Genomic DNA, 57,037 nt, shown 5'->3' with positions numbered 1-57,037 from the left:
GGTGACGCGGCCACCGCCGGCAAGCGCCCGCGCGCCTTCCTTTTGGCCGATGTCGAGATAGCTGGTGACGCGCTCGAGCTGTTGCTCGGACACCAGCGGTCCGATCTGGGTGTTGGGATCGAGGCCGTTGCCGACCTGCAGTTTCTTGCCGAACTCGGCCACGCGGCCGACGAACTCCTCATAGATCGACTGCTCGACGAAAAGCCGGGTGCCGGCGCTGCAGATCTGTCCCGAATTGGCGAACACCGCCATCGCAGCGCCCGGCACGGCCGCATCGAGATCGGCATCCGCGAACACGATGTCCGGCGACTTGCCGCCGAGCTCGAGCGAGACGCGCTTGAGGTTGCCGGCCGAGGCGCGGATGATCGACTGGCCCGTGACATGCGAGCCGGTGAAGGCAACCTTGTCGACGTCGTGGTGTGCGGCAAGCGCCGCGCCCGCAGTCTCGCCATAGCCAGGCACGACGTTGATGACGCCGGGCGGAACGCCCGCTTCCATCGCCAGCTCGGCGATGCGCAGCGAGGTCAGCGGCGCTTCTTCGGCCGGTTTGAGCACGACGGTGCAGCCGGTCGCGATCGCCGGACCGATCTTCCAGATCGTCGCAGTCAGCGGACCATTCCAGGGAATGATGGCGCCGACGACGCCGATCGGCTCCTTCAGCGTGTAGGAGAAGATTTCGCCGGGCAGCGAGTTCTCGATGGTCTCGCCATGGATCGCGGTGGTCTGGCCGGCATAATAGCGCAGCATGCCGACGGCGCGCAGGCGATAGGCACGGGTACGGCTGAGCGGCGCGCCCATGTCGAGCGTGTCGAGCTGCGACAATTCGTCGAAATTCTTCTCGACGAGGTCGGCAAGCTTCAGGAGCAGATTCTGCCGCTCGAACGGCTTGACCTTGCTCCAGGGCCCTTCGAAGGCGCGGCGAGCGGCAGCAACTGCGCGATCGATATCTTCCTTGTCGCCCTCGGCCACTGTTGCGAGCAGTTCGCCGGTCGCGGGGTTGTGGGTCTCGAAGCGCTTGCCTGAGGCAGCATCGACCCACTTCCCGTCGATCAGCATCTGCTTGTAGGATCCGTTGGCGAATGGATGGCGCGTGATCGGAATAGCCTGCGACACAGCCATGGCTGAACTCCCTGTCAATGATTGATTGGTTCGATCTGGGTGGGATCGTTGATCGATAGAATACTGCGATGCCGGACAGGCGTAAAGTAGAGGCGTAGAGTCGGCGCGGAACGAACACCTCCCATGCCGACTTGTGCGGGGTCGCGCGAGTGCCATGTTATAGCACGACCGAGCCCCTCCCCGGAGACCGATCCATGCCACATCCCGCGATCATCAAAGACAATGTTGCCGTGATCACCGGTGGCGCGTCCGGCATCGGATTCGCCGCCGCCGCAGCCTTCGCGCGAAACGGCGTGAAGGTGTGTATCGCCGATGTGGATCAGGCGCGGCTGGCGGACGCCGCGACAAGACTCTCATCCCTCACGTCCGCCGCACATGTGATGACCTTCGCGATTGACGTCAGCAAGGCCGAGAGCGTGATGGAACTGGAGCGCGCCGTCCACGAGCGCTTCGGCGGCACCGACATCCTCATGAACAATGCGGGCATCCAGCCCGGCAGCACGCTGTTCGGCGAACCCAACAACTGGCAGCGCATCATCGGCGTCAACATGTGGGGCATCATCAACGGCTCGCGCACCTTCGCGCCCAACATGATCGCGCGCGGCAGCGCGGGGCTCATCATCAACACCGGGTCGAAGCAGGGCATCACCACCCCGCCCGGCGATCCCGCCTACAACGTCTCCAAGGCAGGCGTGAAAGCTTTTACGGAAGCGCTCCAGCACGAGCTGCGCAACACTGCGGGTTGCCGCATCACCGCGCATCTGCTGATTCCCGGCTTCGTCTTTACGGGCCTTACCGCGAAGGGCCGCACAGAGAAGCCGGCCGGCGCCTGGACGGCCGAGCAGACCGTGAATTTCATGTTGGCGCGGCTGGAGGCCGGGGATTTCTACATTCTGTGCCCGGACAACGATGTCCCGCGCGCGCTCGATGAAAAGCGCATGCTGTGGGCCGCCGGCGACATCGTGGAGAACCGCCCGCCGCTGTCACGCTGGCACCCGGACCATGCGGATGCATTCGCGAAGTTCGTGAAGGGGGATTAGGCGTTTTTCCTTCTCCCCTTGTGGGAGAAGGTGGCGCGAAGCGCCGGATGAGGGGTTGCATCCGCAAATTCAGGAGCAGTGTCTCTCGCAGAGAGAAACCCCTCGCCCGTCTCGCCGCTATGCGGCGAGCCACCCTCTCCCACAGGGGGAGAGGGCGAAGAAACCTACAGCGTCTCTTGCTGATGCCCGCAATTCTTGCAGGCGAACTTGATGCGGGTCTGGCCCTTTGGCGCCTGCACACGGTTCGGGGCGCCGCATTTACCACAGACGGCCTCGATGCGAGTATCGCCCTGCTTGACGACGACGGTTTTCTTTTCCATCGATTCGCGGATCAGGCGCTCGGCCTCCTCACGCAGTGATTGTTTCGACAAAGCTCGTCTCCGCCATAAATGCGGGCGAGGCTTATCCCACCTGCGGCGAAATCACAATCCGAAACGGCTGCTCAGACCTCGACAATCACGTAGCTGTCCTCGACATGCACCGGAAAGGTCTCGGCAACATACGGGCCTTTCTGGAGTTCCTCGCCTCGCTCCACCGCGACCGGATATGACTTAATCTTGACGCGCTTCGGGTCGAACCAGGATTGGCCGTTGCGCATGTCGAACTCCCAGCCATGCCAGGGACAGCGCAGCATCTCGCCGACGCGCGAGCGCTGATAGATGCCGGGCTCGGGCGAGGTCAGTCGCGCGACACAGGCCGCTTTCTCCAGCGGCGCGCCTTCGTGCGGGCAGCGGTTCAGCAAAGCGAAGAACTCGCCATTGACGTGGAACACGACAATGTCGCGGCCGGCGACATCGACGACCTTGTTGCCACCGGGTGGGATCTCCGAGGTGGACGCGACGATGTGACGGGCCATCCGTGCAGACCTTCTCAGAACTTGTAGACCGCGCGGGCATTGGTGCTGAAGATCTTCCTTCGCTCGGCCTCCGTCAGTGGCGTCTTGAACGCAAAGCGCGGATCGTCGAAATCCCAGTGCGGATAGTCCGACGAGAACAGGAGACGGTCGATGCCGACCCATTCGATCAACGAGCGCAGGTGCCGGGCTTCGTCAGGTTCGTCGATCGGTTGCGTCGTGAACCAGAAATGCTCGCGGACATATTCCGACGGCTTGCCTTGAGATGCGGCACCTCGCTGCGAAACCGCTCAAAATGCTGGTCCATTCGCCACACCGCGGACGGGATCCAGCCGAAGCCGCCCTCGATAAAGACAAACTTCAATTTCGGAAAACGCTCCGGCACACCCTCGATCACGAGGCTGGCAAGCTGCGCCGCAATGGTGTGCGCGTTGGACTGGTGCTCCTCGACATAATAGGACGGCCAGCCGCCACCGGTCGGCGCATGCCCGCCATAGCCGCCGACATGGATGCCGAGCGGCAGGTCCAGTTCTTGGGCACGCTCGTAGATCGGCCAGTAGCGGCGGCGGCCCAACGGCTCGTTGGCGCGCGGCGAGACGTTGATCTGGACGTATTCGCCGATTTTCGCGCAGCGTTCGATCTCGGCAATGGCGAGATCGACGCCGTCCTGCCCGACCAGGATCGAAGCCTTCAGGCGCGGGTCGCGATGCGACCAGAACGCCAGTTGCCAGTCGTTGATGGCACGCTGGATCGCGGCGCCGAATTCGAGGTTCTGCTGCGAGAAGATGAAGAGATCGAGCACCTGCAAAATCCCGAACTCGACATCGAGCGGATCGAGATGCTGCTTCTGCATGAAGGCGAGATCCGAACCGGGCGGCCCGCCGGTCGGCGGCCAGGCATCGCGCCGCGCGATCAGCGGCGAAGAGCGCGGATAGGGCGTGGTGAACAGATAGGGCGTGCGCAAATGGCTGCCATATTCCTTCAGATGCTGCTGCCAGCGCTTTGGCAGAAACTCGTTGAGATCGTCGAACGAATGCAGGCTCGGATGAACGTCGCAATCGACGATGCGCAGCCGCGAAGCGGCAGGCTTTTCGTCTTCTCGTAGTGGGCGGTCGATGACGTCACTCATGCGAAACTCCGGTCTAGTTGGCGAGCGACAGCCGCGGAAACGTCTCCAGCGGGTTGTCGACGCACATCTTCGAGATGATGCTGTTCGGCAGGTCCGGCGGGATCGGATCGTCGCCGTCGAACTGCCAGTGCGGATAGTCGGACGCGAACAGGAACATCTTGTCCGAGCCGATCTGGTCGATGATCTCCTCGACGCTTTTGGCGTCGCCCGGCGCGTCGAACGGCTGCATTGTGACACGAAAACTGTCGCGGATGATCGCTGCCGGCTCGCGCTCGACCCAGGGCACCTCGACGCGCACGCCGCGCCAGGTCTTGTTGGCGCGCCACATGAAAGCCGGGAGCCAGCTCACGCCGGATTCCATCAGCACGACCTTGAGGTCCGGAAACTTGCCGAACACGCCCTCATAGATCAGGCTCAGGATCTGCGCCTGAAATGCCTGCGCCTCGACGAAGTAATATTCGTAGCGGTGCGACGGCCATCCGGCCGAGCTCGGCGCCTGCCGATATTGCGTGCCGGCGTGGATCGCGAGCGGCAGCTTGTACTTTTCCGCGAGCCGATAGACCGGCCAGAAATGCCGGCGTCCCAGCAGCGTCTCGCCCTGCGCCAGCACGAGGATCGACACGAAGCGGTGATCGCCGGCGCGGCGCTCGATCTCCTCGACCGCCAGATCCGGATCCTGCATCGGCACCACGATCGAGGCACGCAAGCGCGCATCGCGCGACAGCCACTCAGTCGCGATCCAGTCGTTGATCGCCCTGCAGAAGTCGGCCGCCATGTAGGGATCGAACACGGCCTGAGCGCCGTAGAGCACGTTGAGAATCGCGTGGCTGGCACCCAACTGCTCGAATGCGCCCTTCTGTACCATCGCAAGATCGGAACCAGGCTTTGCGCCGTTCGCCGGACGCCAGTCGGCGCGGCCCGCCAGCGGCATGCTGGGCGGATAGGAGGTGAGATCGAGCCCGTCGATGGCGCGGCTCACGACCTGCTCTTTCCAGTGATCGCTGAGATACGGCAGCAGCGTCGTGCGCGTGCCACCAACCGCCGGGTGGATGTCGCAGTCGATCCGCGTCACCGCCATGAAGTTCCTCGCCGAGATCTTGTAAGCACATCTTTTTGGCGGCATTCTTTGTGTGCCGCTCGTGCAGAGTGCTCCGGCCGCTGCCGGTGCGCAAGAGCGCACGCCCGCGCGATCCGTCATGGCTCGGTTGCATTTCGCTGGCGCGATAAGGTTTGACGGAATGCATCCGGCGCGAAGCAGCGGAACAAATTGCTCCGCTGCTTCCTTGCGTATTGTCATGCCTCTCAGGCCGCCTTGGAGACTTCCATCAGCAGACGTTCCGCCTTGGCATCCTCGATGCGGTTCACCATCCGGCTACTTTCATGGTTGTCCCGGACCGTCTTGGTCAGGGTGATGCAAGTCTGGATCAACATGACGATGCCCATGGTGAGATAACCCTTCATCCAGAGGTCGATCGGCAGGAAGAAGATGCCGATGGCGATGAGGAAGGCGGAGGCTGCGAAGGACACGTAAGTGAAAGTCACCCAGGCGCCGCTGTGGGGCTGGCCATTCTGGTTCATGATGGTCTCCTGTTGGTTCGAATGATGATGGGTTTGGGATCAGACCGTCGGCGTGCGCTTGGACTTCAACCGTGCCAGCACGTCGTCCGCGGTCGTCTTGAGCCTGGGGCCAAAACCCTGCTCGGCGAGTTTTTCGGCGGTGGCGAGCGGACCGGTGGCCGCATCGAGCTCGACCAGCGCGTCGTCGGCGGCCTGGGCTTCCATCTGCCGCTCACGAAGACGCCTCAAAGTGCTCTCCGCCTCCGGCAGCGTGGATTCGTAGGGGCGTGCCGCCTCGATGCCGCTGCGGCGAAGCGAGCGCACCGCTTCCGAGGCACGGGCGACGCGGCGGCCGCGGTCGAGCTCGGTGATGCGGGCCTGCGCGCTTGCGACGTGCCGCTTCAGCCGCGCGATTTCGGTTGCGAACAGTGCGCGGGCCGTCAGCGCCGCATCGCGATCGGCCTCCAGGCCCGCGATGGCTTCGGCAGCATCGTTGGCGAGATCCTCGCGGTCCCCGTCGAGCGCCGCGACCGCGCGCATCTCGAGATCAGCGATGCGGGCGACGGTCGCCTCGAGCTTGCGAGCTTCCTGCTGGTCCTGCGCAATCGCCAGCGCAAGGGTCCGTTTGCCGCGCTCGACGGCCGCGGCCGCGTCGCGCATCTGTTGATCGAGGATCAGAAGGGCCGTCCGGTCTTCCAGCTCCTCGCTGGCGGCGGCCACGCTGCCGCGGAAAAGTGTCACTACGGTCTTGAACATCTGAAGCTCCCTGTTATGAGCGTTGCTCACGGATGGTTTGTAGCAAGAAACTTGAACATCGTTCAAGGAATATTTGAGCGACGCTCAAGAATTTGGTTTGCAGATGACTAAGCCATTGGAACGCCGAGAGAAACTTCGATCCGATTTGATCCTGGCGGCGGAACGAATGATCGCCGACAGGGGATTGGCGGGTTTAAAGACCCGCGATCTCGCCCGCGAGATCGGCTGCGCCAACGGCGCGGTCTACAATCTCGTCGCCGATGTCGATGAACTGATCCTGCGCGTGGGCTCGCGCACTTTGCTTCGGCTCGACCGGGCCCTGAGCGCGGCGGAAAGCGCGCGCGAGCCGTCGCCGCAGGAGACCCTGGTCCGCATTGCTCTCGCCTATTGCGATTTCGCCGCGGAGAATCTCGAACTGTGGCGCGCTCTGTTCGAGCACCGCATGGCAGCCGACAAGCCCCTCCCCGACTGGTCCATCGACGACCAGCTGCAGCTGTTTCGCCACGTCTACCAGCCGCTGGCCGCGCTATTTCCAAAACGCAGTCGGGAGGAGCTCGGCATCACCGCGCGCAGCCTGTTCTCGGCGGTGCATGGCATGGTGGCGCTGGGACTGGAGCAGAAACTGGTCGCGGTGCCGCTGCCGGCGCTCCGGAAGGAAATCGCGGGCCTGGTGCGCGCGATGATTGACGGGCTGATCGCGCGGGCGGCGTAGGGGCCGAGAGAGCACGGCTCAACTGTCGGCGTGCCTGACTAAAATTTCACCTGTCGCGTCGTGTGCCGCGCGCTTAGCTTCGCGAGGTCCACTTTCCTCTCCGGAGCATCCAATGCCCCTCCTCATCCGCGGCGGCACCGTCGTCAATCATGATCATTCGCGCCGCGCGGACGTGCTGATCGACGGCGAGACCATCGTCGCGGTCGGGCAATCGCTCGATGCGCCGACGGGGTGCGAGGTCATCGATGCCGGCGGCGCCTACGTCATCCCGGGCGGCATCGATCCGCACACTCATCTCGAAATGCCGTTCATGGGCACTGTCACCGCCGACGATTTCGAATCGGGGACCAAGGCGGCGCTGGCCGGCGGCACCACCATGGTGGTGGATTTCTGCCTGCCCGATCCAGGCCAGCCGATGCTCGCGGCCTATCAGGAGTGGCGACACAAATCCGAGAAGGCGGCCTCCGACTACGGCTTCCACATGGCGGTAACGTCGTGGTCGAAGCAGATCCATGACGAGATGGAGACCGTGGTCAAAACCTACGGCATCAACACCTTCAAGCACTTCATGGCCTACAAGGGCGCGCTCATGGTGAACGACGACGAGCTCTACAACTCGTTCGCCCGCTGCGCCCATCTCGGCGCCATGCCTGTCGTGCATGCGGAGAACGGCGACGTCGTCGCCCTGATGCAGGAGGCGCTGATCGCGGGCGGCGTCACCGGGCCCGAGGGACACGCTTATTCACGGCCGCCGGAGGTCGAGGGCGAAGCCACCAACCGCGCCATCATGATCGCCGACATGACGGGGACGCCGGTCTATATCGTGCACACGAGCTGCCGCGAAGCGCATGAGGCGATCGCGCGCGCACGTGCGGCGGGCAAGCGCGTCTATGGCGAGCCGTTGATCCAGCACTTGTTGCTGGACGCCGGTGAATATCAGAACAAGGACTGGGATCATGCCGCGCAGCGCGTGATGTCGCCGCCGTTCCGCGACAGGTCGCATCAGGATAGTCTTTGGGCCGGTCTGCAAGCCGGCTCGCTGCAGGTGGTCGCGACCGACCACTGCGCCTTCACCACCGAGCAGAAGCGGTTCGGGTTCGGCGATTTCAGAAAGATCCCGAACGGCACCGGCGGCCTCGAAGATCGCCTCGCCCTGCTGTGGACCGCGGGCGTCGCCACGGGACGGTTGACGAAGGAAGAATTCGTCGCAGTCACCTCGGCGAATATCGCCCGCATCCTCAACATCTATCCGCGCAAGGGCGCGGTCGCCGTCGGCTCGGATGCAGATATCGTGGTTTGGGATCCCAAGGCGAGCAAGACCATCAGCGCGAAGCGGCAGATGAGCCGGATCGATTACAACGTGTTCGAGGGGTTTTCCTGCACCGGCGGACCGGCGGCGACGCTGTCGCGCGGCCGAATCGTCTGGAAAGACGGCGATCTGCGCGCCGAGGCCGGCGACGGCCGTTATGTCGAGCGCCCGGCGTTCTCGCCCGTGCATGTCGCCAATTCGACGTGGAAGGAGCTGACCGCCCCACGCGCCGTGCCCCGCGGAGCGGTGACGCCGTAGAATTGATGGCCGCGGCCTCGGCGTCCACGTGTTTTCGGCAATGCCTGTCATCGTCAACAACCACGTCGCGGGGGTGATCTACACGACGCGGACGCTTCAGGGCAAAGCGGGCAGCCTGACGCCGGCCGAGCAGGAGACGTTCATCGCCAACATCCTGTCCGACACAAAGCGGCTGGAAGCGATGGCGCAGCGGCTGCGCGAACTCGCGCGTGCCGAAAGCCTGCCGCAAAACGAGCGCACGGAATTGGCGCCGGTGATTGCCGACCTCAGGAGCCGATTTCCGGCGAGCTCGATAGAGGCCAGCGGCAGCCTCGACCTGATGATCGGCATGTCGGCCGAGAAGGCGCTCATCGTGCTGTCGCATCTCGCCGATAATGCGATGCGACACAAGGCTGGGACAATCAGGCTGAAAGCGATCGACGAGCGTACGACCCTGCGTGTGACGGTAAGCAATGACGGCGAGCCGATCTCGACGCCGAACCGCGACAGGATCTTCGACGCGTTCTTCACCACGCGCCGCGACCAGGGCGGCACCGGGATGGGGCTGGCGATCGCGCGCGCGGTGATGGCGAGCCATGGCGGCTCGATCAGGCTCACGCCGACCGATCAGGGCGCGGCGTTCGAGCTGCAGTTTCCAATGGCTAGATCGCGAACACCCAGGCGGCGACGATGGTGCCGATGGTGACCAGACCGGCGATGGTCCAGCCGGCTGCGTATTCCAGCTCAGGATGACCGGTCGCCCGCATGATCTCTGCCGGATCGGCGGTATGCTTCTCTGCCATGACAGCCTCGCATGTTACTTTCCGCGTCATATGTAAGTCGCATCAGCCACCATTAGGTTCCATCACGGAAATGCGAGGAATGACGCAGCTTGGCTTGTTCGACGATCCGCACGCAGGGCCCGCCGGCCTTCGCTATGCCGATGACTTCGTCGAGACCGCCGTCGAGCAGGCGCTCATCGGCCGCATCGCAGCATTGCCGCTCCAGCGCTTCCAGTTCGGCGCCTTCGAGGGCAACCGCCGGGTGGCGTCCTTCGGCTATCGCTATGACTATTCGCTGCAGCGGCTGGCCGAGGCCGAGCCGATCCCGGACTGGGTCCTGCCCGTCGCGCGGCAGGTCGAGGCATGGGCTGGGCTTGCCGGCGGCAGCGTGCGGCAGGTGCTCTGCACCGAATACGAGGCCGGCGTCGGCATCGGCTGGCATCGCGACAAGCCGCATTTCGACAAAATCCTCGGCATGTCGCTGGGCTCGTCCTGCAAATTCCGTTTCCGCCGCCGTAGCGGCGACAAATGGGAGCGCCACACGCTCGAAGCCCGGCCGCGCTCGCTTTACATGATGGACGGCGAGGCGCGGTCGCAATGGGAGCACAGCATCCCGCCGGTCGAGGCGCGCCGCTATTCCATCACCTTCCGGACGATGAAGCAGGCCTGACAGGTCGGCCAAACAAAAAAACGCGAAAACAACCCCATGCACAGTAGAACGGCCGTCTCGGCGCGGGGCTCGGCCCCGCGGCGTAACCGTTTGACACCTCGGAGCAAAACAGCCGTAGCGCGCGAAGGCGCGAGGCGAGGCGAACTTGCCTTCCAATTCGGATTTACATGCTAATCTGGTTCCGCGCGCTTCTCGGAGGGAAGCCGCGATTGCAGGTCCAGGGAGGGAAGATGAAAGCCGGTCGATTGATCTTCGCCTGCACCCTCGTCCTCGCAGCCGCCTCCGGCGTCGCGGGAGCCTCCGACGCGACGCCCGCAAAAGTCTCGGGCGCGACGGCGCTGGCGCTCGCGGGGGTGATCGCGCCGCTGTCGTCGGTCCTGTCTGGCGCCGAGAAGAAGGCAATGGCGATGCTGTTCGCCGCCAACAGCGACATTCCCTACAAGAAGCCGATCATGGTGACCGCCGATCGAATCGTCTGTCGCGCCGGCAATGTCGACATCACCGTCCGGAACTGCGAGGTCACCTTCGGCAAGAAGACCCGGACGGTGAATGGCTCCACGGCCAACGAGATCTTCGCCACCGAAGCTCTGGCCGGCATTCCGGCCGACGGCGCCGCAGGATCGAATTTCGAGAGCCTGACCAAGCTGAGCTGCACGATCGACCCCAATGCCATCCGCCGGAAGGACGGCAGCGGGGCGGATTGCACGTTCCAGCCGGGGAATTGAACCACGCGTGGAGGACGAGCCGAGAGAACCATGGGTGCCGCGAAATCGCCTCATGACCAACTAACTAATAAGGCGAATTGAAAAGACGGGCCAAACGCGCGAGCCCATATCGGGCACGCAGGGCCACCACCGACATGAAGAATTTTCTCGCATTTTTTCTGATTCTGGGCCTGACGGCAGCCTCCGCGCACGGCCCCTTGCCGCCGCGGCCGGCTGCGCCGTCCGATCTTGTCCAGGTCGGCCTCACAGATAGCGACACCACCGCAGGCGGCACCGCGCGGCTATGCGAGCAGGTCACCTTCTCGCGCGGCCTGCGCTACGGCGAGAGCGAAGCCAATGTGCTCGATGTCGCCACCGCCACGACCAAGGCGGATACGCCGCGGCCGGTGCTGCTGTTCGTGACCGGCGACACCTTCACTGGCGACCGCGCCGCGCCGGAGCTGTCGCGCCAGATCCAGGACCAGGCCATGTGCTTTGCCGCGCGCAACGACATGATCGGCGTGCGCGTCAACTACCGGCTGGCGCCCTCGGCGACGTGGCCGGCGGGTGCGAGCGACGTGGCGGCGGCGCTGTCCTGGGTCTACGGCAATATCGACCTATTCAACGGCGATGCCCGCGAGATCGTCGCAGTCGGCTACGGTGCCGGCGCCTTCCACGTCGCCACCCTGCTGGCCCATCCCGAACTCCAGACCGACCGCGCCGATGTCGCGGCGGTCGTGCTGGTGTCCGGGATCTACCGCGCCGGCAAGGACGCCAGCGACAGCGAGAAGGCCTATCTCGGCAGGGACGCCAGCCAGTACAACAAGCGCTCGGTCTTCCCCGGCATCCTCAATGTGGACGTCCCGATCGTGCTGGCCTGGGCCGCGGATGATTCCGCCGGCATCACGGCGCAGGGCGAAACCCTGAAGAAGACGCTCTGCGGCGCCGGCCATTGTCCGCGTAGCGCGCTGCTGCGCAGCCGCGACGGCATCGCGAGCGCCTTCGGCCTCGACGGCTCCGGCGACAGCCTCGCCGAGCCGACACTGCTGCTGGTGCATCAGCTCGAGGCGCGCGGTCTGCCGTAGCGGCGTGTTGCCGGCAGCGCGCTGATAACGTCCACCTTTAGCTGGGTTGCCCTCTCGCGGCCGCGCGCTCTCAGACAATTGTCTCGCCGGCGTTAGCACGCTTCAAACTACGATTCGCGATCTGGTCGCCGCCCGGATCGCCGCGTGCTATCTAGGAGAGTTCTCTGAAGCATTTCTATCTATGGGGGTTCGTTAGGGACCGAGCAAATCGGCGTTTCGACGCGCCGCCGCCACGATCGGAAAACCGATGCTTAGTTTGCTTGCACGATGCGCGGTGATCTCTTTTGCGTTGATTTCGGCCTCCGCCGCCGAACCGGTCAAGCTCAAATTGGCCTTCCCCAGTTCCGACCGCTCGACGAGTTATCTCGCTGCGGTCAAGCCATTCGTCGACGCGGTCAACGCCGAGGCAAGAGGCCAGATCGAAATCGAGACCTATTTCAGCGGCGTGCTTGGAAAGGATCCGGCTGAGCAACCCCAGCTCGTGCTCGATGGTACGGCCGACATCGCCTACGTCGTGACGGGACTGACTCGCAACCGGTTCGCAGACAATGCAATCATCGAGATGCCCGGCCTGTTTACGAACATGCGGGAGTCCGTTGCGGTGTTCAACCGGCTTATGGCCGCCGGCGCGCTGCAAGGATACGACGACTACGTGGTGATCGGCGCCTATGTCACCGAGCCCGAGACGATCCACAGCAACATTCCGATCACGTCGCTGAATGATCTGAAGGACAAGAGAATTCGCGTCAACAATCCGGGCGAAGCCGCAGCGCTCGAAAAGCTCGGAGCGCGGCCCGTATTTCTGCCGGTCACCAAGATCTCCGAAGCCATTGGCAGCGGCAGCATCGATGGCGCCCTGGTACCACCATCTCCATTGGTCGATTACGGCATCAAACGCGTTGCGACCTATCATTACCTTCTTGGCATCAGCGGCGCACCGCTGATGGTTTTGATGAACCGGAAAATATTCAACCGGCTGCCGAAACCTGCACAGGCGACCATCCTCAAATACAGCGGTGCGTGGTCTGCCGGACGTTTCATGGATACCTACGAAGCCGTTGAAAACAGCATTATGGGGGAGCTGAAGTCCGATCCCAAACGCCAGGTGACCATACCCACGCCGTCGGACCTCGATGCGGCCAATGCCGTGTTCGCGGCCGTTGCCGACGATTGGGCTTCGAAAAGTGAGCGCAATGCCGAACTGCTAAAAACGGTTCGGGCCGAGCTCACGAAAATGCGATCGACCCGGTAGCACTGATGCCGTCACTCGCCAGTATCTGGCCTCAGCGAAACATCGTCACCATCGTCGCCGCGCTTGCCATTCTGTTGCTGGGCGCCGGGACGACCCTGAAGATCACGACCGATCATCTTCTCCGTCAAGATGCGACGTCGACCGCTCGTAGCTGGGCGAGGTTCCTGGCGGCCAGTGTCACCGATCTCGAGCAGATCGCCGGCGGCGAGCAGCCTTCCGCCGCGAGCATGGCGTTCTTCCTGTCGGCGCGAAATTCCGGCGAGGTCTTTCACTACGAAATATTCAACCGTAATGGCTACTCCCAGTTCGTTTCGACCCGCGAAAAGATCGCGCTCGTCGACTTGTCTGAATATAGCCCCGATGCGGCGCGATCAGCGGTTGACGGTCTCCCGATCGTCGACGTCAGGGAGGGAAATTCGCCCGACCGACCGGCATTCTTCGCCCGCGCCTATGTCCCGGTCCAGACCGACGGTCGCCTCACCGCTGTCGTTGCGGCCTACGTGGATGAAACCGAGCAACGCAAGAATGTCCACAATACGTTCCTGACCGCGGCCGTGTTCCTTTGCCTGCTGTCAGGTCTCGCCTTCTCCATTCCCGCAATTGCCTGGTATCGGGAAACAAAGGTGAAGCACGCTGACCGGCGCATCCGGTTTCTCGCCCATCATGACGCGTTGACCGGGCTGACCAATCGCCCGCAGCTGATCGAAAAACTGGAGAGCGCCATCGCTCGCCTGCCGATGCGGGGCGGCAGCCTTGCCGTACACTTCATCGACATCGACCGTTTCAAGGAGGTCAACGATTCGCTTGGTCACGACAGTGGCGATTTTCTGCTCAAGTCCATCGCCAAGCGTCTTCGCGCCGCGGCCAGGATCGACGACGTGGTGGCGCGGCTCGGCGGCGACGAATTCGTGGTCGTGCAGAGCGGGATCGCCGGCAAAGCTCAGGCCGAGTCGTTTGCGAGCCATCTCGCCGCCGCGGTAAATGCGACCGTGAAATTCAAGCAGCACGAGATCCTCACCACCGCTAGCATCGGCGTGGCGCTGGCGACGGGGGAAGACACCACCGCCGAGCGGTTGCTCAAGAGTGCCGACCTCGCGCTCTACGCGGCCAAGGCAGCCGGCCGCAACTGCATCCGGTTTTTCCTGCCTGAAATGGACACTGAGCTACAAGCGCGCATCGAGCTCGAGAGGGCGATTCGCGACGCGGTACTGAATGATCGCTTCGAATTGCATTATCAGCCGCTCTTCGAAATATCCCAGCGCCGCCTTGCCGGCTTCGAAGCGCTGATCCGGATGCCCGCGGCGGACGGAACCCTCATTCCGCCATTGACCTTCATTCCGGTCGCCGAGGACTTGCGGCTTATCGACAAGATCGGGGCGTGGGTGTTGCGGGAGGCATGCCGCACGGCCGCGACCTGGCCGGCGCACCTGACCGTTGCAGTGAACCTGTCACCCGTGCAGTTCGTGGCGGGCAACATCGGTGACATCGTCGCCGCCGCACTAAAAGACGCCGGACTCGCGGCGCACCGACTCGAACTGGAGATCACCGAAAGCCTGCTGCTCGGCAACACCGAAACGATCATGGCTCAGCTCCGGACGCTCAAGACGATGGGCGTTGCCATCGTGATGGACGATTTCGGGGCTGGCTATTCGAGCCTCAGCTATCTGTGGCGCTTTCCGTTCGACAAGATCAAGATCGATCGAGCCTTCATGCAGAGCCTCGACGGCCCTCATTGTCAGGTCGGGACAGTAGTAAAAGCGATCATCGCGCTCGGACGGGAACTGCGCATGCGGGTGACGGTCGAAGGCGTCGAGACCGCCAACCAGGCAGCTTTCCTCGACGCGGCCAACGGTGATCAGGTCCAGGGCTTCTTCTTCGGCCGGCCGATCCCCGCCTCAGAGCTCGGCGCCAGCATTCTCGCGGAGTTTGAGAAAGCAATGCCGCGGGCTTCGCCCGCGACCAAGCTGCACCTCGTCAACACATCGGCTGAACGGTAGCACGGACCCGTGCCTCTATCGGCCCAATGCGACTCTTGGCGATCCGCTATCGCAGACAATTCTCATGTTTCAGTTAGCCTTTGCAACACCAACATCGCATTTGGATTCGGCCGGCCGTATCTCGCGCGGAGGTTGCGCGTTGACTCTCAGGTGTATGATGCAAAACAAAACGCGTTTCGATTCGACATTCGAAGGCGGCGGCGGTCCAGATATCGCAAAACCTCTCGCGGTGGACGGAAACCATGACGCGCACGGTTTGCAACGCGCGTTGGATGCGCGTCTCAGTCCCGGCAATGCCGATGCCCCCGCAACCGGCGGCGATGCCGCCGCGGATGTAGCGCAATCCAAGCCGAGCCGGACGCTTCTCCGATTTGTGAAGGCCGCGGCGGGCATCGCCATCGTCGCAGTATTCGGCTGGCTGCCGCTCAGAGCGCTTTTCCAGACGTCAAGCGTCGAAGCCGTCGTCAATTCGAGGCTCGTGACGTTGAGGTCGCCGATTGACGGGAAGATTTCAGCCGGGGCCAGTCTGTCAGGCGATTTAGGGACCGTCGGTGAGGGCACTTTCATCCTCCGTGTCGTCAATCCGCGCGGCGACCGCGTGCGGCTCGATGACCTGCGCAGTCAGATGTCTCGCCTCGAAAACGAAAGGCCGAGCCTCGTTTCGAAGATAGCTTCAGCCCAGGCGGGGCAGAAGGATCTGGCGCGTCAGGCGGCCCTGTTCACAGCGGGGCGCATTCGTCAGCTCGAGGCGCGCATCGCAGAAATCCAAACATCAATCGAAGCGGCCGCAGCGCGTCGTGAAGAGGCGGCAGCCGCGGTGGAACGAGCATCATCGCTCATCAAATCGGGCAGCGTTTCGTCTGTCGAGCTTGGGCGCCTGACGCGGGATCAAACCATTGCTCAGCAGACCGAAATCGGCGCGCGACGCCGTCTGGATGCAACCCAGGTCGAGCTCACCGCCGCGCGCGAGGGCACTTTCCTCGGCGACAGCTACAACGATCGTCCGAGCTCGGTGCAGCGTGAGGAGGAAATGCGGCAGCGGGCTGAAGGCCTCACCGCGGACGTAGCGCACGCCGATGCGCAAATCTCGTGGCTCGTCGGCGAGATAGAATCAGAGCGATCTCGTTACATCGGCCGCTCCGAGGCGGACATCAAGTTCCCCGTCGCCGGCCGAATATGGGAGGTCATGACGGCACCTGGAGAGGACGTCCGGGCCGGACAACCGCTCATTCGTCTACTCGATTGTTCCGGCGCCGTAGTGACGGCGAACGTCACTGAGAGCGTGTATAACGGGCTGCAACTGGGATCTCTCGCACATTTCCGGCCGAGCGCCGGCGGCCCCGAATTGACTGGCACCGTCGTCAATCTCACCGGCTCCGCAGGGGTCGCAGCGAACCTCGCCATTAATCCCGATGCGCTGAGCAAGGAACCGTATCGTGCGACGATTTCGGTCCCCGACCTCAACGATGGCTCCAACGATTGTCCAGTCGGGCGAACCGGACGCGTCATCTTCTCGCCAGACACTGCGAGAAAGCCATGATCGCCGCGCTGACACCGGGCCTTATTGCGCTCGGGTTCTGCGTTGCCGTCCTTCCCTGGTTGCGGCACGAGAACTCCACGGCGCGCTCGCTGATGATCTCAATCGCATTGCTGCTCATGATCCGCTATTTTGGATGGCGCATGACAGCCACGGTGCCGCCCGTCGGCTGGACCGCCGACTTCGCCGTGGGATCCGTGTTCCTCTTCGTCGAGGCTGTATCGCTTGCGGCGGGTGCACTGACACTGGTGTTTCTCAGCCGCTCGACCAATCGAACGCCGCAAGTCGAAGTCAACAGGCGGTGGCTTGCCGGACGGCAAGCTCCGCTGATCGACGTATTCATTTGCACCTACAACGAGGAAACGTCGATTCTGGAGCGCACAATCATCGGCGCCACGGGAATGAACTATCCCAACTACCGCGTCTGGGTTCTGGACGACGGACGGCGTGACTGGCTCGAAAAGCTTGCCGGCCAGCTCGGCTGCCGGTATCTGGCGCGCCCGGACAACAAGGACGCCAAGGCCGGCAACATCAATCACGCCCTGTGGCATGTGGCGGAGCTCGCCGATCCCCCAGATTTCATTTCGATTCTCGACGCCGATTTCGTGCCTATGCCCGAATTTCTCAGCCGCGCGACGTGCCTGTTCCGCGACCAGGGCGTAGGCGTGGTACAGACACCTCAGCATTTCATCAATGCGGATCCGATCCAAACCAATTTGGCCGCGACCAAGGTCTGGCCGGACGAGCAGCGCTTTTTCTTCGATATCCTGATGCCATCGAAGGACGCTTGGGGCGTGGCGTTTTGTTGCGGCACGTCGTCGGTCATCCGATTCTCGTCCCTCGTGAAGATCGGCGGCTTTCCGACCGATTCCGTGACGGAGGACTACTTGCTGACGCTGCGGCTGACGGAAATTGGATCACGCACGGTGTACCTGAACGAGCGTCTGACCTTGGGGCTGGCCCCGGAGGGACTCAAGGAGTACATCACTCAGCGCAGCCGATGGTGTCTTGGCTTCATGCAAATCTTTCGGGGGCGCAGTGGTCCCTTTTCCCGAAGATCGCAGCTGGACGTTGTCGACAGGCTTTCTCTCATCGAAGCATTCATGAGTTGGACCTCGACCTATGTCGTCAAGGTCTTCGGTCTCGTCGTTCCAAGCCTTTATCTTCTCTTCGGCATCAAAGCGGTCCAGGCCGATCTTTTCGAACTCCTCGGATATTTCCTGCCTTTTTATGTCTGGTATTCGCTCACCATGGCCTGGATTTCCCGCGGACGCTCCATGGCGGTGATGTCGGATGTCGCTCAATACATTGCACTGCCGGCGGTTCTCAAGGCCGTGGCGGCGGGACTGCTCCAGACGCAGGGACACACATTCAAGGTCACGGCGAAGGGCGGGGATCGCGACCAACGCTTCGTCGAATGGCCACTGCTCAGGATATACGGCACCGCATTGGCGATTACGCTCGCGGGTATCGTCTATGCCTTCGTGCTTCATGTGCAAGGTGACATGATCGCCTATGGCGGTCTGGCGCTCGCCTGGAGTTTGTACAACGCCATCATTCTGTTGATCGTCTGCCTGGTGTCCATCGAGCAGCCGCGGCGACGGAAGGCCGAGCGGTTCGAGCGAGATGAGCCTGTCCTTTTCAATATCGGTTCCCGGCAGTGCATCTACCGTTTGGCAGACATGTCGATCACGGGCGCTCGCTTCGTGAGCGACAATCCACCACCTGTCGGGACCGCGGTTCGCTGCACCCTCCAGGAGAGAAACGTCGCGGCCCTGGTCGTGCGACGCACGGGGAATGGCTTTGCAATCCGGTTTGATGAAACCCTCAACACCCGCATCGCTCTCATTCGCGCTTTCTATTCCGGTGACTACGTCAGCGCATTCAGCGGCATCCACGCCGCCCCGATCGGCAAAGCATTAATGATGCGGATTTTCGGGTGACTACCTCTGCTGATGAAGCGCAGCACCAAGCTCGCTGAACGTCACCGTCGTTGCCAAGCCGAGCGCTGCAACCGGTTCTTCTCGACCAATGCCTACGTCCAGGCCTTCGGCGCTCGATCGTTCCAGGTAGCGCGCGCCCTATGTAGGCGTCCGCAATTCGCCCTGAAACCAAGCCAAGGTATCAGACGATCTCATTGGGTCGACCAGCACGACCGCGATCTGGTCGACGAAATCGCAAGCGGGACATTCGAAGGTCCAAATCTCAGAACCGGCGGAGCTTGGCGTGATGCGCGCCAGCGTCGTTGTTATCCGGCATGTAGGACAAGGTGGTCGCTGAATGGCCATGAGGCTCGCCTGAATCCGGCGGGAGCGCGATACTCTCAGTCACCGATGGGCGCCGATGCGGGCGGTGATGGACCATCATGGAACCGAGAGCTCTGCCGCCACCGGTCAATATAGACCACCATCCAAATTACGGCCCGCTATCCCAAACATGATCTTTCACAGATCGATTCATTTTTCATCGGACGAGTGCGGAACAGCGAGCGCACCCGGGCTATATCGCCCGATTTCACGACCGCCGGGTCGAGATGGAGTTCAAAGTCCGCGGGCTGCCCTAGCGGCGCGCCCCAGTCGGCGCGTCAGCACGCCTGCCGTTTCGTCCGGCCCTCCAGCTGCGCACCGCGCCACAGCTTTGACAAACGCTTGACCTAGATCAAGCAGCCTTGGTGCGGATTGAGCCGACCTCGATGAGGGGCCAACGTCAAGGTATCGGGCATGCGCGTCTCCGGCAGGATGCTGTTCGTGTTGATGGTTGCCCTGGCATCGCTCGGGGCGATGTCGCAGGAGCGCGCCGATCAACCCACCGCCGACAACGAAATCCGTATCGGCAATGTCATGCCGTATTCGGGACCGCTGTCCGAATTCGGCGCCATCGGCCAGGCGGAAGCGGCCTATTTCGACATGGTCAACGCGCGCGGCGGCATCAACGGCCGCAAGATCCGCTTCATCACGCGCGATGACAATTCCGATCCGACGACCGCGCTGGAGCTGACGCGCAATCTGGTCGAGACGGACGACGTGCATTTGATGTTCGGATCGTTCGGCACGCCCGGTAATCTCGCCACGCGCTGGTATCTGAACGCGAAGAAGATCCCACAACTGTTCGTCGCCTCCGGCGACGAGGAGCTGAGCCAGGCCAAGGCGTTTCCCTGGACCATGGGCTGGCAGCCGTCGTTCCGGTCGGAGGGGCGCATCTACGCCAACTATCTCCAGGCCTATTATCCCAGGAAGAAGATCGTGGTGCTCTGGCAGAACGACCAGTTCGGGCGTGCGCTTCTCAAGGGCCTGGAGGAAGGTCTTGGCGATCTGAACCGTCTCGTCCTCGTCGACATCGCCTTCGACATTGCCGATGAGCATCTCGACGGACACGTCTCGATCCTCAAGCGCGCCGGCGCCGATATCTTCGTCTTTCTCGGTGTACCGTCGACGGCGTCCAAGGTGATCAAGCTGGCGGCGTCGCTCAAGTGGCGCCCGGTCTTCATCGTCAACGACGCCTCCGCCTCAATCGCCAATGCGATGGCGCCCGCAGGCCTGGAGAATTCCTCCGGCGTGATCTCGGCGGCCTTTCTGAAGGACCCGAGCGATCCCGCATGGAAGGACGATCCCGCCATGAAGGACTGGTTCACTTTCATGGACAAATACCATCACGACGAAAGCACCAACAGCAGCGCCGCGCTCTATGGCTACGCCGCGGCAGAGGCGCTGACGCAGGTGCTGAAGCAATGCGGCGACGACCTCTCGCGCGAGAACATCATGCGTCAGGCGGCTTCGCTGAGGAATTATCAGCCTTCGGTCGCCCTGCCCAACATCAGGATGAACACCTCGCCGAACAGCTACCTGCCGATCCGGCAGATGCGGCTGGTCCAGTTCGACGGCCGCTCCTGGCAACCCTTCGGCGACGTGATCGACACCGCCTTCACGGAAGGCGCGGCGCGGTGAGTTGACTCGGGCCCACCTATTGCTGGGCTACCCCTCTCCCCCGCCCTCTCCCACAAGGGGGGGAGGGAGCCGAGCGGAGAACGGAGCAGCGTCGCACCATGATCGACTTTCCGCGAAGTTGGACAACGTCGCCACGTTAAAGATGTGTTTCCCTCCCTCCTTGTGGGGGAGGGCTAGGGAGGGGGTGCCACACGGCACACTCTCTCGATGGGAGACGGCAACGCGCGTGCTCCTCACGCCGGGTTCAGCGAGGCCAGCGCATTCTCCAGCAGCGAGCGCACCCGCGCCGCGTCGCCGGATTTGACCACGGCGGGGTCGAGATAGAGCTCCAGCCCCGGCGCTCGCTCGGTGATGATCCCGCTCCTTTCGGCGGCCGCGTCGTTCAGCGCGTCGACCGAATAGGGAATGATTTCGCGGCTGATGCCCTTCATCGTGATCGCGGGCAGCGCGTGGGCGCGGACGATGTCGCTGACCAGCGCGAAGGTCTCGTAGCTCAGCACGATGCCGCCGGGCTCGGCGATCGATTGCAGGCGCGCGGCGAGGTTCGCCTCCGCACCGATGATGGTGTAGTCCATGCGATCGCTGCTGCCGAAATTGCCGACATTGCAATAGCCGGAATTGACGCCCATGCGGGCCTTGAACGGCAGCTCGATGCCGGAGGCGCGCCATTTCGCATTGAGCTCGGTGAGCCGGTGCTGCATGCGCCAGGCCATCTGAAGGCAGGCCTGCGCGTCGGCGCGGTCGCCTTTGGTCTCGGGGTCGCCGAAGAAGATCAGCATGGCATCGCCGATGAACTTGTCGATGGTGCCGCCAAATTCGTGGGCGACCGCCGACATCTCGGTGAAATATTCGTTGAGGAGCTGGGTCAGCAACTCCGGCTGGAGCCGCTCCGCCGTCGCGGTGAAATTCTGGATGTCGGAGAAGAAGATGGTGAGCTTCTTGCGCTCGGTGTGGATGGTGACGTCCTTCTGGCCGGAGAAGATGCTCTTGTAGACCTGCGGCGGGATGTAGCGCGAGATCTTCATCGACAGCGAAGCCAGGAAGTCGTTGGCGGATTCGAGCTCCTTGTTCATGCCCTTGATACGGCTCGCCTGGCGGCGCTGCAGCGAGAGAAACGACAGGCCGCTGCCGGCGGCGATCAGGAAATAGGCCAGCAGGAACTTGAACGAGAAGATGTTGGCGGCGATCGGCTGGGCGATGATCACCTCCTGGATGCCTCTGACGTCACCAACCTTCCAGTCCTTCTTCGGGCTCTCGGGGTGGCTGTTGTGGCAGCTGACGCAGGCCGGGCCCATCGTCACCGGAGCAATCAGCCGGACCTTGTCGTTGAACAGCGAGGTCTCGGTGTCGACGATCTTCTGCTCGGGATCGTTGCGAAGCGATTCGAGCGCGTCCTTCTCGAACTTGTCGAGCTGGTGCGGGGCGCGGTTCTGGAACGGGAAGTCCGAGACGAAACGGTAGGTGATGTTTTCCTGCTGCGCCCCGATCACCCGCCCTAGCTCCAGCGACAATGTCGCCGGGATCGGGATCGCGCCGGGGATGGATTCGTAGTTGTGAATCACCCTGGTCGTACCGTTCGGATTGGCGATGATGCGCCCGACCACGTTGGTCGCGTAGTAGCTGCGCACGCTCGTGATCACCGAATTCAGGTCGATCGCCTGCCGGCGCAGCGCGGTCTTGCTGAGTTCGGTCAGGTCCAGCCACACCGCGAGCGGCAAGGCGAGCAGCAGGAAGGCGATCGCGGCACCGGTCAGGATGCCGCTCTTGCGCTGTTCTTCGGAGATCTCTTGCTTCACTCTTTGGCTCCGTGATTGCGTTCCTGTCTCGAACTCGGGGCGATTTGCGGAACAGAGCCAATAAACGCGCTCCCGCGCAACCCCATTTTATGGTGGTCGCGCCAAGCGGCTTTTCGTTTCATGGCGAATGTTTAAGATCGGCATTTATCTGCATTCACTCCGCCAGGAGATCCACCAAATGGCCGAGACCATCCGCATCAAGCGCTTCAATGCGCGCTCCGTCATCGTGCCGATGAACCTCCCGCTCCAGACCTCGACCGGGGCTGTCGCAAAGGCACCGCTGGTGCTGATCGACTGCGAGACCGACCAGGGCGTCCAGGGGCACGCCTATCTGTTCTCGATCACGCCATCGGCCTTGAAGCCGCTGACGGCGATGGTCGCGGAAATGTCGGAGCTGCTTGCGGGCGACGAGCTGCTACCGTTCGAGATCGAGCGCAAGCTGACCCAGCGCTTCACCCTGCTGGGGCTCGCCGGCCTGCAGCGGCTGGCACAATCCGGCATCGACATGGCGGCATGGGACGCACTGGCGCGCGCACGCGGCCTGCCGCTAGCGCGGCTGCTCGGCGGCGCGCCAAGACTGGTCAGGGCCTACAATTCGAAGGGGCTCGGCATCATGCCGGCGGGTGCCGCGGTGGAGGAAGCCCACAAGCTGCTGGCCGAGGGCTTTCAGGCCGCAAAGATCCGCGTCGGCCGTCCCGATGCACGGGAAGACCTGAAGGTGGTGCGCGCGGTGCGCAAGGCCGTCGGCGACGACGTGACCTTGATGTGCGACTATAACCAGGCGCTGACGGCCACCGAGGCGATCCGCCGTGGCGAGATGCTCGACGATGAGGGCCTGACCTGGATCGAGGAGCCGATCCGTCACGACGATTATGAGGGTAACGCCCGCATCGCGGATGCGCTGCGCACGCCGGTCCAGATCGGCGAGAATTTCGACAGCGCCTTCGCGATGCAGACCGCGCTCTCAGCCGAAGCCTGCGACTACGTGATGCCCGACGTGCAGCGCATCGGCGGCGTCACCGGCTGGCTGCGCGCCGCCGCGCTGGCGCATGCCGCCGGGATCGAGATGTCGACGCATCTGTTCTCGGAAGTCAGCGCGCATCTTTTGTGCGTGACGCCGACCGCGCATTGGCTCGAATATGTCGACTGGGCCGACGCAGTGCTTTCAACGCGGCTGATCATCAAGGACGGCTTTGCCCTGCCGAACGAGGAGCCCGGCAACGGGATCGCGTGGGACGAGGCTGCGGTGAAGAAGTATCTGGTCGAATAGACCGCGTGTCGTCGCGACGTATCGAAGTGCGAACGTCGAAGCTGACGATCAGCGAACGGCATGCCTTCCTACGACTGAACAGCGGCAATCATACTCAGCTCGACCGGTGCACCCCGCGGCAACTCGGCGACGCCGACAGATGTACGCGTGTGACGACCGCGATCGCCTAGGCGCTCGATCAACCGGTCGGAAGCGCCGTTCATGACTTGCGATTGCTGAGTGAATCCAGGGGCCGAGGCGATGTATCCAACGAGCTGCAAGACCTGGACGATCTTGTCCTCTCCACCTGTTGCGTGATTGATGGCCGAAATGCAGAGATCTGCGCAGAGGGCCGCCGCCCCCTGTGCGGCGGCGACATCGACACCTGCGCCGACTTTACCGGAGCACAGCAGGGCTTCGCCGCGACGCGGCAGCTGACCACTGACATACGCAATTCCACCATGGATGATCACCGGCAAGTAGTTGCCACCTGGTTTGTTCACGCTGCTCATATCGATAACCTGCCTTCATTTCTCGCTGGCGTGGTGGGCGGACAATGGCAGGCGGGGAGTCGCGGATCAAGCTGCGCATTGCACCGAGGTGGTGCACGATAACGATCCCCCATGACCACATGGCGCCTTCATTCGCACATCGCGTCGTCGCGATCGGCGGCGAGATCGAGTTCGGCGAGAGCTGGCAGGCCGCGCTGGTGCGTAAGTTCCACGAGGAGCTCGGTATCGGAATCTCCATCGTGAAGGCGATGAGCTGAACACGTTGCTGCTTCCACATCGTCATTGCGAGCGCGGCCAAGCAATCCAGAACCCCTCCGCGGAAACAGTCTGGATTGCTTCGTTGCGCTCGCGATGACGGAGTGTGAGACAGCAGCGCTGCATGACCAGCTACGCTACCAAACCTCCGCGCCGGGAATCTTCCTGCGCACCGCGATGCGCTGGATCCAGATGCAGCGGCGGATGGATCTGTTGGAGCGGCCGACGGCCGAGATGCCCTCGCCGGCCTGAAGCAGCGGCGCCACGCTTTCGCGCAATGCGCGGCAGCGCTGCAGTTCGGCCTGCCAGTCGATGACCGCAGCAGCGGCGCGCGACGACATCAGCGCCAGCACCATCAGGGCAACATAGCTCGCCCGCATCACCCGCATTCCCTTCATTTTGATCCGCGCTCGTCGCGCCAGTAGCGGAAATCGCAATGGGACGCGCCTTGCATGATGGTTTGCGTGCGCGTGAGCCTGACGTCGGCGCCAAATCCATCAGCGGTCGCGAAGTCGGCGGTGCAGACCAGCAGGAAACCGAGCTCCGGCTCGCCCAGCGCCTTGTAGAACTCGGCATAGGCGCATCGCGTCACGTCGAACGCAAAGGCGTCCTGGGTCTGCTCGATGATGTCATAGGCGAGCGCGTCGTCTCGGGCATAGGTCTTGAACGCCGACGCGACGGCCTTGCCGAGATCGGCTTCGTTGTTCGTGCTGTTCTTTGCCTTCCAGAATTCCTCGCCGAAGCCGCGATAGAGGTCGCCAAGCGCCTTGCGCACCAATGCATTGGCGCGCGCCTCGCCGAGTTCGGCCTGCAACGCCTTAACCAGGGGCACCAGCACCTGCGCCTGGATCTTTGCCTGCTCGATGACGGACACGCTCATGGGCAACCTTCATCCGGGTTACTTCACACCACAAGACGATAACTCAACTCGCTGCTCGCGGCGAGGGTTTGCTTGCCTGGTCCCGTGGCATCCGGAAGCCTACGTTTCCGTGATGTCGGGGTCATCGCCGATCGTGCAATCCTGAAAACATCGACCTGGCCACAATGGTATGACGCTCACCATTCAAATTCCGCCGGCAAATGACCAGAGGTGACCATGATCCGACCTAAAATGCCTTCAGGCAATTTCACGCCACGAGTGTTTTCACGGCGCCCTCAAGTTGCGGCGTTTGCCGCAGCGCTGTTTCTCGCCGCAACGTTCTGGCCGGCCGGAGGCGCGCAGGCTGCCGCAAATGATGCCGAAGCACGAACCATCTTCGAGAAATTCATCGCGGCGCAGAATGCGCATGATGCGGACGCCATGAAGGCCATGCTCCTGAATTCAGCCGGAACGCTGTTGTTTGCCAGAAACATCGAGACGCGCGGTCGCGATGAGGTCGCCGCGCGGTTCAAGACCTATTACGAGGGCACCTGGCACCTCGAACCCGACATGTCGAAATTCCGCGTCGCCGTGATCTCGAACGAGATCATGCAGATCCTCGTGCCGATCGTCTTTACGCGCGGCCTTCCGGGCAAGCCGCCACAACAAAATACGTTTCTGATCAGCCAGACCTACGTTCAGGATGCGGACGGCTGGCACGTCGCCTCCATCCTTCCGGTCGCAAACACGGAACTGAAATAGGGGATTTAGCGGCGGTGTGTCGGCGAAGGAGGCTGCCGCTCCAGTCCGTCTACGCTCTTCGAGCTACACCGGACACGCTTCGCCGAAATGAGATTGGTGGCTTGCCGAGCCGAACCTCGCGGCGGCAGCCCGCCTGCGCCCGTTGGGCTTCGGCGTGGCATCCTTCACTCGGCTATCGCGAGCGAAGGATGGTGGGCGCGACAGGGATCGAACCTGTGACCCCTACCATGTCAAGGTAGTGCTCTCCCGCTGAGCTACGCGCCCTAGATGTCTCTAGATCGGGTCGGGTCCCTATAACGGCTCACGGGAGCCGGTGCAAGGACGGAAGGGGGCCGATTTAGGCCGCCAGCATCTTGTTCACTTCGCTGACCAATTCGCGCAAATGCACGGGCTTGGACAGCACCTTGGCGTTCTTGGGGGCATCCGAATCGGAGTTCAGGGCGACCGCGGCGAAGCCCGTGATGAACATGATCTTGATGTCGGGGTCGAGTTCCGAGGCCCGGCGGGCGAGCTCGATGCCGTCCATCTCCGGCATCACGATGTCGGTGAGCAGCATCTCGAACGGCTCTTCCCGTAGCCGCTGATAGGCGGCCATGCCGTTATCGTGGGACGAGACCTGAAAACCGGCGTTTTCCAGCGCCTTGACCAGGAAACGGCGCATGTCGTTGTCGTCTTCGGCGAGCAGGATCTTTGGCATGGCGGAAATGTCGAATCCCCAGAGGATATCAGCGGAGGTCACTAAGCCCGACGGAGGGTAAATTTGGGGTGAAAATCTTTACCCTCCGCAGCTCGCGCTGCCGGACTCTTGTGAACCGGAATACGGCACGAAGCAATCGAGCCGTACCTGCCGGTCCCCACCTCGCTGCCCGCAGGGTTAAGACATGTTCCAGCGCAGATCTCATCTTTTCGCTTGGCAGGATGGTTGCGATTCCGGACAATGACGACACATAAGAGCCGCCCGATCGGCCGAATCAATGCGCCAAGGGCGAAGCCTGATACCGAGAGGCGGAGCCTGATTGCCAAGGGCGAAGCCTGACACCAAGGGACGAAGCCTGAGAAGATGACCCGGTTTGACGGCGACAAGTCGCCAGCCTTCGAGATCGTTGAGCCCGCGCAATGGCGCGCGCCGGTTATCTTCAACTCGCCCCATTCCGGCTCGACCTATCCGGACGAATTCCTCAGCGCCTCCAGGATCGACCTGCCGACGCTGCGGCGTTCCGAAGATTCCTTCATGGACGAGCTGATCGGCCATCTCAGCGAGCGCGGCTTTCCGACCGTGCGGGTCAACTTTCCGCGCTCCTATGTCGACGTCAACCGCGAGCCCTATGAGCTCGATCCCCGGATGTTCACCGGGCGCCTGCCGAGCTTTGCCAACACCCGCTCGATGCGGGTTGCCGGCGGACTTGGCACCATTCCGCGCGTGGTCGGCGACGGCCAGGAGATCTATCGCGAGCGCATCCTGGTCGACGACGCGCTGGGGCGGATCGAGACGCTGTACAAGCCGTATCATCGCGCGCTGCGCCGGCTGATCAACAAGGTGCACCAGATGTTCGGCACCGTCGTGCTGGTCGACTGCCATTCGATGCCCTCGGTCGGCGTCTCCCGCGACGAGCCGCGCCGGCCCGACATCGTCATCGGCGACCGCTACGGCACGAGCTGCACGCCGCTATTGCCCGACCGGGTCGAGGAGACCATGGCCGGCCTCGGCTATTCGATCGGCCGCAACAAGCCCTACGCCGGCGGCTTCATCACCGAGCATTACGGTAACCCGGCCAGTGGCCTGCATGCCGTGCAGCTCGAGCTCAACCGCGCAATCTACATGGACGAGCGGCGGCGCGAGCGCAGTCCGCGCTTTGCACAAGTGGCGTCGGACTTCGGCGTGCTCGCAGACGTGCTGGCGACCACGGTCCCGTTCGGCGATCTCGGCCCGTTCCAGGCCGCGGCTGAATAGGCGCGACGTTTTCTTCGAACAATTGTGTTGGGTGCGATCAGCGCGAATGCGTTTCGCGGCGAGCATCGAAATGAAAGCCGATGCCGAGAGAAAGCAGAGGCTGAAAGAAAAAAGGGCCGCTTCTAATGAAGAAGCGGCCCAAGTCTAGGGAGGAAACGCCCAAGGAGGGCAGCAGTAACGCGAGAAGCGCTACCGCACCGCAACAATATGCGGCCGCGACGCACAAAGTGCAAGGGCTTTCGACCGGTTTCCCATGCAATGAGGACATAGCTCGGTTGCTTCTAGAGAAACCCAGATTCAGTTCCTTTGATAAGGAAATTCAATGGGTTGATAGTCATTTGCATACGAACGAGGCAGATCCGGAACTAAGGTTTCAACTCAATGATCGATTTTTGGCCAGCCAAGTTCTTTGAAGGAGGGACGCATCCGGCATCCAAAATACCAGGGTGCAAAAGCAAGACAGCGCTGCACGATTCTTCCGATTTGAGCTAGGCAGGAGTGAGCTTCACCCGACTTTCGCTTTTTTGAGGATACGCCGTGACGGTGATCGATTTCTCCGCCTTCATCGGACGGCTCGCCACCGCCTCCGGCGAAACCATCCTACCGTTCTTCCGCACCTCGCTGTCGATCGAGGACAAGAGCAAGACCAAGGATTTCGACCCCGTGACCGAGGCCGATCGCGCCGCGGAGGCGGTGATGCGGCGTCTGATCAAGGCCAACTTTCCCCAGCACGGCATCGTCGGCGAGGAATTCGGCAACGAGCGCGAGGATTCGGATTATGTCTGGGTGCTCGACCCCATCGACGGCACCAAATCCTTCATCGGCGGCTTTCCGATCTGGGGCACGCTGATCGCGCTCCTGCACAAGGGCACGCCGGTCTACGGCATGATGCACCAGCCCTTCATCGGCGAACGCTTTTCCGGCGACAGCGGCTCGGCTCATTATAAAGGCCCGTCCGGCGAGCGCCGGCTCCAGGTCCGGCGCTGCGCCTTGCTGTCGGAGGCGACGACCTACACCACCAGCCCGCTGCTGATGAGCGAGCGCGACCGCGCCATCTTCGGCCGCATCGAAACGGGCGCGCGGCTGTCGCGCTATGGCGGCGACTGCTACTCCTATTGCATGCTGGCGGCAGGTCACGTCGATCTCGTGGTCGAGACCGAGCTGAAGCCTTACGACATCGCAGCCCTGATCCCGATCGTGACCGGTGCCGGCGGCGTCGTCACCACCTGGGAAGGCAAGCCGGCCCAGGGCGGCGGCCGCATCGTCGCGGCCGGCGACGCCAGGGTTCACGAAGAAGCACTGAAACTGCTCAACGGCTAGGCGATCTAGGAGCCTGCATGACCAACCGGCGTACGCTCCTTCTCGCGGCCTTGCTTCTTTTTCCGACGCTCGCCTCCGCCCAGAATTTCCCGGCCAAGCCGATCAAGCTGATCGTGCCGTTTCCGGCCGGCGGCCCCAACGATATCATCGCGCGGGTGATCGGCCAGCGCATGTCGGAACTGTCAGGGCAGCCGGTGCTGATCGACAATCGCGGCGGCCAGGGTGGCGTGCTCGGCACCGATGCCGTCTCCAAGGCTGCACCTGACGGCTACACCATCGCGATCTCCAGCGCCGGCGCGCTGGCGATCAGCCCGAGCATGGAAAGGGTCGCCTACGATACGCTCAACGACCTCACGCCCGTGACGTTGGTCGCAACCGTGCCGGAAATGTTGGTGGTCGCCACCAACGTCCCCGCAAAGGACATCGCGGAATTGATCGCGCTCGCCAAGGCGCAGCCGGGAAAACTCAACTTCGCCTCCTCCGGACCCGGCAGCCTGCCGCATCTCGCCGGTGAATTGTTCAAGCTGACGGCCAAGATCGACATCGTGCACGTGCCCTATCGCGGCGCGGCGCCCGCCGTGAACGATCTGCTGGGCCAGCAGGTGCAGATGACGTTCCTGGACCTCCCCGTGCTGCTGCCGCAGGTCAAGGCGGGCGCCCTGCGACCGATCGCGGTCGGCTCCGCCGAGCGTTCGCCGACGGCGCCTGACGTGCCGACCACCGCGGAAGCGGGCTTTGCGGATCTGCGCATCGAGAACTGGTACGGCATGGTCGCGCCGAAGGGCACGCCGAAGGAGATCGTCACCGCGCTACATGATCTGGCCACGAAGGCGATGGCGGATCCGGCGGTGAAGGAAAAGCTCGCTGCCCAGGGCGCGACGCTGGTCGGCGATGAGCCGGAGCATTTTCGCACATTCATCGCGGACGAGACGAAGAAATGGGCGAAGGTGATCAAGGACGCTGGCGTGGAGACGGCGAAGTAGCTGCGTCTTAACCTCTTCTAAAGGGAGGGGAAATCCCAGAACTCACACCGCCGCAGACCGCAAATGCTCCACCAGCATCTTCGCCGGGCGCGGTAGTGTCTTGAAGCTTCGCGCGCAGATCACGAGTTTGCGGTTGGCCCAGCTATCGCGCAGGCGGACCATGGCGAGCGGCATCAGTTTTGCGCAGCGGCGGGCCGCGGCTTCGGGCACCAGCGCGACGCCGACATCGGCGGCGACCATCTGGCAGATCGCATCGAAGTCGCGCAAGCGTGCGCGGTAATGCGGCCGCATGCCGAGCCGGGCGGCGTGCTTCGAAATATGCACCTGAAGCGCGGTGGCGCTGGTCAGCCCGACGAAGTCGCAAGCGCCCGCCTCCTGGAAATCGATCGCGCGGCGGCCGGCGAACGGGCCGCGCCTAGACGTCACCAGCGTCAGGCGATCCTCGCTGAAGGCGAATCGCTCGATATGATCGGGCAGCGCGTGCTCGGCGGCGAAGCCGAGATCGGCCGCGCCCGCAGTGATCGCGGCCGCGATGTCGGTGCTCTCGCGCTCCTCGATGTCGATGGCAACGTCGCGATGCTCGCGCAGGAAGCCGGCGAGCGCCTTCGGCAGATGCTCCGAAAGCCCCGAGGTATTGGCGAGGAAGTGCACGCTGGCGCGCACGCCGCTGGCAAAGCCGGCGAGATCGCCGCGCATGGCGTCGATCTGGTGAATGACGAGACGGGCGTGATCGAGCAGGCTCTCGCCGGCCGAGGTCAACTCAACGCCGCGGCGCCCGCGCTTGAGCAGCGCGACGCCGAGCGCATCCTCCAGCCCCTTGATGCGCGCGCTGGCTGAGGCCAGCGCCAGATGCGACCGCTCCGCGCCGCGGGTGATGCTGCGCTGGTCGGCGACCGCGATGAACAGCTGGAGGTCGACGAGGTCGAAGCGCATCGGGGGTCCCTTCAGCCTTCGTTCCAAACGAAGGCTTTCTCCGTAAGCTACAGATTGTGCCGGCGCGCTGCATCGGTCAATGTGCAGATATGATCGACCCGCTCCTCATTCTCATCGCCGCCGTTTTCCTGATCGCCGGATTCGTCAAGGGCGTGGTCGGGCTCGGCCTGCCGACTGTCTCCATGGGCCTGCTCGCGGTGAGCATGGCGCCGAGCCGCGCGATCGCCATCGTGATCGTCCCCGCCATCGTCACCAACATCTGGCAGACCTTCGTCGGCCCCCATTTGCGCGATATCCTGAGGCGGCTGTGGCCGCTGATGATCGGCACCGTGATCGGGTGCTGGCTCAATGCCGGCGCGCTCACCGGCCCGCATGCGCGCTACGGCACGATCGTGCTCGGCGTGCTCCTGGTCATCTACGCGATCATCGGGCTGAACAAATTCCAGTTTCATGTTGCGCCAAAGAACGAGAAATGGGTCGGCGGCGTGGTCGGCGTGGTCACCGGCGTGATCTCGGCCTCGACCGGCGTGCAGGTGATCCCCTCGATGCCGTTCATGCAGGCGATCGGCATGGAGAAGGACGAGCTGGTGCAGGCGCTCGGCGTGTTTTTCACGACAGCGACACTGGCGCTCGCCTTCAATCTCACCGCGGGGGGATTGCTGACGCCGGCCAACGCGGTGCCGGGCGCCGTGGGCATGGCCTGCGCGTTTGCCGGCATGTATATCGGCCAAACGGTGCGGGCGCGGATGCCGGCGGAAGCGTTTCGCCGCTGGTTCCTGATCGCGATGATCCTGCTCGGCCTCTATCTCGCCGGCAGCGCGCTGCTGAAGGAATTCGCGTAAAGGACGTTACCGCGTCTCCAGCATGGCGACGCGGATGCCGAGATAGATGAAGAGGCCGCCGAGGGTACGGTTGACCCAGGCGACCGCGCCTTCGGAGCTCCGCAAGCGGTGGGCGGCCCTTGCCGCGAACGCCGCCAGCACCAGGCACCACAGCGTTCCCGTGCAGATGAAGATCAGGCCCAGCATCAGGAAGGCGAGCGGCTTGTGCGCCGAGTCCGCTGCGACGAATTGCGGCAGGAAGGCAAGGAAGAACAGCGCGACCTTGGGATTGAGCGCGTTGGTGAAGACGCCCTGGAGGAAAACCCGCCGCAGCGAGCTCTGCACAGGCTCGTCGATGGCCGAGGCCAGCACCGGGCGCGACCACAGCATCTGAAGCCCGGTCACGACGAGATAGGCCGCTCCGACCAGCTTCAGGATCGAGAACGCGGTCGATGAGGCCATCAGCAGGGCCGAAAGGCCGATTGCCGCGCCCGCGACATGGAAAAAGCAGCCGCAACTGATGCCCAGCGCGGCCGCGGCGCCACCTCGCCAGCCCAGCTGCATGCTGCGGCCGATCACATAGACCGTATCAGGCCCCGGCGTGATGTTGAGCAGCACGCCCGACAGGACGAAGAGCCAGATTTCGTGAATGCCCAGCATGTGTGACGTGCCTCCGCCGCCCAACCGTAGCCCAAGAGGTCGGCTTAGTGCGTTCGCTCGTCCCCGTCCACTGCCGGATTGCCGAGGATTTACCTCGAATTTGCAATGCGGATCATACTTTCGCTCGGCCTCATCTGCTCTATAAGGAACGGGTTCTTTGAATGCGGGATTCGAGGCGACTGCCACGCCGTGGCCGGTCCTCGATCTCTTCCAAGTCTCTTGCAAGTCTCTTGGAGCTCCGGAATATGGAAAGACGTCTGGCTGCCATTGTCTGCGCCGATGTCGCCGGCTATTCGCGCATGATGGGCACCGATGAGGCCGGCACCCATGCCGCCTTCAAGGCCCATCGCAGCGCGATCCATCCCATCATCCTCAATCACGGCGGCCGCGTCGTCAAAAACACCGGCGACGGCTTCCTGCTGGAATTCCCCTCGATCGTCGGCGCCACCGAGGCCGCGATCGCGATGCAGACCCTGATGGCGGAGCGCAATCACCATCTGCCCGCCGATCGCGCCATGCAGTTCCGCCTCGGGATCCATATGGGTGACGTCATCGCCGACGAGGACGAGGTCTTCGGTGACGATGTCAACATTGCCGTCCGCCTCGAAGCCGTGGCGAGCCCCGGCGGCTTCGCCATCTCGGCCAAGGCCTACAAGGAGGCCAGCAAGCATCTCACCGTGCCGCTGGTCGATGCCGGCAACCACCGCTTCAAGAACATCAAGGATCCGATCGGGGTCTGGACCTGGACGCCTGAAGGTGCACCGGCGCTTGCGCCCGCGCTGAGGGAGGCATCCGCCCTCTCGCAGCAGTATCGCACCGCGATCGTCGGCGTGCTCCCTTTCGCCAATCTCAGCGACGCACAGGACGAGTATTTCTCCGACGGCCTGACCGAGGATCTGATCCACGCGCTGTCGCTGCAATCCTTCTATCGCGTGCTGAGCCGCAACTCGACGTTCGTGTTCAAGGGCAACAACGCCAGCACCCGCCTGATCGCGCGGGAGATCGACGCCACCTATCTGATCCAGGGTTCGGTGCGGCGTGCCGGAGCCAAGATCCGCGTGACCGCAGAGCTGATCGCGCCGGAGACCGGCGAGCAGCTCTGGACTGGCCGCTACGACCGCGACATCGGCGATCTCTTCGCGATGCAGGACGAGATCACCACCAACCTGTCCGCCGCCATCGCCACCGAGATCGTCCGGGCCGAAGCCTCGGCGCCGGCGCGGCTCTCGACCGACGTCACCGCCTGGGACCGCTTCCTCAAAGGACTGTCGCACTATTATCGGCAAACCAAGGAAGACCTGGCCATCGCCGTCGACCTGTTCCGGGAGGCCATCAGGCTCGAGCCCAAGCTGTCGATTGCGCACGCCTATCTCGCCACGATTCAGATCCAGAGCATCCAGTTCGGCTGGGTCAAGGGCACGCGCGAGATGTGGGCCGAGGCGATGAAGCTTGCCGAAACCAGCGTTCGGCTCGATCCGCGCTCGTCATTTGCGTTCTCGATCCTGTCCTGGACCCACGCGCTGGAGGGGCATTACGAGGCCGCGATGGACGCCGCCAAGCGCGCCGTCGCGCTCAACCCCTACGACAACGGCGCGCGCGGCGTGCTCGGCATCTGCCATTTCGTCATCGGCGAGCACCGCGAGGCGATCGAGCTGTTCTCGATGGCCGCACAGCGCGACAACAGCGATCCGCGCTACCAATGGGCCGCACTGAACGCCTTCAGCCATTATCTGCTGGGCCAATATGACGCGACTCTGTCATGGGCTCGAGAACAGCTCTACATCAACCCGAACCATTTGCAGGCGCTGGCAATCCGCGCCGCGGCGCTGGCGCAATTGGGACGCGGCGACGAGGCGGTCGAGGCGACCCGCGTGCTCATGGCTAACTACCCGACTCTCAATGTCGACCGCCATTTGCGCAATTTCCACTGGAAGCGGCCCGAGGACCTCGCCCATTACCGCGCCGGACTCTTGAATGCGGGCGTGCCGCTCGGCAAACTGACCCTGGTTTCGAGCGACGTCAAACGCGTCGCCGAATCCTGAGAGCCAGCCGCGGCCACGCGGCAATGTCCCCTCCGCCTTTATTGACACGACAGTGAATTCAGCCACACTCGGCTACACGCTGAAGTAGTATAACGTGTTGTCGGTTTGTCAGGACTTTCCGCGCTCTATCGCCGCGTCTGTATTTCACGATTCGCCGTTTTCAGGATTTGGGCCATGCATGACTCGGCTCCGAAGCCCTCCTTAGACCCTTCGATCCAGGTCTCCCCGAACAATCCCTGTCCATTCCTCCGCGGCCTCGTCGGCGAGGGGTTTGTTGACGGCAGAACCGTTCCGCTCGGCACGCTGTCGCAAACGATCGCGAATGCGAGCGGCGAGACCGGGCTGAAGAAGGTCTCGGCCCGCATCCAGGTCCGCGGCGTTGCGCTTATCGCCAACGGGCTCGGTCACATCCTGAAGAGCATATTTTCGGGCGCACAGCTCGACGCGTTGCGTGGCGGCCCTCTCGACAAGCGCGGTGCCGGCTCGCGCGTCCTCGGCGTCGACGGCAAGGTCGATGAGGACGAGCTTGCGCGGTTTGCGAGCTTCGGCCGGGACTACCGGGATCCGAACGGCGGCGGCTCTGAGCCCGGTCTCAACGCCTCGGAAATCGGCGTCTTCATGCGCGACAACCTCAAGCGCGCCGGCAGCGCCGCGCGCTGGTACTACCCCCTGCTGATGAAGTTCGAGTGGCCGATCCTCCTGAAGATCATGGGCAAGGGCGCGGGTGAGGACCGCTATCTCAGCGTGGCCGACGTGCGCACTCTGTTCAACGAGCGGCAATTCCCTGCTCGCATCAACCAGCGGCTGGTATCGCAGCCGGTGCTGTCCACCTGCCAGCGTGTGGTGCGGGGCGCCCTCAAGGTTGCGGCCCTGCTGCTCGCCCTCGGTCTCGCCTTGCTCGTTGCGGTCGCCGAATTTCCCGACCAGGTGCGCGCCATGCTGCCGCAAAAGGGAATTCTCGTGAATCTCCTGCCGCCACCCTTGCCCACGGTCCCGGAGACGAAGGCGGCCTTTTGGCTCGAACAGAATTGGTCGCTGAAGGACAGGCACTGGTTTCACCATGCCAGCCAGGGCACAGCGACCTTCCCGGTGCCCTATGAATGGTTCATGGCCCTGGAGCAGCCGCGCCTGCATCTGTTCTCGGCGCCGGGCATGATGACGGACGGCACCTATCTCGAGCGCTTCGGGTTCATCCCGAGCCCGCAGTCGATCCAGACTGACGCGACGTCACTGCGCCGCTTCGGCTATGCCAATGTCTACGAGACGACACAGGTGCCGGACTGGTCGACCAGGTGGACGCCGGCGGAGAACGTCGACGGCCTGCCGGTCGGCTTCGCACGGATGACCGGTGTCGTCGATCCCGCGACCGGCCGTCGCGAAGAGGACAAGATCGGGCTGACCTGCGCGGCCTGCCATACCGGCCAGATCCACTACCAGGGCGTGGACGTGCGTTTCGACGGCGGCCCGGCCATGACCGACCTGAAGAAGCTCGAGGTCTCCACCGGCCTGTCGATCGCCTACACGCTTTACGTGCCGTTCCGCTTCCAGCGCTTCGCCGATCGCGTGCTCGGCCCCGATGCCAGCAAGGCTGACCGCGCCGCGCTCAAGCAGAAGCTCAGCGCGATCGGCAACTTCCTGATCGACTGGGCGCAAACCCAGCAAAAGACGATTGAAGGCAAGAAGACCTGGAACGGCAGGCAGCAGCAGGACACCGAGGAAGGGTTCGGTCGCCTCGACGCTCTCAATCGCATCGGCAATCAAGTTTTTTCGCAGGATCTCGCGCTGAGCGGGATCAAGGGATTCGAGAAGAACCTGCACGCCCAGGACGCGCCGGTCAGCTATCCCCCGATCTGGACCGTGCCCTGGTTCAAGTTCGCCCAGTACGACGCCTCGATCGAGCAGCCGCTGATCCGCAACGCCGGCGAAGCCCTCGGCGTGACGGCGCTGCTCAACCTGTCCGACGCCTACCCGGAGGACAGGCTGTGGCGCTCCTCGGTTCATATCAACACGCTCGGCTGGATCGAGGACATGCTCAGGGGGCCAGACCCGTTCAAGACGGCAGATCCCTCCACCGGCCCGAAGTTCGGCGGCCTGCTGGCGCCGAAATGGCCCTCGCAGATCCTTGGCGACAATTGGAGGCTCGATCAAAAGAAGGTCGACAATGGCCGCAAGATCTACGCCGAGATGTGCTCCGGATGCCATCTGCCGGCGATCGACACCCCGGCTTTCTGGTCGTCGGGACATTGGGAGCCGAGCGGCGACAGCAAGGTGCTGAACGCGGTGACGATCCCCCTCGACGAGATCAAGACGGATCCCGAACAGTCGCTCGTGCTCAGCAACAGGATCGTCGATCTGCCCGGCTTCCTGAAGGTGAATACGGCCGACCTCCAGAAATGGTGGCAATGCGACGTCTCGACCGCAAGCTCGCCGACCGAGATGGTTTATGCGCTCGGGTTGATGACGGTGGTGGATCTCGTCGCCCGCAAATGGATGGACGACGAGAAGACTCCGGACGCCGAGCGGTCGAAATTGTGGAATCTCGCGCGCAAGAACTGCCTCAATCCGGTGGGGGGAGCACGCTATCGGGCACGGCCGCTGAACGGCGTCTGGGCCACGGCACCCTATCTGCACAACGGTTCGGTGCCCTCTCTCTACTGGTTGCTGAAGCCTGCAAGCGAGCGCCCGCAAAAATTCTGCATGGGCCGCCGCGACTATGATCCCGTGACCGTCGGCTTTGCGGTCACCGCCAACGAGAAGTGCAAGACGGGTGAAACCGAGTTCTCGGCCGGGTCGGACAAGGATCCGATCCAGGGCAACAGCGTGCTCGGCCATTCCTTCGAGCGCAAGCCGGGCGAGGAAAAACGTCCCGGTGTCATCGGCCGCGTGTTCAAGGACGACAACGAGCGCTACGATCTGATCGAGTATCTGAAGACGCTGTAGTGGGTGATGCTACTTCCTCGTCATGGCCGGGCTTGTCCCGGCATGCCGGCGTGTGGTCGCAGGGCAGCATCGCCTCCCCTCACTTGAACAGCGGCGTGCCTGGCACGAAGGCGTCGAAGGCTGCCCAGAATTGGGAACGGTAGCGGTCCTGCTCCTGGAGAATCTCGTGCTTGGCACCGGCGATCACGAGATGGGAGCCTGCGCGCAAATGATAGGCGAACTCCTCGATCGCCGCGATCGAGACCACGGTGTCGCTGGAGGCCGCCAGCATCAGGATCGGCTGACGGATCTCGGACGGGTAGTTTTTGCCCTTGAAGGTGTTCATCGCGCGGAAGGCGGTATCGGCCCAGGCGACCGTCGGTGACGCGAGCCCGAGGGTCGGATCCTCCTCCAGGATTGCGGCATTGCGCGCATAGCGCACGGGGTCGCTGGTCAGCGGATTGTTGATGAAGGGATTGAGCCCGGTGATCTGGTCGCTGCCGCCGGGGACATAACGGCCGCCCATCCCCAGCACGCGCATCGTCTTCAGCAGAGCCCGCGCCGGAAACGAGGTGGCGCGGCCGGGGAGGTCGATCATCGGCGCAGACAGCACCATGCGGTCGAACCAGCGCTTGCCCGCATGCGCCACCCGCAGCATCACGGTGCCGCCCATGGAGTGGGCGAGCGCGAAGAAGGGCGGCGGGCAATCCGGCAGCACCACCTGCTGCACGAAGGTCTCGACGTCGATCTCGAAATCAGCGAAGTCGCGGACATAGCCCTTGCGCGGATCGCGCAGGCGGCGCGAGGAGTGGCCCTGCCCGCGCCAGTCGATCATCGCCACCGCAAAACCGCGGTCGCGCAGGTCGCGCACGGTCTCGAAATACTTCTCGATCTGCTCGCTGCGTCCGGTGAAGACGCAGACCGTGCCCTTGCGGTTCGCCGGCGGTGCCCAGCGCGCAAAGCGCAGCTCGACGCCATCAGGGGTCTTGATGGTGCCGCTGACGACGTCTTCGGGAACGGGATTGGACGGTATCGAGACCAGCGTCATGATGGGGAGGGCTTGGGCACGAAGAGCTGCAAATCAGGGGCGGGAGCGCCGAAAAGGCTGAGTATCCGCCCTCTTGAACGCCGTTCCCCTGAACCCATATCACCTTGGTGCAGGCCGCTACCAGTGTTTCGGAACCGGAACATCAGGCTGCACACAGACGAAAGCCCGGCCCGATTGGCGGGCGGGTTACTCAACAGTCGCTCAATGGAGGACTTGACCATGCGTACCTACGACCTGACCCCCTTCTACCGTTCCACCGTCGGCTTCGACCGTCTCTTCAACCTGCTCGACCAGGCCGGTTCGGACGGCAGCCCCGGTTATCCCCCCTACAATATCGAGCGTACCGGTGAGAACGACTACCGCATCACCGTTGCGGTTTCGGGCTTTGCCAAGGATGAGCTCTCCATCGTCGCGAAGGAAAACACGTTGACGATTAAGGGCGAGAAAGTCGCCAACGAGAACTCGAAGGCCGAAGTGCTGTACCGTGGCATCGCCGCGCGTGCCTTCGAGCGCGCCTTCCAGCTTGCCGACTTCGTGCAGGTGAAGAACGCCTCGCTCGAGAACGGGCTGCTTCACGTCGACCTCGTCCGTGAGATTCCCGAAGCGAAGAAGCCCCGCCACATCGCGATCAACACCGGTGCGCAAGGCGCACAGGTGATCGAGAACTCGGTAGCCGCGTAAATCACGTCGGCCGCTTCCAGGTTGCGAAAACGCCCCGGTGCCCCGGGGCGTTTTTTTGTTGGGCTCTCCTCGTCCCGGCGAGAGCCGGGGAATCCTGCCGCGAGATCGATCAATCGTGCACGGAAGAAATACCGAACGACGGATCTGCCATACCTTACCAGAGAGGATGGTCTCGGTCGTCGCCGGGACGTCACCGATTGCTGAACGGCCGTGCTGGACTGTTGCGCCGCATCACAGAGCGGTGAAATGGCGTAACACCGCCGCCCCGCGCATCGTCTTTTGGATATCGAACCCAAAAACAAGACGGAGAACAATCATGACTTTCTGGCGCAGCCTTTTCGTCGCCGCGAGCCTGCTGGCGGCCCCTCTCAGCCTCGCTCACGCGCAGACGCCGCAGACCGTAAAGGCCAAGAACGTTGTGCTGGTGCACGGCGCCTGGGCCGACGGCTCAAGCTGGTCGGAAGTGATCCCGATCCTCCAGGCCGCAGGGCTCAACGTAACTGCCGTGCAAAATCCGTTGTCGTCGCTTGCGGATTCCGTCGAGGCGACCAAGCGCGTGCTGGCCGAACAGGATGGTCCGACCGTGCTGGTCGCGCATTCCTGGGGCGGCACCGTGATCAGCCAGGTCGGCACCGACCCGAAGGTCACCGGCCTCGTCTATGTCGCCGCCCGTGCGCCCGATGCCAACGAGGATTTTGTCGCGCTGTCGAAGCAGTTTCCGGCGGGACCGGCACGCGCCGGCGTCGTCGAGCGCGACGGCTACACCAAGCTGTCAGAAGACGCCTTCCTGAAGTACTTCGCCAATGGCGTTAAGCCGGAGCAGGCCAAGGAGCTCTACGCCGTGCAATGGCCGACGGCCGCCTCGATCTTCGCCGGTCGCACCACGGAGGCGGCATGGCATTCCAAGCCGAGCTGGTACGCGGTGTCGAAGAACGACTACACCATCAATCCCGATCTCGAACGCTTCCTCGCCAAGCGCATGAACGCAACCACGATCGAGCTCGACGCCGGCCATCTGTCGCTGGTGTCGCATCCGAAGGAGGTGGCGAATTTGATCCTGGAAGCGGCGGGGTATGGCCGGAGCTGAGCCGCGCTCGTCATGGTTCAGAAGGCGCCTGAGTGCTGAGACGCCTTCTGTTTGCGCTAACTCTCTCCCCAACCTCGTCCTGGCGAAGGCCAGGACCCATAACCACAGGGAGGAGTTTGGCGAAGATTCGGAGTTCGGTACTCCCGCGTCACTCATATGATGCACCTCGCGGTATGGGTCCTGGCCTTCGCCAGGACGACACCGTTGGGGTGATGCGGGCCATCGCCTCAAACGCCCGCGCTTAGTCCAGCCCCTGTGCCGCCGGCATCTCCTGCGTAGGCAGGATAGTCGCGGCAGGCTTGACCTGACCTACGGTTGGCGCGGCGGCTTGCGGTGCGACCTCAGCGGGCTTGGACGGCACGGCGGCCGCGGTCTGCGTCACAGGTTGTGCCTGCGGCACCTGGGCCTGCGGCGTCGCAGGCTCGGCCGGCTTGGCGGGGACGCCCGGGGCCTCGCGCGGCGGAGCCGCCTTGGGCAGCGGCACGGAACGGCTGGCGACATGCGGGATCGGGGCCGGAGGGCGGGGCGGACCACTGCGGACCATGGTCGGCGGCGGCAGCGCGCTTTGCGGGCGGTAAGGTGCAACCGCAGGCTGCTCGTAGCCGGGTGCCATGCCGTAGGCGTCGGCAGCCGGCATGAAGCGCAAAATCCTTCCGTCGCGGGCATCGATCACGAGCCGGCCGTCCTCCCCCCGGCGGTCAATCACCGCGATGGTGTAGACGCCGCCGCGCAGGCGCGGGATGCCCAGTGGAGAGAAGCCGTTCTCGCGCAGCACCGCGTAGACCTCGGTCGATGGCAGCAGCACCGGGGCCGGCCCGCGTTCTTCGTAGCCATAGCCGTAGCGCGGCGGCGGCGCGGCCTCCGACGGCGCATAGGGGGCGTCGAAATCCGAGACCGCGATCATCGCCCCTCGCGCTGGAACCTGCGCTTGAGCCGCGGTCGCGGCCAGCGCCAGCGTGGCGGCGGCCACACATCCTGTGAAAAACTTCATGGTCGAGACGCTCCTGTCAGGCCCCCGGATGGATCGCGCTCTTTTGCTTCTTGCGGCGTGGCGGGTCTTCCAAAGGGTTGATCCGAAGCTTCATTGGGGATTCCGGCGTCGGCAGGGCCGGATCAGGGCGCGTTTGCTTCAAAACCGGGGCCGCGCAACTTTTGGAAAGCGATTGATTGACATATGGGGAATCGGGACTTGCGCGCGCTTGTGTGATAGACAAAAATTTGGCAAGGTGATGGTTAGGACAGGAAGACTGTCTCAATTTTGCTTGCGGTTCCGGCATAGGGATTGCAACGAAAGTCGGTGCTTTCGAGCGCCAAGAAGGCAACAGGCAAAGCCGTTCTCGGGGACGAAGAACGCCTTGGCCTGAATTTAAGAAAATGCGGCTCGCGAGCGGACGAGCGGTGACCCAGAAGCGGGTGCCGCGGGACGCCCAAGGTGCGCCGAAGATGGCGGTGAGGCAGCTTGCCGCATGGAGAGGACGAGAACATGAACGGGTCGCAAGTCGAGCGCGGAAACATCGTGGCAGAACAACTGTCGGCGACGGTCGCCTCGAAAACGACCGATCCGATTCAGGAACACAATTCACGGCCGCCGGCCGTAGGCCTGTACGATCCGAGCCTGGAAAAAGATTCCTGCGGCGTCGGCTTCATCGCCAACATCAAGGGCCAGAAGTCGCACGAGATCGTCGCGGACGCGCTCAGCATCCTCTGTAACCTCGAGCACCGCGGCGCCGTCGGCGCCGACCCGCGCGCCGGTGACGGCGCCGGCATTCTGGTGCAGATCCCGCATGCTTTCTTCAGCCGCAAGGCGAAGGAGCTCGGCTTCGTGCTGCCCAATCCGGGCGAATACGCCATCGGCGCGTTGTTCATGCCGCGCGACACTGCCTGGCGCAACGTCATCAAGAGCATCATCGCCGACCAGATCAAGGAAGAGGGCCTGACGCTGCTCGGCTGGCGCGACGTGCCAACCGACAATTCCTCGCTCGGCGTCACCGTAAAGCCGACCGAGCCCGCCTGCATGCAGGTGTTCATTGGCCGCAACGGCACCGCCAAGACCGAGGACGATTTCGAGCGCCGGCTTTACATCCTGCGCAAGTCGATCTCGCAAGCGATCTATCAGCGCCGCGACCGCGGCCTCGCCGGCTACTATCCGTGCTCGATGTCCTGCCGCACCGTGATCTACAAGGGCATGTTCCTCGCCGACCAGCTCGGCAAGTACTATCCCGATTTGCACGAGAAGGATTTCGAGAGCGCGCTGGCGCTCGTGCACCAGCGTTTCTCGACCAACACCTTCCCGGCGTGGTCGCTGGCGCATCCCTACCGCATGATCGCGCATAATGGCGAGATCAACACGCTGCGCGGCAACGTCAACTGGATGGCGGCGCGCCAGGCCTCGGTGAGCTCCGAGCTGTACGGCAAGGACATCAACCGGCTCTGGCCGATCTCCTACGAAGGCCAGTCGGACACCGCCTGCTTCGACAACGCACTCGAATTCCTGGTGCAGGGCGGCTACTCGCTGCCGCACGCCGTCATGATGATGATTCCGGAGGCGTGGGCCGGCAATCCCTTGATGGATGAGAAGCGCCGCGCCTTCTACGAATATCATGCAGCCCTGATGGAGCCGTGGGACGGCCCCGCCGCGATCGCCTTCACCGACGGCCGCCAGATCGGTGCCACGCTGGACCGCAACGGCCTTCGGCCGGCGCGCTATCTCGTCACCAAGGACGACCGCATCGTGATGGCGTCCGAGATGGGCGTGCTGACGATTCCCGAGGACCAGATCATCACCAAGTGGCGCTTGCAGCCCGGCAAGATGCTGCTGGTCGACCTCGAGCAGGGCCGCCTCATCCCCGACGACGAGATCAAGGCCGAGCTCGCAAGGAGCCATCCCTACACGGAGTGGCTGGAGCGGACCCAGATCGTGCTGGAAGAGCTGCCGAAGGTGCCGACCACCGGCGTGCGCTCCAACCTGTCGCTGCTCGATCGCCAGCAGGCGTTCGGCTACAGCCAGGAAGACATCACCATCCTGATGACGCCGATGGCCTCCACCGGCGAGGAAGCCGCAGGCTCGATGGGCAACGACACGCCGATCTCGGCGCTGTCGGCCAAGGCCAAGCCGCTGTTCACCTACTTCAAGCAGAACTTTGCGCAGGTCACCAATCCGCCGATCGATCCGATCCGCGAGGAGCTGGTGATGAGCCTCGTCTCCATCATCGGACCGCGGCCGAACCTGTTCGACCTGCAAGGCCTAGCCACTACCAAGCGCCTCGAAGCGCGCCAGCCGATCCTGACCGACGCGGACCTCGAAAAGATCCGCTCAATCTCCGAGGTCGCCGAGTCGCACTTCAAGTCGCGCACGCTGGACACCACCTTCCACGCCGGCCTCGGCGCGGCCGGCATGGACCAGGTGCTGGACGAGCTCTGCGCGCGCGCCGAGAGCGCGGTGCGCGAGGGCGTCAACATCATCATCCTGTCCGACCGCATGGTCGGCACCGACCGGGTTCCGATCCCGTCGCTGCTGGCCTGCGCCGCCGTGCATCATCATCTGATCCGCACCGGATTGCGCACTTCGGTCGGCCTCGTCGTCGAATCCGGCGAGCCGCGCGAAGTGCATCACTTCGCCTGTCTCGCCGGCTACGGCGCGGAAGCGATCAATCCGTATCTGGCGTTCGAGACCATCATCGCGATGAAGGACCGCCTGCCCGGCTCGCTCGACGACTACGAGATCGTCAAGCGCTACATCAAGTCGATCGGCAAGGGCCTGCTCAAGGTGATGTCCAAGATGGGCATCTCGACCTACCAGTCCTATTGCGGCGCGCAGATCTTTGACGCCATTGGCCTGAAGGCGGAATTCGTCGGAAAATTCTTCGCGGGCACGCACACCCGCGTCGAGGGCGTCGGTCTTGGCGAGATCGCCGAAGAGGCGGTGCGCCGTCATGCCGACGCGTTCGGCGACGCGCTCGTGTACAAGACCTCGCTCGATGTCGGCGGCGAATATGCCTATCGCAGCCGCGGCGAGGACCATGCATGGACCGCCGAGTCGGTGGGGCTGCTCCAGCACGCCGCGCGCGGCAATTCGCTGGAACGCTACCGCGCCTTCGCGAAGATCCTCAACGAGCAGTCGGAGCGTCTCCTGACGCTGCGCGGCCTGTTCCGGATCAAGAATGCGGACGAAGAGAAGCGCAAGCCGGTACCGCTCGACCAGGTCGAGCCGGCCAAGGACATCGTCAAGCGTTTCGCCACCGGCGCGATGAGCTTCGGCTCGATCTCGCGCGAGGCGCACACCACGCTCGCGATCGCCATGAACCGGATCGGCGGCAAGTCGAACACCGGCGAAGGCGGCGAGGAAGCCGACCGCTTCAAGCCGATGCCGAACGGTGACAGCATGCGCTCGGCAATCAAGCAGGTCGCCTCGGGCCGCTTCGGCGTCACCACGGAGTATCTCGTCAACTCCGACATGATGCAGATCAAGATGGCGCAGGGTGCAAAACCCGGCGAAGGCGGCCAGTTGCCCGGCCACAAGGTCGATGCCACCATCGCAAAGGTCCGGCATTCGACGCCGGGCGTCGGCCTGATCTCGCCGCCACCGCACCACGACATCTACTCGATCGAGGATCTGGCGCAGCTCATCTACGACCTCAAGAACGTCAACCCGGACGGCGCGGTCTCGGTCAAGCTCGTCTCGGAGATCGGCGTCGGAACCGTAGCCGCGGGCGTCGCCAAGGCGCGCGCCGACCATGTCACCATCGCGGGCTTCGAGGGCGGCACCGGCGCTTCGCCGCTGACCTCGATCAAGCACGCCGGCTCGCCGTGGGAGATCGGCCTCGCCGAAACCCACCAGACGCTGGTGCGCGAGCGGCTGCGCAGCCGCATCGTGGTCCAGGTCGACGGCGGTTTCCGCACCGGCCGCGACGTCGTGATCGGCGCGCTGCTCGGCGCCGACGAGTTCGGCTTCGCCACCGCGCCCCTGATCGCGGCCGGCTGCATCATGATGCGCAAGTGCCATCTCAACACCTGCCCGGTCGGCGTCGCGACCCAGGACCCCGTCCTGCGCAAGCGCTTCACCGGCCAGCCCGAGCATGTGATCAACTACTTCTTCTTCGTCGCCGAGGAGGTCCGCGAGATCATGGCCTCGCTCGGCTTCCGCAGCTTCAACGAGATGATCGGCCAGGTGCAGCTGCTCGACCAGACCAAGCTGGTCGCGCACTGGAAGGCCAAGGGGCTCGATTTCTCCAAGCTCTTCGTCAAGCAGAAGGAAGAGAAGGGCCAGAAGATCTATCACTCCGAGCGCCAGAACCATCATCTGGAAGCGGTGCTCGACCGCACGCTGATCGAGCAGGCGACGCCTGCGCTCGACCGCGGTGCGCCGGTGAAGATCGAGGCCAAGATCAACAGCACCAACCGCTCCGCGGGCGCGATGCTGTCGGGTGCGGTCGCCAAGATCTACGGCCATGCCGGCCTGCCGCATGAGACCATCCATGTCAGCCTCAAGGGCACCGCCGGCCAGGCCTTCGGCGCCTGGCTGGCGCAAGGCGTCACCTTCGAGCTCGAAGGCGAAGCCAACGACTATGTCGGCAAGGGCCTCTCGGGCGGCAAGATCATCGTCAAGCCACCGGCCAACAGCGGCATCGTGCCGGAAGAGAGCATCATCGTCGGCAACACCGTGATGTACGGCGCCATTCAAGGCGAGTGCTACTTCCGAGGCATCGCCGGCGAGCGTTTTGCCGTGCGCAATTCCGGCGCCGTGGCGGTGGTCGAGGGCGCCGGCGACCATTGCTGCGAATACATGACCGGCGGCATCGTGGTCGTGCTCGGCAAGACCGGACGCAACTTCGCGGCCGGCATGTCCGGCGGCATCGCCTATGTGCTGGACGAGACCGGCGACTTCGACAGGCTGTGCAACATGGCGATGGTCGAGCTCGAGCCGGTGCTGTCGGAAGAGCTGATCAACGCCGGCACCTATCACCACTCCGGTGACCTCGAAGCGCACGGCCGGGTCGACGTGTTCAAGGACCTGCTCGCCTCCGACGTCGAGCGGCTGCACGTCCTGATCACGCGCCATGCGAAGGCGACAGGCTCCAGGCGCGCCGCCGACATCCTGGCCAACTGGAAGGACTGGCTGCCAAAATTCCGCAAGGTGATGCCGGTCGAATACCGGCGCGCGCTGCGCGAGATGGCCGCCAACGCGGACGCCGAGCCGAAAATCGCGATCGGGGCGTAAGAAATATCAGCGCCCGTCATTGCGAGCGTAGCGAAGCAATCCAGACTTTCTCCTCGGATGCAGACTGGATTGCTTCGAAGCTCACGCTCCTCGCAATGACGACGAGAGAGAAACACAACGAATTTAAGCGGCAGGGACTTCGGGTTTAATGGGCAAGATCACGGGTTTTCTCGAAATCGAACGGCATGACCGCAAGTACACCCCGGTCGCCGAGCGCGTGAAGCATTTCCACGAGTTCGTCGTTCCCCTCTCCGAGAAGGAAACGCGCGACCAGGCCGCGCGCTGCATGAATTGCGGCATTCCCTATTGCCACGGCACCGGCTCGGTCTCGCCCGGCACGCCCGGCTGCCCGGTCAACAACCAGATCCCGGACTGGAACGACCTCGTCTATCAGGGCAACTGGGAAGAAGCCTCGCGCAATCTGCACTCGACCAACAATTTCCCGGAGTTCACGGGGCGCATCTGCCCGGCGCCGTGTGAGGCGTCCTGCACGCTCAACATCGACGACAACCCCGTCACCATCAAGACCATCGAATGCGCGATCGTCGATCGCGCCTGGGACAATGGCTGGCTGAAGCCCGAAATCGCCGCCCATAAGACCGGCAAGAAGGTCGCGGTGATCGGCTCCGGTCCGGCCGGCATGGCCTGCGCGCAGCAGCTCGCGCGCGCCGGCCACGACGTGCATCTGTTCGAGAAGTTCGCCAAGGCCGGCGGCCTGCTGCGCTACGGCATCCCCGACTTCAAGATGGAGAAGGGCATCATCGACCGCCGCGTCGCGCAGATGGAAGGCGAAGGCGTCACCTTCCATTACAACAGCCATGTCGGCGCCGACGGCAATGTCGACCCACGCGAGATGCTCAACGAGTACGATGCCGTGGCGCTGACCGGCGGCGCCGAAGCCCCGCGCGACCTCCCGATTCCCGGCCGCGACCTTGCCGGCATCCACTATGCCATGGACTTTCTGCCGCAACAGAACCGCCGCGTGTCGGAGGAACCGTTGAACGGCGTCCAGGAGATTTTGGCCGGTGGCAAGCATGTCGTCGTCATCGGCGGCGGCGACACCGGATCCGATTGCATCGGCACCTCGCTGCGCCAGGGCGCGCTCTCCGTGACCCAGCTCGAGATCATGCCCGCCCCGCCGGAGCACGAGAACAAGGGCCTCACCTGGCCGAACTGGCCGCTGAAGATGCGGACGTCCTCCAGCCAGGCCGAAGGCGCGATCCGCGAATTCGCCGTGCTGACGCAGAAGTTCACCGGCGAGAACGGCAAGGTCAAGAAGCTGCACTGCGTGCGCGTCGACGACAAGTTCAAGCCGATCGCCGGCACCGAGTTCGAACTCGACGCCGACCTCGTCCTGCTCGCGATGGGCTTCGTCCATCCCGTGCACGAGGGCCTGCTCAAGATGCTCTCGGTCGAGCTCGACCCCCGCGGCAACGTCAAGGCCAACACGCTGGACTATCAGACCTCACGCCCCAACGTGTTCACCGCCGGCGACATGCGCCGCGGCCAGTCGCTGGTGGTCTGGGCCATCCGCGAGGGCCGGCTGTGTGCCCGGTCGATCGATACGTTCCTGATGGGGAAGACGGATCTGCCGCGGTAGTTGCTTGGCTCGCTGTCAGATTTACAAACGGTGTCATCGCCCGCGAAAGCGGGCGATCCAGTATTCCGAAACAGTTGTGATTTACCGAGAAGCCGCGGCGTACTGGATGCCCCGCCTTCGCGGGGCATGACGGCGGAGTAGATGGCGAGAGCGACGGGGCCTTAGCCCAAGACGTGCGGAAAGTGCTGTGCGTCCCACTCGTCAAGCCGGAACAGCACCTTACCGTATTCGAGAAGCTTGTCGTTCGGCCGATAGGGACGCGCCGAAACTTCGACGTCCGAGGCTACTTCACTGGGCATCAGGTGAAAGTGGTCGTTGGTCTCGCTCAGGGCGAGCAGTTCCTTGACGAGAAGGTCTCGGCCTTCGGGATTGAGCCATAGCTCGAATACTCCAGCCGAGTTGATGTCCAAAGTAATCCGAGCCGCCACGGGGCCTCCCCTCTAATTCTGCAACCTCACCCCGACCATCACCACCGTCGCCTGCGAGCTTGACCCCGGCTGGTTCGAATCCAGGATGTCGTGGCGGAGCGTGCCCTTGATCCAGATGTTGCGGTTGAGCTTGTAGATCAGATTGCTTTCGAACGAGTAGGTCTTGTCGTTACGATTCTGGCCCTGATAGTCGTAGGTGCCGTAGGTGAATTTGCCCACTGCCGTAAGCCAGCGGCGGAAATCGTGATCGACTTCGACCCCGTAGGTGTGCACCAGCACGCCGGAGGAGCCGGGGACGGTGGTCTCGGCGATCTGGGTGTCGGTGGCGAATTTCACCGTGGTGAGGCCGCTTGCACTCCAGATCAGCGAGCCCGAGGTCAGGAAGCCCGCGAGCTGGCTCAGGCGCGGGTCGACATAGTTGCGCGCGGAATAGCCGACCGAGACCTCGCCGATGAGGATCCGCGAGAACTCGAAGGACGTGCCGACCTTGGCGTAGCCGCCGTTCGAATCGCGGAAATAGCCGTTGCGGTCGGCGGCCAGGTCATGGACGCGGGTGTCGCCCTGGATCTCGACGAATGGCTTCAGCCCCGGCTTGAGATCGTAGGAGAAGCGTCCGACGCCGCCATACTGGTTGAAGTCGCGATCGTCGTTGCTGAAGGTCGAGCCGTCGGTCAGTTTTGAGTTGGTGTAGGCGGTGCGATCGACAGTGGCGCCGGCCGCGATCTGGAAGCGGTTGAAGCTCTGGTCGAAGCCGACGGTCGTGCCATAGGCGGCATAAACAGGATATTTTTGCAGGCCGGCCTGCACGTTCGGGCTGCCGGGATTGTCGGTGGCGAGCCGCAGGCGCAGCTGCGTGGTCAGCTTGAGATCGCGATTGACGTCGAGGCGGCCGTCGACATGGCCGTTGAAGTCGGGGCGGTCGACCTCGACCGGCGAAGGCGAGGCAAAGCCGTCGATTGTCGCCGGCATGTTGTTGGTGTAGCCCGAGAACGAGCCGCGCAGATCCGCGACCAGCGCGTGGCGCTCCCAATCGGACGCCACGAGGAGATCGGGTGCAACCACATAGGCCGGCGAGCCGACCGGCTTGTTCAGACGCGCCGGATTGGTGTCGTAACCGGTGGAGAGCTCGAGCCCGCCCTTGATCAGGAAACTGCCGGCATAGTCGCCGACCGCGCCGAACGCATCGTCATCGGCCTTGAGGCGGCGGCGTAGCGGCTGGCCGGGCACGGTGCCCGCCATCGCCGCCGGCACGGGCGCCTTGTTGGCGGAGGCGGACGGGGGCGGCGCGATCTTCGGCGAACCGAGCGTGGATGGCGGCGGCGTAGTGGTCGGCGCCCGCGAGCCGGGACCAGCAGGGCGCTTCGGCTTGGGCTGACCCGGATAGAACTTCGGCTGCTGCCGCTTGCGGTTCAGCGAGTCGTAGCCGGAGCTGCTCGCACCGTTGGCGGCCGGCAGGCCATAGGTCGGGACCTGGCTGGTCGCGTTTTGGTTCGTCGGGTTCTGCCATGGGCGCGCCGGCGTCTGCTGGCGCTTGCGAAAGTCGGAGTTGGGATCGGGCAGCGCCGGCAGCGCATCCGACGGTGCCTGCGGAACGCCCGCGGTGCGGCGCGTCGGCAGCGTGTCGGGCGAAGCGAAGCCACCGCGGTTGGGACTGAACAGGTCGGGGGTGAGGCTCTGGGCGGCCACGGGGGCGCTTCCGAGGACCGTCAGCGCAAAGCACGGCAAAGCCGCGCGCAGGAAATGCGCGCGTTTGCTCCGGCTCGTGCCTGGAGACGACCCCACGATGGAAGAACTCCAACGAAATCAAACACTTTCGCGATTGTCCCCACCGATCGGCGGGAACTATCGTTAATGGAGTTAAAACAATTATGGTTAACGACCGGTTGAGGGTCGGGTCGGGCTCGTCGCCTCGAAGGCCGCGGCGTGTTAAGCAGGCGCCAACGGGCGAAGGCCCCTCCTCCTGGACCAGAACATGCCGAGTTCGAAACCGCTGATGACCCAATCATCCGGCCCCATTCCCGACAGCGTCGAATCCGCACTCCGCACGCTGGAAACGGAGAGCGGCGGTATCAACGCGCTCGCCGCCGCCCTGCGCGGCCCGCTTGGCGCGAGCTTCGCCCAGGCGGTCGATCTGATCCGCAACGCGAAGGGCCGCGTCATCGTCACCGGGCTCGGCAAGTCGGGCCATATGGGCCGCAAGATCGCGGCAACGTTGGCCTCGACCGGCACGCCCGCCTTCTTCGTGCACACCGCCGAAGCCGCCCATGGCGACCTCGGCATGATTACCACCGACGACGTCATCATGGCGCTGTCCTGGTCCGGCGAGCAGCCGGAGATGAAGACTCTCGTGAACTATTCCGCAAGATTCGCAATCCCGATGATCGCGGTGACGTCGAACGCGGCATCCTCGCTGGGACAAGCGGCCGACGTCGTGATCGAGCTGCCGAAGGCGCGCGAGGCCTGCCCGCACAATCTGGCGCCGACCACCTCGACCCTGATGCAGGCCGCGATAGGCGATGCGCTTGCGATCGCGCTGCTCGAAGGCCGCGGCTTCACCGCGCTGGAGTTCGCGCATTTCCACCCCGGCGGCAAGTTAGGGGCGATGCTGAAATTCGTCCGCGACTACATGCGCACCGGTGCGGAAATCCCGGTCAAGCCGCTCGGCACCAAGATGTCGGACGCGGTGATGGAGATGTCCGCCAAGGGTTTGGGGTGCGTCTGCATCGTCAACGAGGCGAACGAGGCTCTCGGCATCATCACCGACGGCGATCTGCGCCGCCACATGCGGCCCGACCTGCTGACGGCGTCGGTCGACGACGTCATGACCAGGCAGCCGAAAACCGTACCGCCCTCGATGCTGGCCACCGAGATGATCGAGGTGCTCAACACCCGCAAGATCACGACGCTGGTCGTGACCGAGGCGGACAAGGTGGTGGGCATCGTGCACCTGCACGATCTGCTGCGGGCAGGCGTGGCGTAGGGAGCCACTCACCGTCATTGCGAGCGCAGCGAAACATCCAGAGTGCCACCGCGGAAAGACTCTGGATTGCTTCGCTACGCTCGCAACGACGGCGGCTAGAGCGGCGCAGGAAATCTTGCCGCCGTCTCCTCCAGCGGCAACCGCAGTCCGTTCGCCAGATACGAGACCGTGCGGTAGAAGCCGCACAGCAGCATGATCTCCAGGATCTGCGCCTCGTCGTAATGCGCCGACAGCGCAGCGAACTCAGCGTCGTCAAACGTCGCGCTGTGATGCAGCGCGTCGACGGCGGCGATCAGCGTCTGCTCGGCCGGGGACCAGCACGACGACGCCGCATCACCCTGCACGGTGGCGCGCACTTCCTCCTCGGTGAGTTTCGCCGGCCCGGCAAAGACCGCGACATGCACGCCCCATTCATATTCGCATTTGTTCAGCGCGCAGGTGCGGTCGATCACGATCTCGCGCTGGCGCAGCGACAGCGGTCCGGGATCGAGCAAGCCGCCGGCGCGAAACTTGTCCCAGGCGCGGGTGTGGCCCGCCATGACCCGGAACAGCAGCAGTGGCGGCGCGCCGCGCATGATGCGGTCGAACTGGGCCTGGATCTCCGGGGGATAAGGCGGGGTGAGCGGGGCAATGCGCGCTGTGACCGGGGACATTGGCCGCCTCTCTTGCTACATTTAACGTAGCATGAAGCTACACTATTTGTAGCACCGCGCAAGGGGGCGACGATGGCGAAACAGACCACTTCGAGATCGCGCGGCGTCCGTGGCCCGCGCAGCGGGCGGCCGATCATGGTGCTGCTCGACCTCCTCGGACGACGCTGGAGCCTGCGAATCCTGTGGGAGCTGCGCGACGCCCCCCTCACCTCGCGCGCATTGCGCACCGCCTGCGACGAGGCCTCGCCGACGGTGCTGCAGGCGCGGCTGGACGATTTGCGCGAGGCCGGGTTCGTGGAGCTCGGCGAAGCCGGCGGTTACGCGCTGACGGCGCTCGGGCGGGACTTGTGCGAGACGTTCATGCCGCTGCATAGGTTTGCGGAGCGGTGGCGCAGCAAGAGCGGCGCGTAAGTCTGGCGATGCCGTCCCGACTAGCTCGTCATTGCGAGCGAAGCGAAGCAATCCAGAATCTTTCCACCGGCAGCAGTCTGGATTGCTTCGCTGCGCTCGCAATGACGGTGGACTAAGCCGCCGCCACCGTCAGATTCGCGCCGTCCACTTGCACCACCTTCACACGCGTGCCCGCCGGCGTATCGGGACCTGCGACGCGCCAGACGGTGTCGCCGATGCGCATGGTGCCGTTGCCGTCGACGATCGGCTTCTCCAGCGTGAACTCGCGGCCGAGCAGCGCATCCGCGCGCTTGTTGAGGAAGGGGCTGGCGGCAATTGCATCCGGCTTCGGCCGGGCGAGCCGACGCCAAACCGGCACGGCGGCGGCGGCGAAGATCGCGAACATCACGAGCTGGATCTGCCAGGATATCGCCACTCCGAACGAGATCAGCCCGACCAGCAGCGCGGCGAGCCCGAGCCAGAACAGGAAGACTCCCGGCGCCAGCACCTCCAGCGCCATCAGGATGAAGCCGAAGATCAGCCAGTTCCAGGTGCCGAGCGATACGAACATGTCGGTCATGACACGACCTCTTTGAAATGGCGCATGCCCTTGTCGGAAAACCGGTGTCCACTTTTCCGGGGCATGCGCTTTACCCCTGCCGCGGCGGCACCGCCGGGGGCGTGCTCCCAGTCGTCGGCACCGAACCGCGACGAGCGGCGGCAGCGGCGGATGCAGCACTCTCGCCGAACGTCGCCTTGGCGATCTCGCCGATGCCGGCGAGCGAGCCGAGCATGCTGGTGGCCTCGATCGGCAGCATGATGATCTTCTGGTTCGGCGAGTCCGCAAACTGCCCGAACGCCTTGATATATTTGTCGGCGATAAAGTAGTTCAGCGCCGCGACGTCGCCCTTGGCAATGGCTTCACTGACCATCTGCGTCGCCTTGGCCTCAGCTTCCGCCGACCGCTCGCGTGCTTCGGCGTCGCGGAAGGCGGCCTCGCGGCGACCTTCCGCCTGGAGGATCTGGCCCTGCTTGGCACCCTCTGCGCGCAGGATCTCGGACTGGCGTGCACCTTCGGCCTGAAGGATGTCGGCGCGTTTGACGCGCTCGGCCTTCATCTGTCGGCCCATGGCTTCGACGAGGTCCGCCGGCGGCACAATGTCCTTGATCTCGATACGATTGACCTTGAGGCCCCAGGGCGAGACGGCGGCATCGACTACACGCAGCAGGCGCTCGTTGATTTCGTCGCGGTGCGACAACACCTGGTCGAGATCCATCGAGCCCATCACCGAACGGATGTTGGTCATGGTCAGCACGGTGACGGCTTGGGTCAGGTTAGAGACCTCGTAGCTCGCCTTGGCGGCATCGAACACCTGAAAGAAGGCGACGCCGTCGACCGTCACGGTGGCGTTGTCCTTGGTGATCACCTCCTGCTCGGGAATGTCGATCACCTGCTCCATCATGTTGATCTTGCGTCCGACGCGATCGAAATAGGGCACGATCAGATTGAGCCCGGGGCTCAGCGTCTGGGTGTATTTGCCGAACCGCTCGATGGTCCAGTCATAGCCCTGCGGCACCGTCTTCACGCCGGCCACCAGCGTGACGATGACGAGCAAGACCAGAACAATCGCGAAAATGTCGAAACCGCTCATATTTCCTCCAAGGCGGAAAAGATTGGCGGGAAAAGGCCTTTTCCGCGCTGTCATTGGTCGGGATCACGACCCCAAGGGTTCAGTAAAGTATTCAGTAAAGAGTTCAGAAGGATTCAAGGCTCAGCGGTCGTGCCTGATTTCGGCATCGGTAGGATTCTACACAAGACACCGGGAGAGGGAATGGTCGCGATTATGTATTTGCGAGGCGCTCTTGAAAGCGTGCTGGCGCACACCTAGCGACGACGTTAACGAATCCGGCGGTCGCAGCCAAATCCTACTCGATGACCTCGTTCGCGGTTGCGAGCAGGCTTGGCGGAAGCGTGACGCCGATCGCCTTGGCCGTCTTCAAGTTGATCGCCAGCTCGAACGTGGTCGGATTCTGGACCGGCAAGTCGGCCGCTCGCGCACCCTTCAGGATGCGATCGATATAGGTGGCGGCGCGGCGGAGCTGCTCGGCGCTGTCGGTGCTGTAGGACATCAAGCCACCCTCGTCGACGAAGGTCCGGCTCCAGAACACCGCCGGCACGCGCGCTTCATTGATGGCTGCCAGGAGAAGCGCACGGTTGGACATGGTGAAGAAATCCGGCAGCACCAGCAGGCCGCCGTCTTTCCGCAAGGCCAGGGCGGCGATCGAGGCCGTGTCATGGACCGGCGCGGGCACCACCGTCACATCGAGCGCGCGGCCGGCGTGTTCGATCGTCCGCAGCATCAGCGGCGCGAACGGCGCGGTGGCGGGATTGTAGACGACGGAAACGCGTGACGGCTTTGGCACGACCTGCGTAAGCATCTCCAGCCATTTGCCGGCCAGCGGGCCGTCGTAATCGGTGAAGCCGGTGATATTGCCGCCGGGATGGGCGAGATTCTGGACAAAGCCCTGGCTGACAGGATCGGTGACGACGGCGAAAACGATCGGGATCGTCGTCGTGCGCTGGCGCAGCTCCTCCACTGAGGGCGTGCCGACCGCAAGCAGGATGTCGGGCTTGAGCGCCACGAGTTCGTCGGCGAGTTGCGCGATCCGCGCGCGGTCGCCGCCGCCGTTGCGCCAATCGATCTCAAGGCTGCCGTCCTCCTTCCAGCCATGGCCGGCAAGCGCCTCGACCAGGACCGCGCTACGCGTCTGCCCGATCGCATCGTCCGCCGCAGTGACCGAGAGCACGCCGAGCCGGCGCGTCGCATTCGCTTGCGCCAGCACCGAGGCCGGCAGCATCGTGGTCACCCCAAGAAGCGCCAGAACCTCGCGGCGGTTCATGGGGCGCTCCTCGGATCCAGGCTCACTATATCCAGCCCTGGAGCTCGCGCAGCACCAGCGTTCGGATCACATCCATGCCGGGGTCGCTGTCGTTGAGGCAGGGGATCGCGGAAAACTGCTCCCCGCCATTGTGCTTGAAGATCTCGGCATTCTCCTGCGCGATCTCCTCCAGCGTCTCCAGGCAGTCGGCGGAAAAACCCGGCGTGATCACCGCGATACGGCGCACGCCCTCTTTCGCCAGACGCTCCATGGTCTTGTCAGTGTAGGGCTGCAGCCACTCGTCGAATCCGAAGCGCGACTGGAAGGTCAGCAGCAGCTTTGTCTCGTCCATGCCGAGCCGGCGCCGCAGCGCCTCGGTGGTCGCCACACATTGGTCCTGATAGGGGTCGCCCTTGTCGACATAGGCCTTCGGCATGCCGTGGAAGGAGGCGACGATCAGCTCTGGCTTGAACGACAGGCTCACCAGATGCGTCTCGATCGAGGTGGCGAGCGCCTCGATATAGGCTTCGTCCTCGTAGTAAGACGGCGTCACCCGCAGCGTCGGCTGCGCGCGCAGCCGCGCAAGCACGCGAAACACCTCATCGCAGACGGTGGCCGACGTCGCGGCGGAATATTGCGGATAGAGGGGGACGGCAAGAATGCGATCGCAGCCCTTCGCAATCAGCGCATCGACGCCCGACTTGATCGAGGGATTGCCGTAGCGCATAGCCCATTCCACCGTGACCTGGTCGCGGTCCGACAGCATGGCTCCGAGCTTGTCGCTCTGCGAGCGCGTGATGGTCTTGAGCGGCGACTCGTTCTTCTCGGTGTTCCAGATCTTGAGATAATCGCGCGCCTTGGCGCGGGGGCGGGTGCGCAGGATGATGCCGTTCAGCACCAGCTTCCAGATCAAGCCCTGATCCTCGATGACGCGGGCGTCCGAGAGGAACTCCTTCAGATAGACCCGCACGCCGCGCGCGTCGGCGGTATCGGGCGTGCCGAGATTGACCAGGAGTACGCCGACGCGCGGCTGGCCGGACTGAGGCAGCGGCTTCGTGGTCTTGAGAGGGGCTAGGGTTGTCATGCTCGTTGGGTCGCGCGTTGCCCCGAGCTTGTCAAGATCAGGCCGGTTTCGCTAGGGTCGCACCGAGGCGGGGGAGGAAAGATGACACTCGCGGAATGGTGCGTCTCCGGAGCGTTGCTGCTCTATTTGGTGACGATCGTCTCGGTCAAATGGATCAGGTTTCGCGGGTTCGACAATTCACGCCCGCGCGATCCCGCCTTCTACGAAGAGGCCATCGCGCAGCGCGCGCTCGGCGCCCACCAGA

The 57,037-nt window shown here is 63.7% G+C and carries 50 protein-coding genes, 1 tRNA gene and 2 pseudogenes (2 of these 53 cut by a window edge); 28 read left to right on the top strand and 25 right to left on the bottom strand.

Annotation, left to right across the window (positions count from 1 at the left end; translation table 11 throughout):
* On the bottom strand, positions 1-1,119 hold the 5' portion of the coding sequence (locus IVB50_RS34140) for an aldehyde dehydrogenase family protein (RefSeq protein ID WP_247299325.1). The gene continues 378 nt to the left of window position 1, outside the view; the window shows 1,119 of its 1,497 coding nt (coding positions 1-1,119); the start codon lies at positions 1,117-1,119; its stop codon lies off the left edge, out of view.
* 194 nt (positions 1,120-1,313) lie between these two features.
* Here IVB50_RS34140 and IVB50_RS34135 point away from each other — a divergent pair, with 194 nt between their 5' ends.
* On the top strand, positions 1,314-2,159 hold the full coding sequence (locus IVB50_RS34135; RefSeq protein ID WP_018453373.1) for an SDR family NAD(P)-dependent oxidoreductase: 846 nt from the start codon (positions 1,314-1,316) through the stop codon (positions 2,157-2,159).
* A 164-nt stretch (positions 2,160-2,323) separates the two neighbouring features.
* Here the strand turns inward: IVB50_RS34135 and IVB50_RS34130 are convergent, their stop codons facing one another.
* From IVB50_RS34130 to IVB50_RS34105, 6 genes and pseudogenes are all read right to left on the bottom strand, one after another.
* Entirely contained in the window at positions 2,324-2,530 is a 207-nt protein-coding gene (locus IVB50_RS34130) for a hypothetical protein (RefSeq protein WP_007615092.1), read from the bottom strand.
* Between the two features lie 71 nt (positions 2,531-2,601).
* Positions 2,602-3,015 carry a Rieske (2Fe-2S) protein gene (locus IVB50_RS34125; RefSeq protein ID WP_018453372.1) on the bottom strand — a complete coding sequence of 138 codons (414 nt, stop codon included), beginning with the start codon at positions 3,013-3,015 and terminating at the stop codon, positions 2,602-2,604.
* A gap of 14 nt (positions 3,016-3,029) precedes the next feature.
* Positions 3,030-4,141: pseudogene (locus IVB50_RS34120) on the bottom strand (amidohydrolase family protein).
* A 13-nt stretch (positions 4,142-4,154) separates the two neighbouring features.
* Positions 4,155-5,219 (bottom strand): amidohydrolase family protein, encoded by a 1,065-nt coding sequence (locus tag IVB50_RS34115; RefSeq protein WP_018453370.1) that lies wholly within the window; start codon positions 5,217-5,219, stop codon positions 4,155-4,157.
* A gap of 224 nt (positions 5,220-5,443) precedes the next feature.
* Positions 5,444-5,719, bottom strand: coding sequence for a YiaA/YiaB family inner membrane protein (locus tag IVB50_RS34110; RefSeq protein ID WP_007615098.1), 276 nt, complete (start codon positions 5,717-5,719; stop codon positions 5,444-5,446).
* Between the two features lie 39 nt (positions 5,720-5,758).
* On the bottom strand, positions 5,759-6,454 hold the full coding sequence (locus tag IVB50_RS34105) for a PspA/IM30 family protein (RefSeq protein WP_018453369.1): 696 nt from the start codon (positions 6,452-6,454) through the stop codon (positions 5,759-5,761).
* A gap of 103 nt (positions 6,455-6,557) precedes the next feature.
* Between IVB50_RS34105 and IVB50_RS34100 the strand changes: the two genes are divergently transcribed.
* The 3 genes and pseudogenes from IVB50_RS34100 to IVB50_RS34090 form a co-directional block, all read left to right on the top strand.
* Positions 6,558-7,166, top strand: coding sequence for a TetR/AcrR family transcriptional regulator (locus tag IVB50_RS34100; protein ID WP_026232519.1), 609 nt, complete (start codon positions 6,558-6,560; stop codon positions 7,164-7,166).
* Positions 7,167-7,278: 112 nt separating this feature from the next.
* A complete protein-coding gene (gene hydA, locus IVB50_RS34095) occupies positions 7,279-8,733 on the top strand; it encodes a dihydropyrimidinase (RefSeq protein ID WP_018453367.1) in 1,455 nt (484 codons plus the stop codon).
* 10 nt (positions 8,734-8,743) lie between these two features.
* Positions 8,744-9,418: pseudogene (locus IVB50_RS34090) on the top strand (HAMP domain-containing sensor histidine kinase); the annotation flags it as partial.
* Here IVB50_RS34090 and IVB50_RS34085 read toward each other — a convergent pair.
* Positions 9,375-9,515 (bottom strand): hypothetical protein, encoded by a 141-nt coding sequence (locus IVB50_RS34085; protein WP_007597071.1) that lies wholly within the window; start codon positions 9,513-9,515, stop codon positions 9,375-9,377. The pseudogene IVB50_RS34090 and the gene IVB50_RS34085 overlap by 44 nt on opposite strands.
* 79 nt (positions 9,516-9,594) lie before the next feature.
* Between IVB50_RS34085 and IVB50_RS34080 the strand changes: the two genes are divergently transcribed.
* The 8 genes from IVB50_RS34080 (at position 9,595) to IVB50_RS34045 (ending at position 20,683) form a co-directional block, all read left to right on the top strand.
* Positions 9,595-10,164 (top strand): alpha-ketoglutarate-dependent dioxygenase AlkB, encoded by a 570-nt coding sequence (locus IVB50_RS34080; protein WP_018453365.1) that lies wholly within the window; start codon positions 9,595-9,597, stop codon positions 10,162-10,164.
* Between the two features lie 230 nt (positions 10,165-10,394).
* Positions 10,395-10,889 carry a hypothetical protein gene (locus IVB50_RS34075; RefSeq protein ID WP_018453364.1) on the top strand — a complete coding sequence of 165 codons (495 nt, stop codon included), beginning with the start codon at positions 10,395-10,397 and terminating at the stop codon, positions 10,887-10,889.
* 134 nt (positions 10,890-11,023) lie between these two features.
* Positions 11,024-11,953, top strand: a complete 930-nt coding sequence (locus IVB50_RS34070) for a carboxylesterase family protein (RefSeq protein WP_018453363.1) — start codon at positions 11,024-11,026, stop codon at positions 11,951-11,953.
* Positions 11,954-12,227: 274 nt separating this feature from the next.
* Positions 12,228-13,205, top strand: a complete 978-nt coding sequence (gene dctP, locus IVB50_RS34065) for a TRAP transporter substrate-binding protein DctP (RefSeq protein WP_247299323.1) — start codon at positions 12,228-12,230, stop codon at positions 13,203-13,205.
* Between the two features lie 227 nt (positions 13,206-13,432).
* Positions 13,433-15,202 (top strand): EAL domain-containing protein, encoded by a 1,770-nt coding sequence (locus tag IVB50_RS34060; protein WP_247299321.1) that lies wholly within the window; start codon positions 13,433-13,435, stop codon positions 15,200-15,202.
* A gap of 157 nt (positions 15,203-15,359) precedes the next feature.
* Complete coding sequence (locus IVB50_RS34055) at positions 15,360-16,742, top strand: HlyD family secretion protein (protein WP_143273909.1); 1,383 nt, start codon at positions 15,360-15,362, stop codon at positions 16,740-16,742.
* Positions 16,739-18,682: a glycosyltransferase gene (locus tag IVB50_RS34050; RefSeq protein ID WP_247299319.1), complete on the top strand. Its 1,944-nt coding sequence runs from the start codon at positions 16,739-16,741 to the stop codon at positions 18,680-18,682. Before IVB50_RS34055 ends, IVB50_RS34050 begins: the two co-directional genes overlap by 4 nt.
* Positions 18,683-19,459: 777 nt before the next feature.
* Positions 19,460-20,683 (top strand): ABC transporter substrate-binding protein, encoded by a 1,224-nt coding sequence (locus IVB50_RS34045; protein WP_018453357.1) that lies wholly within the window; start codon positions 19,460-19,462, stop codon positions 20,681-20,683.
* A 233-nt stretch (positions 20,684-20,916) separates the two neighbouring features.
* Here IVB50_RS34045 and IVB50_RS34040 read toward each other — a convergent pair whose 3' ends face one another.
* Positions 20,917-22,479 (bottom strand): adenylate/guanylate cyclase domain-containing protein, encoded by a 1,563-nt coding sequence (locus IVB50_RS34040; RefSeq protein ID WP_018453356.1) that lies wholly within the window; start codon positions 22,477-22,479, stop codon positions 20,917-20,919.
* A 178-nt stretch (positions 22,480-22,657) separates the two neighbouring features.
* On the opposite strand from IVB50_RS34040, the gene IVB50_RS34035 reads away from it, so the two are divergent.
* A complete protein-coding gene (locus IVB50_RS34035; protein ID WP_247299316.1) occupies positions 22,658-23,749 on the top strand; it encodes an enolase C-terminal domain-like protein in 1,092 nt (363 codons plus the stop codon).
* A 68-nt stretch (positions 23,750-23,817) separates the two neighbouring features.
* Here IVB50_RS34035 and IVB50_RS34030 read toward each other — a convergent pair whose 3' ends face one another.
* Complete coding sequence (locus tag IVB50_RS34030; RefSeq protein WP_018453354.1) at positions 23,818-24,240, bottom strand: RidA family protein; 423 nt, start codon at positions 24,238-24,240, stop codon at positions 23,818-23,820.
* A 119-nt stretch (positions 24,241-24,359) separates the two neighbouring features.
* Between IVB50_RS34030 and IVB50_RS34025 the strand changes: the two genes are divergently transcribed.
* A complete protein-coding gene (locus tag IVB50_RS34025) occupies positions 24,360-24,497 on the top strand; it encodes an NUDIX domain-containing protein (RefSeq protein ID WP_018453353.1) in 138 nt (45 codons plus the stop codon).
* 135 nt (positions 24,498-24,632) lie between these two features.
* Here IVB50_RS34025 and IVB50_RS34020 read toward each other — a convergent pair whose 3' ends face one another.
* Together IVB50_RS34020 and IVB50_RS34015 are read right to left on the bottom strand one after the other, a co-directional pair.
* Entirely contained in the window at positions 24,633-24,893 is a 261-nt protein-coding gene (locus IVB50_RS34020) for a hypothetical protein (RefSeq protein ID WP_018453352.1), read from the bottom strand.
* Positions 24,890-25,375 carry an L-2-amino-thiazoline-4-carboxylic acid hydrolase gene (locus IVB50_RS34015; RefSeq protein ID WP_018453351.1) on the bottom strand — a complete coding sequence of 162 codons (486 nt, stop codon included), beginning with the start codon at positions 25,373-25,375 and terminating at the stop codon, positions 24,890-24,892. The genes IVB50_RS34020 and IVB50_RS34015 overlap by 4 nt, the downstream gene beginning before the upstream one ends.
* 216 nt (positions 25,376-25,591) lie before the next feature.
* Here IVB50_RS34015 and IVB50_RS34010 point away from each other — a divergent pair, with 216 nt between their 5' ends.
* Positions 25,592-26,116 carry a nuclear transport factor 2 family protein gene (locus tag IVB50_RS34010; RefSeq protein ID WP_026232516.1) on the top strand — a complete coding sequence of 175 codons (525 nt, stop codon included), beginning with the start codon at positions 25,592-25,594 and terminating at the stop codon, positions 26,114-26,116.
* A 189-nt stretch (positions 26,117-26,305) separates the two neighbouring features.
* On the opposite strand, the gene IVB50_RS34005 is transcribed toward IVB50_RS34010, so the two are convergent.
* Both IVB50_RS34005 and IVB50_RS34000 read right to left on the bottom strand, forming a co-directional pair.
* Positions 26,306-26,380 (bottom strand) — tRNA-Val (locus IVB50_RS34005).
* A 73-nt stretch (positions 26,381-26,453) separates the two neighbouring features.
* Entirely contained in the window at positions 26,454-26,813 is a 360-nt protein-coding gene (locus IVB50_RS34000; RefSeq protein ID WP_007597092.1) for a response regulator, read from the bottom strand.
* Between the two features lie 363 nt (positions 26,814-27,176).
* Between IVB50_RS34000 and IVB50_RS33995 the strand changes: the two genes are divergently transcribed.
* The 3 genes from IVB50_RS33995 (at position 27,177) to IVB50_RS33985 (ending at position 30,370) form a co-directional block, all read left to right on the top strand.
* Complete coding sequence (locus IVB50_RS33995) at positions 27,177-28,067, top strand: N-formylglutamate amidohydrolase (protein ID WP_018453348.1); 891 nt, start codon at positions 27,177-27,179, stop codon at positions 28,065-28,067.
* A 537-nt stretch (positions 28,068-28,604) separates the two neighbouring features.
* Complete coding sequence (hisN, locus tag IVB50_RS33990) at positions 28,605-29,387, top strand: histidinol-phosphatase (protein WP_018453346.1); 783 nt, start codon at positions 28,605-28,607, stop codon at positions 29,385-29,387.
* A gap of 17 nt (positions 29,388-29,404) precedes the next feature.
* Positions 29,405-30,370: a tripartite tricarboxylate transporter substrate binding protein gene (locus IVB50_RS33985; RefSeq protein ID WP_018453345.1), complete on the top strand. Its 966-nt coding sequence runs from the start codon at positions 29,405-29,407 to the stop codon at positions 30,368-30,370.
* 42 nt (positions 30,371-30,412) lie between these two features.
* On the opposite strand, the gene IVB50_RS33980 is transcribed toward IVB50_RS33985, so the two are convergent.
* On the bottom strand, positions 30,413-31,303 hold the full coding sequence (locus tag IVB50_RS33980; protein ID WP_018453344.1) for a LysR substrate-binding domain-containing protein: 891 nt from the start codon (positions 31,301-31,303) through the stop codon (positions 30,413-30,415).
* 89 nt (positions 31,304-31,392) lie between these two features.
* Here IVB50_RS33980 and IVB50_RS33975 point away from each other — a divergent pair, with 89 nt between their 5' ends.
* A complete protein-coding gene (locus tag IVB50_RS33975; protein ID WP_018453343.1) occupies positions 31,393-32,145 on the top strand; it encodes a sulfite exporter TauE/SafE family protein in 753 nt (250 codons plus the stop codon).
* 6 nt (positions 32,146-32,151) lie between these two features.
* On the opposite strand, the gene IVB50_RS33970 is transcribed toward IVB50_RS33975, so the two are convergent.
* Positions 32,152-32,784, bottom strand: a complete 633-nt coding sequence (locus IVB50_RS33970; RefSeq protein ID WP_018453342.1) for a LysE family translocator — start codon at positions 32,782-32,784, stop codon at positions 32,152-32,154.
* 245 nt (positions 32,785-33,029) lie between these two features.
* Between IVB50_RS33970 and IVB50_RS33965 the strand changes: the two genes are divergently transcribed.
* Complete coding sequence (locus IVB50_RS33965) at positions 33,030-34,826, top strand: tetratricopeptide repeat protein (RefSeq protein ID WP_162496403.1); 1,797 nt, start codon at positions 33,030-33,032, stop codon at positions 34,824-34,826.
* Positions 34,827-35,000: 174 nt separating this feature from the next.
* Positions 35,001-37,766, top strand: a complete 2,766-nt coding sequence (locus tag IVB50_RS33960; protein WP_085350689.1) for a di-heme-cytochrome C peroxidase — start codon at positions 35,001-35,003, stop codon at positions 37,764-37,766.
* Between the two features lie 79 nt (positions 37,767-37,845).
* Here the strand turns inward: IVB50_RS33960 and IVB50_RS33955 are convergent, their stop codons facing one another.
* Complete coding sequence (locus tag IVB50_RS33955) at positions 37,846-38,793, bottom strand: alpha/beta hydrolase (RefSeq protein WP_018453339.1); 948 nt, start codon at positions 38,791-38,793, stop codon at positions 37,846-37,848.
* 219 nt (positions 38,794-39,012) lie between these two features.
* Between IVB50_RS33955 and IVB50_RS33950 the strand changes: the two genes are divergently transcribed.
* Both IVB50_RS33950 and IVB50_RS33945 read left to right on the top strand, forming a co-directional pair.
* On the top strand, positions 39,013-39,474 hold the full coding sequence (locus IVB50_RS33950; RefSeq protein WP_026232515.1) for an Hsp20 family protein: 462 nt from the start codon (positions 39,013-39,015) through the stop codon (positions 39,472-39,474).
* 316 nt (positions 39,475-39,790) lie between these two features.
* Positions 39,791-40,561 carry an alpha/beta hydrolase gene (locus tag IVB50_RS33945; RefSeq protein ID WP_018453337.1) on the top strand — a complete coding sequence of 257 codons (771 nt, stop codon included), beginning with the start codon at positions 39,791-39,793 and terminating at the stop codon, positions 40,559-40,561.
* A gap of 241 nt (positions 40,562-40,802) precedes the next feature.
* Here IVB50_RS33945 and IVB50_RS33940 read toward each other — a convergent pair whose 3' ends face one another.
* Positions 40,803-41,552: a hypothetical protein gene (locus IVB50_RS33940; protein WP_018453336.1), complete on the bottom strand. Its 750-nt coding sequence runs from the start codon at positions 41,550-41,552 to the stop codon at positions 40,803-40,805.
* A 492-nt stretch (positions 41,553-42,044) separates the two neighbouring features.
* Here IVB50_RS33940 and gltB point away from each other — a divergent pair, with 492 nt between their 5' ends.
* Positions 42,045-46,778, top strand: coding sequence for a glutamate synthase large subunit (gene gltB / locus IVB50_RS33935; RefSeq protein ID WP_026232514.1), 4,734 nt, complete (start codon positions 42,045-42,047; stop codon positions 46,776-46,778).
* Between the two features lie 148 nt (positions 46,779-46,926).
* Positions 46,927-48,378, top strand: coding sequence for a glutamate synthase subunit beta (locus tag IVB50_RS33930; RefSeq protein ID WP_018453334.1), 1,452 nt, complete (start codon positions 46,927-46,929; stop codon positions 48,376-48,378).
* Between the two features lie 161 nt (positions 48,379-48,539).
* Here the strand turns inward: IVB50_RS33930 and IVB50_RS33925 are convergent, their stop codons facing one another.
* Positions 48,540-48,806, bottom strand: coding sequence for a hypothetical protein (locus IVB50_RS33925; protein WP_018453333.1), 267 nt, complete (start codon positions 48,804-48,806; stop codon positions 48,540-48,542).
* 12 nt (positions 48,807-48,818) lie between these two features.
* Positions 48,819-50,588 (bottom strand): outer membrane beta-barrel protein, encoded by a 1,770-nt coding sequence (locus IVB50_RS33920; RefSeq protein WP_247299314.1) that lies wholly within the window; start codon positions 50,586-50,588, stop codon positions 48,819-48,821.
* 190 nt (positions 50,589-50,778) lie between these two features.
* On the opposite strand from IVB50_RS33920, the gene IVB50_RS33915 reads away from it, so the two are divergent.
* A complete protein-coding gene (locus IVB50_RS33915) occupies positions 50,779-51,786 on the top strand; it encodes a KpsF/GutQ family sugar-phosphate isomerase (protein ID WP_166520846.1) in 1,008 nt (335 codons plus the stop codon).
* 95 nt (positions 51,787-51,881) lie between these two features.
* Here the strand turns inward: IVB50_RS33915 and IVB50_RS33910 are convergent, their stop codons facing one another.
* Positions 51,882-52,439: a carboxymuconolactone decarboxylase family protein gene (locus IVB50_RS33910; RefSeq protein ID WP_018453330.1), complete on the bottom strand. Its 558-nt coding sequence runs from the start codon at positions 52,437-52,439 to the stop codon at positions 51,882-51,884.
* 72 nt (positions 52,440-52,511) lie between these two features.
* On the opposite strand from IVB50_RS33910, the gene IVB50_RS33905 reads away from it, so the two are divergent.
* Complete coding sequence (locus IVB50_RS33905) at positions 52,512-52,850, top strand: helix-turn-helix domain-containing protein (RefSeq protein ID WP_204512442.1); 339 nt, start codon at positions 52,512-52,514, stop codon at positions 52,848-52,850.
* A 112-nt stretch (positions 52,851-52,962) separates the two neighbouring features.
* Here the strand turns inward: IVB50_RS33905 and IVB50_RS33900 are convergent, their stop codons facing one another.
* The 4 genes from IVB50_RS33900 to hemH all read right to left on the bottom strand — a co-directional run bounded on the left by IVB50_RS33900 (position 52,963) and on the right by hemH (position 56,793).
* On the bottom strand, positions 52,963-53,409 hold the full coding sequence (locus IVB50_RS33900; RefSeq protein ID WP_007597152.1) for an NfeD family protein: 447 nt from the start codon (positions 53,407-53,409) through the stop codon (positions 52,963-52,965).
* Between the two features lie 70 nt (positions 53,410-53,479).
* Positions 53,480-54,481: an SPFH domain-containing protein gene (locus IVB50_RS33895; protein WP_007615156.1), complete on the bottom strand. Its 1,002-nt coding sequence runs from the start codon at positions 54,479-54,481 to the stop codon at positions 53,480-53,482.
* A gap of 274 nt (positions 54,482-54,755) precedes the next feature.
* Positions 54,756-55,730, bottom strand: a complete 975-nt coding sequence (locus IVB50_RS33890) for an ABC transporter substrate-binding protein (RefSeq protein WP_247299313.1) — start codon at positions 55,728-55,730, stop codon at positions 54,756-54,758.
* A 25-nt stretch (positions 55,731-55,755) separates the two neighbouring features.
* The gene (gene hemH, locus IVB50_RS33885; RefSeq protein ID WP_018453327.1) at positions 55,756-56,793 is read right to left on the bottom strand and encodes a ferrochelatase; all 1,038 of its coding nucleotides are present in this window, start codon (positions 56,791-56,793) and stop codon (positions 55,756-55,758) included.
* Positions 56,794-56,874: 81 nt separating this feature from the next.
* On the opposite strand from hemH, the gene IVB50_RS33880 reads away from it, so the two are divergent.
* Positions 56,875-57,037, top strand: partial view of an MAPEG family protein gene (locus tag IVB50_RS33880; RefSeq protein WP_018453326.1) — the start only. It continues 236 nt past the right edge of the window; 163 of the gene's 399 nt are visible here — the first part of the coding sequence; its start codon is at positions 56,875-56,877; its stop codon lies off the right edge, out of view.

Source organism: Bradyrhizobium sp. 87 (assembly GCF_023073015.1).
In the GTDB taxonomy this organism is placed as follows: domain Bacteria; phylum Pseudomonadota; class Alphaproteobacteria; order Rhizobiales; family Xanthobacteraceae; genus Bradyrhizobium; species Bradyrhizobium canariense_D.
Note: the sequence above shows the minus strand (reverse complement) of the source record. Positions and strands in the feature narration are given on the sequence as shown.

Coding starts and splice junctions, on each gene's coding strand:
- IVB50_RS34135 (WP_018453373.1), top strand. CDS start 1,314: ATGCCACATCCCGCGATCATCAAAGACAATGTTGCCGTGATCACCGGT.
- IVB50_RS34125 (WP_018453372.1), bottom strand. CDS start 3,015: ATGGCCCGTCACATCGTCGCGTCCACCTCGGAGATCCCACCCGGTGGC.
- IVB50_RS34115 (WP_018453370.1), bottom strand. CDS start 5,219: ATGGCGGTGACGCGGATCGACTGCGACATCCACCCGGCGGTTGGTGGC.
- IVB50_RS34110 (WP_007615098.1), bottom strand. CDS start 5,719: ATGAACCAGAATGGCCAGCCCCACAGCGGCGCCTGGGTGACTTTCACT.
- IVB50_RS34105 (WP_018453369.1), bottom strand. CDS start 6,454: ATGTTCAAGACCGTAGTGACACTTTTCCGCGGCAGCGTGGCCGCCGCC.
- IVB50_RS34100 (WP_026232519.1), top strand. CDS start 6,558: ATGACTAAGCCATTGGAACGCCGAGAGAAACTTCGATCCGATTTGATC.
- hydA (WP_018453367.1), top strand. CDS start 7,279: ATGCCCCTCCTCATCCGCGGCGGCACCGTCGTCAATCATGATCATTCG.
- IVB50_RS34085 (WP_007597071.1), bottom strand. CDS start 9,515: ATGGCAGAGAAGCATACCGCCGATCCGGCAGAGATCATGCGGGCGACC.
- IVB50_RS34080 (WP_018453365.1), top strand. CDS start 9,595: ATGACGCAGCTTGGCTTGTTCGACGATCCGCACGCAGGGCCCGCCGGC.
- IVB50_RS34075 (WP_018453364.1), top strand. CDS start 10,395: ATGAAAGCCGGTCGATTGATCTTCGCCTGCACCCTCGTCCTCGCAGCC.
- IVB50_RS34070 (WP_018453363.1), top strand. CDS start 11,024: ATGAAGAATTTTCTCGCATTTTTTCTGATTCTGGGCCTGACGGCAGCC.
- IVB50_RS34060 (WP_247299321.1), top strand. CDS start 13,433: ATGGCGTTCTTCCTGTCGGCGCGAAATTCCGGCGAGGTCTTTCACTAC.
- IVB50_RS34055 (WP_143273909.1), top strand. CDS start 15,360: ATGCAAAACAAAACGCGTTTCGATTCGACATTCGAAGGCGGCGGCGGT.
- IVB50_RS34050 (WP_247299319.1), top strand. CDS start 16,739: ATGATCGCCGCGCTGACACCGGGCCTTATTGCGCTCGGGTTCTGCGTT.
- IVB50_RS34045 (WP_018453357.1), top strand. CDS start 19,460: ATGCGCGTCTCCGGCAGGATGCTGTTCGTGTTGATGGTTGCCCTGGCA.
- IVB50_RS34035 (WP_247299316.1), top strand. CDS start 22,658: ATGGCCGAGACCATCCGCATCAAGCGCTTCAATGCGCGCTCCGTCATC.
- IVB50_RS34030 (WP_018453354.1), bottom strand. CDS start 24,240: ATGAGCAGCGTGAACAAACCAGGTGGCAACTACTTGCCGGTGATCATC.
- IVB50_RS34025 (WP_018453353.1), top strand. CDS start 24,360: ATGGCGCCTTCATTCGCACATCGCGTCGTCGCGATCGGCGGCGAGATC.
- IVB50_RS34020 (WP_018453352.1), bottom strand. CDS start 24,893: ATGAAGGGAATGCGGGTGATGCGGGCGAGCTATGTTGCCCTGATGGTG.
- IVB50_RS34015 (WP_018453351.1), bottom strand. CDS start 25,375: ATGAGCGTGTCCGTCATCGAGCAGGCAAAGATCCAGGCGCAGGTGCTG.
- IVB50_RS34010 (WP_026232516.1), top strand. CDS start 25,592: ATGATCCGACCTAAAATGCCTTCAGGCAATTTCACGCCACGAGTGTTT.
- IVB50_RS34000 (WP_007597092.1), bottom strand. CDS start 26,813: ATGCCAAAGATCCTGCTCGCCGAAGACGACAACGACATGCGCCGTTTC.
- IVB50_RS33995 (WP_018453348.1), top strand. CDS start 27,177: ATGACCCGGTTTGACGGCGACAAGTCGCCAGCCTTCGAGATCGTTGAG.
- IVB50_RS33985 (WP_018453345.1), top strand. CDS start 29,405: ATGACCAACCGGCGTACGCTCCTTCTCGCGGCCTTGCTTCTTTTTCCG.
- IVB50_RS33980 (WP_018453344.1), bottom strand. CDS start 31,303: ATGCGCTTCGACCTCGTCGACCTCCAGCTGTTCATCGCGGTCGCCGAC.
- IVB50_RS33975 (WP_018453343.1), top strand. CDS start 31,393: ATGATCGACCCGCTCCTCATTCTCATCGCCGCCGTTTTCCTGATCGCC.
- IVB50_RS33970 (WP_018453342.1), bottom strand. CDS start 32,784: ATGCTGGGCATTCACGAAATCTGGCTCTTCGTCCTGTCGGGCGTGCTG.
- IVB50_RS33965 (WP_162496403.1), top strand. CDS start 33,030: ATGGAAAGACGTCTGGCTGCCATTGTCTGCGCCGATGTCGCCGGCTAT.
- IVB50_RS33960 (WP_085350689.1), top strand. CDS start 35,001: ATGCATGACTCGGCTCCGAAGCCCTCCTTAGACCCTTCGATCCAGGTC.
- IVB50_RS33955 (WP_018453339.1), bottom strand. CDS start 38,793: ATGACGCTGGTCTCGATACCGTCCAATCCCGTTCCCGAAGACGTCGTC.
- IVB50_RS33950 (WP_026232515.1), top strand. CDS start 39,013: ATGCGTACCTACGACCTGACCCCCTTCTACCGTTCCACCGTCGGCTTC.
- IVB50_RS33945 (WP_018453337.1), top strand. CDS start 39,791: ATGACTTTCTGGCGCAGCCTTTTCGTCGCCGCGAGCCTGCTGGCGGCC.
- IVB50_RS33940 (WP_018453336.1), bottom strand. CDS start 41,552: ATGAAGTTTTTCACAGGATGTGTGGCCGCCGCCACGCTGGCGCTGGCC.
- gltB (WP_026232514.1), top strand. CDS start 42,045: ATGAACGGGTCGCAAGTCGAGCGCGGAAACATCGTGGCAGAACAACTG.
- IVB50_RS33930 (WP_018453334.1), top strand. CDS start 46,927: ATGGGCAAGATCACGGGTTTTCTCGAAATCGAACGGCATGACCGCAAG.
- IVB50_RS33915 (WP_166520846.1), top strand. CDS start 50,779: ATGCCGAGTTCGAAACCGCTGATGACCCAATCATCCGGCCCCATTCCC.
- IVB50_RS33910 (WP_018453330.1), bottom strand. CDS start 52,439: ATGTCCCCGGTCACAGCGCGCATTGCCCCGCTCACCCCGCCTTATCCC.
- IVB50_RS33905 (WP_204512442.1), top strand. CDS start 52,512: ATGGCGAAACAGACCACTTCGAGATCGCGCGGCGTCCGTGGCCCGCGC.
- IVB50_RS33900 (WP_007597152.1), bottom strand. CDS start 53,409: ATGACCGACATGTTCGTATCGCTCGGCACCTGGAACTGGCTGATCTTC.
- IVB50_RS33895 (WP_007615156.1), bottom strand. CDS start 54,481: ATGAGCGGTTTCGACATTTTCGCGATTGTTCTGGTCTTGCTCGTCATC.
- IVB50_RS33890 (WP_247299313.1), bottom strand. CDS start 55,730: ATGAACCGCCGCGAGGTTCTGGCGCTTCTTGGGGTGACCACGATGCTG.
- hemH (WP_018453327.1), bottom strand. CDS start 56,793: ATGACAACCCTAGCCCCTCTCAAGACCACGAAGCCGCTGCCTCAGTCC.